This window comes from Hydrogenophaga sp., from assembly GCF_051858985.1.
Taxonomy (GTDB): domain Bacteria; phylum Pseudomonadota; class Gammaproteobacteria; order Burkholderiales; family Burkholderiaceae_C; genus Hydrogenophaga.
The window spans coordinates 1-53988 of record NZ_JBHYGM010000004.1 but is presented as its reverse complement, the minus strand read 5'-3'; the positions used below and the strand labels follow the sequence as shown (position 1 = coordinate 53988).

58 protein-coding genes and 3 tRNA genes (1 of these 61 only partly in view) are annotated in these 53988 nt (G+C 68.2%); 44 read left to right on the top strand and 17 right to left on the bottom strand.

All coding sequences use genetic code 11. From position 1 onward, the window contains the following. The 7 genes from ACTIEY_RS17220 to ACTIEY_RS17190 form a co-directional block, all read left to right on the top strand. Positions 1–548 carry the 3' portion of a polysaccharide deacetylase family protein gene (locus ACTIEY_RS17220; protein WP_439520368.1) on the top strand. It extends 253 nt beyond the left edge of the window, so only the last 548 of its 801 coding nucleotides appear in the window; the start codon falls outside the window, past its left edge; its stop codon occupies positions 546–548. After that, entirely contained in the window at positions 545–1267 is a 723-nt protein-coding gene (locus ACTIEY_RS17215; RefSeq protein ID WP_439520367.1) for a methyltransferase domain-containing protein, read from the top strand. Before ACTIEY_RS17220 ends, ACTIEY_RS17215 begins: the two co-directional genes overlap by 4 nt. A gap of 62 nt (positions 1268–1329) precedes the next feature. Next, positions 1330–2526, top strand: a complete 1197-nt coding sequence (locus ACTIEY_RS17210) for a beta-ketoacyl-[acyl-carrier-protein] synthase family protein (protein ID WP_439520366.1) — start codon at positions 1330–1332, stop codon at positions 2524–2526. Then, positions 2523–3317: a beta-ketoacyl synthase chain length factor gene (locus ACTIEY_RS17205; protein WP_439520365.1), complete on the top strand. Its 795-nt coding sequence runs from the start codon at positions 2523–2525 to the stop codon at positions 3315–3317. The genes ACTIEY_RS17210 and ACTIEY_RS17205 overlap by 4 nt, the downstream gene beginning before the upstream one ends. Continuing rightward, complete coding sequence (locus ACTIEY_RS17200; RefSeq protein ID WP_439520364.1) at positions 3314–3763, top strand: hydroxymyristoyl-ACP dehydratase; 450 nt, start codon at positions 3314–3316, stop codon at positions 3761–3763. The genes ACTIEY_RS17205 and ACTIEY_RS17200 overlap by 4 nt, the downstream gene beginning before the upstream one ends. Further along, positions 3760–4482, top strand: coding sequence for a 3-oxoacyl-ACP reductase FabG (fabG, locus tag ACTIEY_RS17195; protein WP_439520363.1), 723 nt, complete (start codon positions 3760–3762; stop codon positions 4480–4482). The genes ACTIEY_RS17200 and fabG overlap by 4 nt, the downstream gene beginning before the upstream one ends. A 17-nt stretch (positions 4483–4499) precedes the next feature. Further along, positions 4500–5588 (top strand): phospholipase A, encoded by a 1089-nt coding sequence (locus tag ACTIEY_RS17190; protein WP_439520362.1) that lies wholly within the window; start codon positions 4500–4502, stop codon positions 5586–5588. 22 nt (positions 5589–5610) lie between these two features. Here the strand turns inward: ACTIEY_RS17190 and ACTIEY_RS17185 are convergent, their stop codons facing one another. The 6 genes from ACTIEY_RS17185 to ACTIEY_RS17160 form a co-directional block, all read right to left on the bottom strand. Continuing rightward, complete coding sequence (locus tag ACTIEY_RS17185; RefSeq protein ID WP_439520361.1) at positions 5611–6786, bottom strand: cation:proton antiporter; 1176 nt, start codon at positions 6784–6786, stop codon at positions 5611–5613. Positions 6787–6796: 10 nt separating this feature from the next. Then, positions 6797–7558, bottom strand: coding sequence for a glycosyltransferase family 2 protein (locus ACTIEY_RS17180; RefSeq protein WP_439520360.1), 762 nt, complete (start codon positions 7556–7558; stop codon positions 6797–6799). Then, complete coding sequence (locus ACTIEY_RS17175; RefSeq protein WP_439520359.1) at positions 7555–8328, bottom strand: lysophospholipid acyltransferase family protein; 774 nt, start codon at positions 8326–8328, stop codon at positions 7555–7557. The genes ACTIEY_RS17180 and ACTIEY_RS17175 overlap by 4 nt, the downstream gene beginning before the upstream one ends. Positions 8329–8434: 106 nt before the next feature. Continuing rightward, positions 8435–9772, bottom strand: coding sequence for an NAD(P)/FAD-dependent oxidoreductase (locus ACTIEY_RS17170; protein WP_439520358.1), 1338 nt, complete (start codon positions 9770–9772; stop codon positions 8435–8437). A 115-nt stretch (positions 9773–9887) separates the two neighbouring features. After that, positions 9888–10538: a LysE family translocator gene (locus tag ACTIEY_RS17165; RefSeq protein WP_439520357.1), complete on the bottom strand. Its 651-nt coding sequence runs from the start codon at positions 10536–10538 to the stop codon at positions 9888–9890. Positions 10539–10581: 43 nt separating this feature from the next. Then, positions 10582–10917: a hypothetical protein gene (locus tag ACTIEY_RS17160; protein ID WP_439520356.1), complete on the bottom strand. Its 336-nt coding sequence runs from the start codon at positions 10915–10917 to the stop codon at positions 10582–10584. A gap of 201 nt (positions 10918–11118) precedes the next feature. On the opposite strand from ACTIEY_RS17160, the gene ACTIEY_RS17155 reads away from it, so the two are divergent. Genes ACTIEY_RS17155 through ACTIEY_RS17135 form a run of 5 tightly spaced genes read left to right on the top strand, consistent with a single transcriptional unit; the run spans position 11119 to position 15094 of the window. After that, positions 11119–12441: a DUF1800 domain-containing protein gene (locus tag ACTIEY_RS17155; RefSeq protein WP_439520355.1), complete on the top strand. Its 1323-nt coding sequence runs from the start codon at positions 11119–11121 to the stop codon at positions 12439–12441. A 16-nt stretch (positions 12442–12457) separates the two neighbouring features. After that, positions 12458–13636 carry a DUF1501 domain-containing protein gene (locus ACTIEY_RS17150; protein ID WP_439520354.1) on the top strand — a complete coding sequence of 393 codons (1179 nt, stop codon included), beginning with the start codon at positions 12458–12460 and terminating at the stop codon, positions 13634–13636. Positions 13637–13653: 17 nt separating this feature from the next. Further along, the gene (locus tag ACTIEY_RS17145) at positions 13654–14097 is read left to right on the top strand and encodes a DUF3106 domain-containing protein (RefSeq protein WP_439520353.1); all 444 of its coding nucleotides are present in this window, start codon (positions 13654–13656) and stop codon (positions 14095–14097) included. Then, positions 14094–14762 carry an RNA polymerase sigma factor gene (locus ACTIEY_RS17140; protein WP_439520352.1) on the top strand — a complete coding sequence of 223 codons (669 nt, stop codon included), beginning with the start codon at positions 14094–14096 and terminating at the stop codon, positions 14760–14762. The genes ACTIEY_RS17145 and ACTIEY_RS17140 overlap by 4 nt, the downstream gene beginning before the upstream one ends. Then, complete coding sequence (locus ACTIEY_RS17135) at positions 14759–15094, top strand: hypothetical protein (protein ID WP_439520351.1); 336 nt, start codon at positions 14759–14761, stop codon at positions 15092–15094. Before ACTIEY_RS17140 ends, ACTIEY_RS17135 begins: the two co-directional genes overlap by 4 nt. Positions 15095–15106: 12 nt before the next feature. Here the strand turns inward: ACTIEY_RS17135 and ACTIEY_RS17130 are convergent, their stop codons facing one another. Next, positions 15107–15739, bottom strand: a complete 633-nt coding sequence (locus ACTIEY_RS17130) for a LysE/ArgO family amino acid transporter (RefSeq protein WP_439520350.1) — start codon at positions 15737–15739, stop codon at positions 15107–15109. Between the two features lie 102 nt (positions 15740–15841). Here ACTIEY_RS17130 and argP point away from each other — a divergent pair, with 102 nt between their 5' ends. The 13 genes from argP (at position 15842) to ACTIEY_RS17065 (ending at position 27558) form a co-directional block, all read left to right on the top strand. After that, positions 15842–16768: an HTH-type transcriptional regulator ArgP gene (argP, locus tag ACTIEY_RS17125; protein ID WP_439520349.1), complete on the top strand. Its 927-nt coding sequence runs from the start codon at positions 15842–15844 to the stop codon at positions 16766–16768. Between the two features lie 12 nt (positions 16769–16780). Continuing rightward, complete coding sequence (gene argS, locus ACTIEY_RS17120) at positions 16781–18454, top strand: arginine--tRNA ligase (RefSeq protein WP_439520348.1); 1674 nt, start codon at positions 16781–16783, stop codon at positions 18452–18454. Positions 18455–18468: 14 nt separating this feature from the next. Continuing rightward, positions 18469–19143 (top strand): SPOR domain-containing protein, encoded by a 675-nt coding sequence (locus ACTIEY_RS17115; RefSeq protein WP_439520347.1) that lies wholly within the window; start codon positions 18469–18471, stop codon positions 19141–19143. Positions 19144–19219: 76 nt separating this feature from the next. Next, positions 19220–19864, top strand: coding sequence for a thiol:disulfide interchange protein DsbA/DsbL (locus tag ACTIEY_RS17110; protein WP_439520346.1), 645 nt, complete (start codon positions 19220–19222; stop codon positions 19862–19864). 211 nt (positions 19865–20075) lie between these two features. Beyond that, a complete protein-coding gene (gene lptA, locus ACTIEY_RS17105) occupies positions 20076–20720 on the top strand; it encodes a lipopolysaccharide transport periplasmic protein LptA (protein ID WP_439520345.1) in 645 nt (214 codons plus the stop codon). Between the two features lie 5 nt (positions 20721–20725). Then, positions 20726–21505, top strand: coding sequence for an LPS export ABC transporter ATP-binding protein (gene lptB / locus ACTIEY_RS17100; RefSeq protein WP_439520799.1), 780 nt, complete (start codon positions 20726–20728; stop codon positions 21503–21505). A gap of 5 nt (positions 21506–21510) precedes the next feature. Then, entirely contained in the window at positions 21511–23139 is a 1629-nt protein-coding gene (rpoN, locus tag ACTIEY_RS17095) for an RNA polymerase factor sigma-54 (RefSeq protein WP_439520344.1), read from the top strand. Continuing rightward, positions 23136–24425, top strand: a complete 1290-nt coding sequence (locus ACTIEY_RS17090; protein ID WP_439520343.1) for a THUMP domain-containing class I SAM-dependent RNA methyltransferase — start codon at positions 23136–23138, stop codon at positions 24423–24425. Before rpoN ends, ACTIEY_RS17090 begins: the two co-directional genes overlap by 4 nt. A 2-nt stretch (positions 24426–24427) precedes the next feature. Further along, positions 24428–24868, top strand: a complete 441-nt coding sequence (locus tag ACTIEY_RS17085) for a PIN domain-containing protein (protein ID WP_439520342.1) — start codon at positions 24428–24430, stop codon at positions 24866–24868. After that, the gene (locus ACTIEY_RS17080; RefSeq protein ID WP_439520341.1) at positions 24861–25982 is read left to right on the top strand and encodes a hypothetical protein; all 1122 of its coding nucleotides are present in this window, start codon (positions 24861–24863) and stop codon (positions 25980–25982) included. Before ACTIEY_RS17085 ends, ACTIEY_RS17080 begins: the two co-directional genes overlap by 8 nt. A 25-nt stretch (positions 25983–26007) precedes the next feature. Beyond that, positions 26008–26403, top strand: coding sequence for a DUF488 domain-containing protein (locus ACTIEY_RS17075; RefSeq protein ID WP_439520340.1), 396 nt, complete (start codon positions 26008–26010; stop codon positions 26401–26403). Further along, positions 26400–26894, top strand: coding sequence for an anthrone oxygenase family protein (locus ACTIEY_RS17070; protein ID WP_439520339.1), 495 nt, complete (start codon positions 26400–26402; stop codon positions 26892–26894). The genes ACTIEY_RS17075 and ACTIEY_RS17070 overlap by 4 nt, the downstream gene beginning before the upstream one ends. 25 nt (positions 26895–26919) lie before the next feature. Next, positions 26920–27558, top strand: coding sequence for a LysE family translocator (locus tag ACTIEY_RS17065; protein ID WP_439520338.1), 639 nt, complete (start codon positions 26920–26922; stop codon positions 27556–27558). 44 nt (positions 27559–27602) lie between these two features. Here ACTIEY_RS17065 and ACTIEY_RS17060 read toward each other — a convergent pair whose 3' ends face one another. Further along, positions 27603–29222 carry an FMN-binding glutamate synthase family protein gene (locus ACTIEY_RS17060; protein ID WP_439520337.1) on the bottom strand — a complete coding sequence of 540 codons (1620 nt, stop codon included), beginning with the start codon at positions 29220–29222 and terminating at the stop codon, positions 27603–27605. A 57-nt stretch (positions 29223–29279) separates the two neighbouring features. Between ACTIEY_RS17060 and ACTIEY_RS17055 the strand changes: the two genes are divergently transcribed. The 4 genes from ACTIEY_RS17055 to ACTIEY_RS17040 all read left to right on the top strand — a co-directional run bounded on the left by ACTIEY_RS17055 (position 29280) and on the right by ACTIEY_RS17040 (position 33523). Next, positions 29280–30083 carry a UPF0149 family protein gene (locus ACTIEY_RS17055; protein WP_439520336.1) on the top strand — a complete coding sequence of 268 codons (804 nt, stop codon included), beginning with the start codon at positions 29280–29282 and terminating at the stop codon, positions 30081–30083. Between the two features lie 35 nt (positions 30084–30118). Next, positions 30119–30691, top strand: coding sequence for a TetR/AcrR family transcriptional regulator (locus tag ACTIEY_RS17050; RefSeq protein WP_439520335.1), 573 nt, complete (start codon positions 30119–30121; stop codon positions 30689–30691). Between the two features lie 94 nt (positions 30692–30785). Beyond that, a complete protein-coding gene (locus ACTIEY_RS17045; protein WP_439520334.1) occupies positions 30786–31247 on the top strand; it encodes a (2Fe-2S)-binding protein in 462 nt (153 codons plus the stop codon). Between the two features lie 11 nt (positions 31248–31258). Continuing rightward, on the top strand, positions 31259–33523 hold the full coding sequence (locus tag ACTIEY_RS17040) for a molybdopterin cofactor-binding domain-containing protein (protein ID WP_439520333.1): 2265 nt from the start codon (positions 31259–31261) through the stop codon (positions 33521–33523). A gap of 4 nt (positions 33524–33527) precedes the next feature. Here ACTIEY_RS17040 and ACTIEY_RS17035 read toward each other — a convergent pair whose 3' ends face one another. Then, entirely contained in the window at positions 33528–34199 is a 672-nt protein-coding gene (locus ACTIEY_RS17035; RefSeq protein ID WP_439520332.1) for a glutathione S-transferase family protein, read from the bottom strand. A 29-nt stretch (positions 34200–34228) separates the two neighbouring features. Beyond that, positions 34229–35119, bottom strand: a complete 891-nt coding sequence (locus tag ACTIEY_RS17030) for a LysR family transcriptional regulator (RefSeq protein WP_439520331.1) — start codon at positions 35117–35119, stop codon at positions 34229–34231. A 103-nt stretch (positions 35120–35222) separates the two neighbouring features. On the opposite strand from ACTIEY_RS17030, the gene ACTIEY_RS17025 reads away from it, so the two are divergent. Both ACTIEY_RS17025 and ACTIEY_RS17020 read left to right on the top strand, forming a co-directional pair. After that, on the top strand, positions 35223–36269 hold the full coding sequence (locus ACTIEY_RS17025) for an NAD-dependent epimerase/dehydratase family protein (RefSeq protein WP_439520330.1): 1047 nt from the start codon (positions 35223–35225) through the stop codon (positions 36267–36269). Positions 36270–36282: 13 nt separating this feature from the next. Next, positions 36283–37446, top strand: coding sequence for an Acg family FMN-binding oxidoreductase (locus ACTIEY_RS17020; RefSeq protein WP_439520329.1), 1164 nt, complete (start codon positions 36283–36285; stop codon positions 37444–37446). Here ACTIEY_RS17020 and ACTIEY_RS17015 read toward each other — a convergent pair. Genes ACTIEY_RS17015 through ACTIEY_RS17005 form a run of 3 tightly spaced genes read right to left on the bottom strand, consistent with a single transcriptional unit; the run spans position 37443 to position 39593 of the window. Beyond that, positions 37443–38585, bottom strand: a complete 1143-nt coding sequence (locus ACTIEY_RS17015; RefSeq protein WP_439520328.1) for a DNA alkylation repair protein — start codon at positions 38583–38585, stop codon at positions 37443–37445. The two genes, ACTIEY_RS17020 and ACTIEY_RS17015, sit on opposite strands and share 4 nt — an antisense overlap. 3 nt (positions 38586–38588) lie before the next feature. Continuing rightward, positions 38589–39074, bottom strand: a complete 486-nt coding sequence (locus tag ACTIEY_RS17010) for a CinA family protein (RefSeq protein ID WP_439520327.1) — start codon at positions 39072–39074, stop codon at positions 38589–38591. Between the two features lie 3 nt (positions 39075–39077). Beyond that, a complete protein-coding gene (locus ACTIEY_RS17005) occupies positions 39078–39593 on the bottom strand; it encodes a phosphatidylglycerophosphatase A family protein (RefSeq protein ID WP_439520326.1) in 516 nt (171 codons plus the stop codon). 92 nt (positions 39594–39685) lie between these two features. On the opposite strand from ACTIEY_RS17005, the gene ACTIEY_RS17000 reads away from it, so the two are divergent. Beyond that, entirely contained in the window at positions 39686–41221 is a 1536-nt protein-coding gene (locus tag ACTIEY_RS17000; protein WP_439520325.1) for a hypothetical protein, read from the top strand. Here the strand turns inward: ACTIEY_RS17000 and thiL are convergent. The 3 genes from thiL to apaG are packed head-to-tail and all read right to left on the bottom strand — an operon-like array spanning position 41186 to position 44616. Next, positions 41186–42154, bottom strand: a complete 969-nt coding sequence (gene thiL / locus ACTIEY_RS16995; protein WP_439520324.1) for a thiamine-phosphate kinase — start codon at positions 42152–42154, stop codon at positions 41186–41188. The two genes, ACTIEY_RS17000 and thiL, sit on opposite strands and share 36 nt — an antisense overlap. Then, entirely contained in the window at positions 42147–44180 is a 2034-nt protein-coding gene (locus tag ACTIEY_RS16990) for a site-specific recombinase (RefSeq protein ID WP_439520323.1), read from the bottom strand. The genes thiL and ACTIEY_RS16990 overlap by 8 nt, the downstream gene beginning before the upstream one ends. Before the next feature lie 40 nt (positions 44181–44220). Next, positions 44221–44616 carry a Co2+/Mg2+ efflux protein ApaG gene (gene apaG / locus ACTIEY_RS16985; protein ID WP_439520322.1) on the bottom strand — a complete coding sequence of 132 codons (396 nt, stop codon included), beginning with the start codon at positions 44614–44616 and terminating at the stop codon, positions 44221–44223. A gap of 82 nt (positions 44617–44698) precedes the next feature. Here apaG and rpe point away from each other — a divergent pair, with 82 nt between their 5' ends. Next, positions 44699–45373 (top strand): ribulose-phosphate 3-epimerase, encoded by a 675-nt coding sequence (gene rpe, locus ACTIEY_RS16980; RefSeq protein ID WP_439520321.1) that lies wholly within the window; start codon positions 44699–44701, stop codon positions 45371–45373. After that, positions 45373–46038: a phosphoglycolate phosphatase gene (gene gph / locus ACTIEY_RS16975; protein WP_439520320.1), complete on the top strand. Its 666-nt coding sequence runs from the start codon at positions 45373–45375 to the stop codon at positions 46036–46038. Before rpe ends, gph begins: the two co-directional genes overlap by 1 nt. On the opposite strand, the gene ACTIEY_RS16970 is transcribed toward gph, so the two are convergent. Then, complete coding sequence (locus tag ACTIEY_RS16970; RefSeq protein ID WP_439520319.1) at positions 46021–46602, bottom strand: chalcone isomerase family protein; 582 nt, start codon at positions 46600–46602, stop codon at positions 46021–46023. The two genes, gph and ACTIEY_RS16970, sit on opposite strands and share 18 nt — an antisense overlap. Before the next feature lie 388 nt (positions 46603–46990). Here ACTIEY_RS16970 and trpE point away from each other — a divergent pair, with 388 nt between their 5' ends. From trpE to ACTIEY_RS16920, 10 genes are all read left to right on the top strand, one after another. Beyond that, on the top strand, positions 46991–48490 hold the full coding sequence (gene trpE / locus ACTIEY_RS16965) for an anthranilate synthase component I (protein ID WP_439520318.1): 1500 nt from the start codon (positions 46991–46993) through the stop codon (positions 48488–48490). After that, positions 48487–49080, top strand: coding sequence for an anthranilate synthase component II (locus ACTIEY_RS16960; protein ID WP_439520317.1), 594 nt, complete (start codon positions 48487–48489; stop codon positions 49078–49080). Before trpE ends, ACTIEY_RS16960 begins: the two co-directional genes overlap by 4 nt. After that, positions 49077–50144, top strand: coding sequence for a low-specificity L-threonine aldolase (ltaE, locus tag ACTIEY_RS16955; RefSeq protein ID WP_439520316.1), 1068 nt, complete (start codon positions 49077–49079; stop codon positions 50142–50144). Before ACTIEY_RS16960 ends, ltaE begins: the two co-directional genes overlap by 4 nt. A gap of 15 nt (positions 50145–50159) precedes the next feature. Further along, positions 50160–50807: a LysE family translocator gene (locus tag ACTIEY_RS16950; protein ID WP_439520315.1), complete on the top strand. Its 648-nt coding sequence runs from the start codon at positions 50160–50162 to the stop codon at positions 50805–50807. Between the two features lie 14 nt (positions 50808–50821). Beyond that, complete coding sequence (trpD, locus tag ACTIEY_RS16945) at positions 50822–51877, top strand: anthranilate phosphoribosyltransferase (RefSeq protein ID WP_439520314.1); 1056 nt, start codon at positions 50822–50824, stop codon at positions 51875–51877. Between the two features lie 12 nt (positions 51878–51889). Then, the gene (trpC, locus tag ACTIEY_RS16940; protein WP_439520313.1) at positions 51890–52690 is read left to right on the top strand and encodes an indole-3-glycerol phosphate synthase TrpC; all 801 of its coding nucleotides are present in this window, start codon (positions 51890–51892) and stop codon (positions 52688–52690) included. A gap of 31 nt (positions 52691–52721) precedes the next feature. After that, positions 52722–53429 (top strand): uracil-DNA glycosylase, encoded by a 708-nt coding sequence (locus tag ACTIEY_RS16935; protein ID WP_439520798.1) that lies wholly within the window; start codon positions 52722–52724, stop codon positions 53427–53429. Positions 53430–53495: 66 nt separating this feature from the next. Further along, positions 53496–53581: transfer RNA gene (locus tag ACTIEY_RS16930), tRNA-Tyr, on the top strand. 75 nt (positions 53582–53656) lie between these two features. Next, a tRNA-Gly gene (locus ACTIEY_RS16925) sits at positions 53657–53730 on the top strand. A gap of 78 nt (positions 53731–53808) precedes the next feature. Continuing rightward, positions 53809–53883, top strand: a tRNA-Thr gene (locus ACTIEY_RS16920). The last annotated feature ends 105 nt before the right edge of the window (positions 53884–53988 follow it).

Sequence of the window (53988 nt, the reverse complement as noted above, 5' to 3'; positions counted from 1 at the left end):
CGGATGTCACACCACGCGTGCTCGACCTGCTGGACGCCGCCCACGCGAAGGCCAGCTTCTTCTGCATCGGCCGTCTCGCGCAGCAGCATCCGGCCTTGTGCCGTGAGATCGTGCAGCGCGGTCACCGGGTGGAGAACCATGGCCATGCGCACAGCAACGCGTTTTCGCTGTTCGGCCCGGGCCGCATGCGGCGCGACATTGCGCTGGCGCAGACCACCCTCTCGGACATCACCGGGCAGGCGCCGCGCTTCTTCCGCGCCACGGCCGGCCTGCGCAACCCCTTCCTCGACCCCGTGCTGCATGACCTGGGTCTGTCGCTCGCCACCTGGACCCGCCGCGCCTACGACACCCGCACCGGCGATCCCGAGCGCGTGTACCAGCGACTGGCCGATCCCCTGGTGGCCGGCGACATCGTGCTGATGCACGACGGCCACAGCGCACGGACGCCGCAGGGCGAGCCGGTGATCCTGGCCGTGCTGCCGCGCCTGCTGCGCCACATGGCTGATTCCAGACTGCATCCTGTCACCCTGGCCGATTCCCTTCCATGAGCCGTTCCTTCATCAACCGCCTGGTGGCCGAGGCCAGCCAGACCTTTCGGCCCAGTGGCCACTTCGCCTACCACTACGCCCGCGGCAAGCTCGGCCACGACAACATCTTTCACGAGATGTTGCGCCTGGGTCTGCTGCCCCAGGGAGGGCACTACCTCGACCTGGGCTGCGGCCAGGGCAGCCTGTTTGCGTGGTTGCTCGCGGCGGGTCGGCTGCACGGCCAGGGGCACTGGCCCGCGGGCTGGGCGCCGCCACCGCAGCCCCACCGCCTGCGCGGCGTCGAGCTGATGCAGAAGGATGTGGAACGGGCCGCGCGCGCCTTCGGCCCGCAGCATCCGGTGGTGTCGGTGGAGCAGGGCGACATGAACCTGGTGGACTTTGGCCGCCCCGACGCGGTGCTGATCCTGGATGCGCTTCACTACTTCAGCCACGCCCGGCAGCGCGAGGTGCTCGCGCGCATCCGGCAGGCGCTGCCGCCAGGCGGCGTGTTCCTCACCCGCATCGGCGACGCCAGCGCCGGCCTGCCACACCACATCTGCAACGGCGTGGACCGCCTGGTGACCTACGTGCGCGGCCACCGCCTGCCCACGCTGTACTGCCGCACGCTGGCCGACTGGCGCGCCGAACTGGAGCGCCTGGGCTTCGTGGTGGAGACCCAGCCCATGAACGGACGCAAACCCTTTGCCAATGTGATGCTGCTGTGTCGGGTTCCGCACTGAGCGGCGGGCGTTCGCATGCCACCATCTGAGACAATGCGCGACCCTTTTTCCCGTCTGTTCCCGTGAAGCCCCTGCTGCTGTCTGCCTGCACCGTCACCACCTGCCTGGGTGTGGGTCTGAACGCGCACGGCGACGCCCTGCGCGACAACCGCAGCGGCCTTGCGCCCTGCACCTTCGAAACCGTGGACCTGCCGACCTGGGTGGGCGAAGTGAGTGGCGTGGACAGCGTCGTCCTGCCCGGGGCGCTGGCGCACTTCGACTGCCGCAACCACCGGCTCGCCCTGCTCGCGTTGCAGGCCGACGGCTTCGAGGACCGGGTGCGCGAGGCGGTGGCCCGCCATGGCGCGAGCCGGGTCGGGGTGTTCATGGGCACCAGCACTTCCGGCATCCTGCAGACCGAACTCGCCTACCGCCGACGGGACCCTGTCACCGGCGCGCTGCCACCCGATTTCAGCTACGCCGGCACGCACAACCCGTATGCGCTCGCCGAGTTCCTGCGCCAGCACCTGGGCATCACCGGCCAGTCGACCACCATCTCCACCGCCTGCTCGTCCAGCGCCAAGGTGTTCGCCGCCGCCGCCCGCCAGATCGAGCTGGGCACCCTCGACGCGGCGCTGGTCGGCGGCGTCGACTCGCTGTGCCTGACCACGCTGTACGGCTTTGCATCCCTGGAACTCACCTCCGCCGAGCCCTGCCGCCCGTGCGACGCCAGTCGCGATGGCATTTCCATCGGCGAGGGCGCGGCCTACGCCCTGCTCGAGCGCGCAGGCCCCGTGCGGGCCGACGCCACCTGGCTGCTGGGCGCGGGCGAGTCCAGCGATGCGCACCACATGTCGGCACCGCACCCCGAAGGTCTGGGCGCTCGCATGGCGATGCAGGCCGCCCTGCGCTCGGCGGGCCTGGCGGCCAGCGACATCCACTACATCAACCTGCACGGCACCGCCACGCCCGCCAACGACGTGTCCGAAGGCAAGGCCGTGGCGGCGGTGTTTGGCGAGGGCGCGGTCTGCTCTTCCACCAAGGGCGCCACCGGCCACACGCTGGGCGCGGCCGGCGCGGTGGAGTCCGTGCTGTGCGCGCTTGCCTTGACCGACCAGTTCGTGCCCGGCAGTCCCGGCACGCGCGAACTCGATCCCGCCATTCCCCTTCGGTACCAGCTGCGCAGCGCCAGCGCGCCCTTGCGGCTGGCGCTCACCAACTCGTTCGGATTCGGGGGCAGCAACTGCAGCCTGGTGCTCGGTCGCAGGAGCCGGCAGTGAGCACCCCGCTGACCGCCTGGATCAACGGTGTAGGCCTGATCGCGCCCGGCCTGCCCGACTGGCCTGTCGCCCGCGCGGTGTTGCGCGGCGAGCAGCCGTGGGAGCGGGCGCCGTCGGTGCTGCCGGCACCTGTCCTGCTGCCGCCGGCCGAGCGCCGCCGTGCCAGCCGCGTGATCAAGCTTGCGCTGGGGCTGGGCCTGGAGGCCGCCGCGGGGGACGACGTCGCCCGCCTGGCCACCGTGTTCACCGCGTCCGGGTCCGATGGGCACAACTGCCATGCGATCTGCGAACAACTCGCTACCGAAGACCGCCACATCTCGCCCACGCGCTTTCACAACTCGGTGCACAACGCGCCCGCCGGCTACTGGGGCATCGCCACGAAATCCATGGCGCCCTGCCAGGTGCTGTGCGCCCACGACGGCAGCTTCGGTGCCGGGCTGCTCGATGCCCTGGGGCAGGTGGTGCTGGACCAGCAGTCCACCCTGCTGATGGCCTACGACAGCGAGTACCCCGAACCCCTGAACGGCGTGCGGCCCCTGCCCGATTGCGCCGGTGTGTCGTTCCTGCTGGAGCCGGTGCCCACGCCGCGATCGATCGCCCGCATCACCGCCTGGACCACCGACGCCAGCGCCACGCCGTGGCAGCACGCGATGCTGGAGCCGCTGCGCGCGGCCGTGCCCGCGCTGCGCGGCCTGCCGCTGCTGGAGCGTCTGGCCCGAGCCGAATGGGGCGAGGTGTGTCTGGACTACCTGCCCGGGCTGCAGCTCGCGGTGCGGATCGAGGCGGCATGAACCGCGAGTGGATCGCCGCGCGGATTCCCCACCGCGGGAACATGTGCCTGCTCGACGAAGTCAGCGGCTGGAGTGCCGACCACATCGAGTGCCTGGCCACCAGCCACACCGACCCGGCACATCCGCTGCGCGCAGAGGGCCGCCTGGGCGCGGCGAACGGCATCGAATACGCCGCGCAGGCCATGGCCGTGCACGGTGCGCTCACCGCGGGCAGCGAGGCAGCACCGCGCCAGGGCTACCTCACCAGCGTGCGCGGAGCGAGCCTGCATGTCGAGCGCCTGGACGATCTCGCCGGAGCGTTGCGCGTGCGCGCCGAACGCCTCTCTGGCGATCACAACCAGGTGCTCTACCGCTTCAGCCTGCACCAGGGTGAACGCTGCCTGGTCGAAGGCCGCGCTGCGGTGGTGCTGGACGCCGAACAACTGGAAGCGGGGAAACAGCCATGAAGAAGCGCGCTTTGGTCACGGGCGGCAGCGGCGGCATCGGCGCGGCGATCTGCCAGCGCCTGGCGGCCGACGGTCACCACGTCATCGTGCACGCGCACCGTGCGCTGGACAAGGCCGAAGCCACTGCCCAGGCGATACGCGCCAGCGGTGGCAGCGCCGAGGCGGTGGCCTTCGACGTGACCGATCGATCGGCCTGCGCCGGCGCACTCGCGGCGCTCACCGAGGCTGGCGCGATCCAGATCCTGGTGAACAACGCCGGCATCCACGACGATGCCGTGTTTCCCGGCATGAGCGGCGAGCAGTGGGACCGTGTGGTGGACGTCTCGCTCAACGGTTTCTACAACGTCACGCAGCCGCTCACGCTGCCGATGATCCGCACGCGCTGGGGCCGAATCCTCAGCATTTCGTCGGTGGCTGCCGTCATGGGCAACCGCGGGCAGGTGAACTACGCAGCCGCCAAGGGTGCGCTGCATTCGGCAAGCAAGGCGCTGGCGCTGGAGCTGGCGAGCCGCGGCATCACGGTGAACGCCGTGGCACCCGGGATCATCGAGACCGACATGATCGACGGCGCCTTCAACCAGGAGGCCATCAAGCGACTGGTGCCCATGCAACGCGCCGGGCAGGTGGCCGAGGTGGCCGATCTGGTGGCGTTCCTCGCATCCGACCAGGCTGCCTACATCAGCGGGCAGGTCATCTCCATCAATGGTGGAATGTGCTGAAGCCTCGCATCATGGACATGAAGACCATCACTTTCATCCTGCTGTGCGGTCCGGCCGTTGTAGCGGTTGCGCAGGCACAGGTTGGCGGCGCCACCTCGCTGGAGCAATGTGCCCTGATTGGCGCTGCGGCGGACCGCCTGACCTGCTACGACAAGCTGGCCGGCCGCGCGCTGGCCCCGGCCGCTCCGCCGTCGGAGCAGCCGCTGGTGGCAGAAGAAGCCACGGCAGCATCGCCGTCCACGTCCTTGTCGCAAGCGGGTGGTCCCTTGCCCCCGGCTGTCTCCAGCAGTCTGCTTTCCCGGTTCTGGGAGCTCGATCCCGCCGACAAGCGCGGTGTGTTCAATTTCGTGGGTTATCAGCCCAATTACGTGTTGCCCGTGCACATCACGTCGAAGATCAATCGTGCACCCAGCTCGCCGACCCAGGCGGCCGTTCTGGCGCCCGACAACCGTCGCGAGGAAGCAAAGTTTCAACTGTCGGTGCGCACCAAGCTCCTGCAGGATGTGGGTTTTCCGGGTGCCGATCTGTGGGGTGCCTTCACCATGCAGACGATGTGGCAGGCCTACAACCAGGCGGAATCTAGACCCTTTCGCAACACCGACTACCAACCCGAACTGATCTATGTGGTGCCCACCGCGCAGCGGTATCGCCTGTTGCCGATGGGCTGGAAATGGCGCTTCACCCAGCTCGGCCTGGCGCACCAGTCGAACGGGCAGTCCGACCCCTTGTCCAGGAGCTGGAACCGCGTGGTCCTGGGCGCCGGATTCGAGCGCGGCAACTGGACCTTCACCACCAAGGTCCATCAGCGCCTGCGCGAGCGCGACGACAAGGACAACAACCCCGACCTCCTCGATTTCCGGGGCAAGACCGAGCTCACCCTCGGTTGGGCGAGCGGACTGCACACCGCATCGCTGCAGCACCGCAGCACCCTGCGTGCTGGCAACCGGGGGAGCACGTCGCTCGAATGGACGTACCCGGTGTATCGCGACCAGCCCAACGGGCTTCGCTGGTACGTTCAACTCTTCACCGGCTATGGCGAAACGTTGACGGACTACAACTTCCGTCAGACCAGCGTGGGTGCCGGATTGAGTTTTCTGCAGTTCTGATTCCGCGACGCGGGACGCGTCGTCAGTGAGCGCGCAGCCTGGGCGCCACCATCGGCACGGTCAGCATGGTGCTGGCCACTGCCATCAGCAGCAGGGCGGTGAAGGTCTCGCTGGTGATCACCTGACGGTCCAGCAGCACGTTGGCGAAGATGATCATGATCAAGGCCTTGGTCTGCAGCAGCCAGCCGATGATGGACGCCTCGCCCCTCGGCCAGCCCAGCCAGCGCCCGGCGGCATGAACCCCCAGCAGCTTGCCGCCGACGGAGGCCACCAGCAGCAGCGCGGCCGCGCCGAACACGGCAGCGCCACCCACCGCCCAGTCGGTGCGCAGGCCGGTGGAGAGAAAGAACACCGGCATGATCACCAGCAGCACGTGGTGACGCAACTGGTCGAGTTTTTCCTGATCGAACCATTCGGCGTCCATCACCACGCCCGCCAGGAAAGCGCCCACCATGTAGTGCAGGCCGCACCAGTCGGCGCCGAAGGCGCACACCGCCAGCCAGATCAGGCTCACGGACCAGCGGTCGGATTCGGGCAGCCAGCGCATGAGCCGGCGAAATGCCCAGGCCAGGATGGCGAAGGCCAGCACGAACACCACCTGTTTGCCCACGCGCTGCCAGTCCATGAGGATCAGGGCGAGCACACCCCAGATCGCGATGTCGTCCAGGCTGGCGTAGCGCAGGATGCGTTGACCCAGCGGCTGGCGCAGCACCTGCATTTTTTCCATGAGCAGGATCAGGATCGGCAGCGCGGTGACCGCGCACGCCATGCCCACCCCCAGCACGAACTGCCAGCGGTGCGCCGAGGCGCCGACCCAACCGGTCTGGCCCAGCATCAGCACGGCCGCCGCGCAGCCTGCCAGCATGGGCACGCCCAGCGCGAGCCCGGCGGTGATGCCGCTCTCACGCCGGTGTTTCCACGCCTGCCGAAGGTCGAGCTCCACGCCTGCAATCATCACGAACAGCATCACCGCCCACCAGGCGATGCCATTGAGCGACTGGATCACGGCCGGGCTGAAGACGAAGGCGTGGAAGTCGGGGAAGGCCTTGCCCAGCACGCCGGGCCCGAGCAGGATGCCCGTGACGATCTGCACCACCACCAGCGGCGCCCAGTAGTCGGTGCGCAGCACGCGCCAGATGAGCCACGGCACGGTGAAGATGATCGCCATCGCGATCAGGAAGATCTCGGTCGTGTTCATGGCAGGAGATTCAGCCTTTCAAGCGCTGCCACAGCAGCCAGGGCAGGCGCAGCACGAAGCCCACGAGCAGCCGGGCATGCATCCAGCTCAGCAGCAGGTTGTCGCGCAGGTATTTGAAGTGCGACACACCGCCTTCTGCCGGTGTGAAGTAGCGCACCGGCGCATCCACGTTGATGGGCCGAACACCCGCCCAGCACAGGCGGACCACCGCCTCGGGGTCGAAATCGAACCGGCGCATGAAGCGGGTGCTGTGCATCACCTTCATGAGCGGCCCGATGGGGTAGACCCGAAAGCCGTACAAGGAATCGCCGATGCCCATGCCGAGCGTTTCCAGGTCGGCCCAGCCGTTGGAGAGCTTGCGCCCGTTCACACGCAGCGCGGGCGCTTCCGGGCCGAACACCGGCTTGCCCAGCACCATGGCCTCGGGCGCGGCCTGCGAGGTGGCCATGAAGTGGGGGATGAGCGTCTCGGGATGCTGGCCGTCGGAATCCATGGTCAGCGCATGGGTGAAGCCGGCCTGCGCCGCCAGCGTGATGCCTTCGAGCACCGCCGAGCCCTTGCCCCGGTTGTGGGGGAGCACCAGCACGCGCAGGCCTGGGTCGGTGGCGGCTTCTTCGCGCAGCCAGTCGGCCGAGCCGTCGGTGCTGCCATCGATCACCACCCACACCGGCGTCCACTGGGCGCGCGCGGCGCGCACCGTGGCCAGCACCTTGCGCCCCGGGTTGTAGCTGGGGATGAGGACCAGGTGCGTGGTGCTGTGCGTCGGCGTCATGAGGTCTTGGGTCCGGCGAGTTCGGCGCGCAGGTGCGCTTCGAGTTCGGTGGTGAAGGCACGCGGGTCGCGCGGTGGGTCAAAGCGCCGGCCGAGGCGGACGCGGCAGTGCAGGGGCAGGCGGGGCGCGCGGTGCAGCGGCCAGCCCTTGCCCAGGTAAGGGCTGGAGAACTCGACAATGAGCGTCTGCACCGGCACGCCCGCCCGCGCAGCAATGATGGCCGCCGTGCGCGACAGCGGATTGACCGGGTTCGCAGGGTAGCCCGGCGTGCGCGTGCTTTCAGGAAAGATCAGCACCTGCGCGCCGTGGCGCAAGGCGCTGCGGCATTCCAGCACCATGTGCAGTGGCGGGTCGTTGCGCACATAACCCGCCATGCGCGCACCGGCGCCGAACAACGGGTTTTCCATCACCTCCGCCTTCATCACGCAGACCGCGTTGGGAAGCCGCGAGGTGATCAGCACGGCGTCGAGCAGCGAGGGGTGGTTGGCGGCGATCACCATCGGACCCTGGTCGCGCAGCGCATCGATGGCCTCGATGTCGAAGCGGCAGGCACACAGTCCACGCAGCACCTGCAGGTAGAGCTGGAAGCCGCGCATGATCGCAAGACGCCCCAGGCGCTGGCCGATGTCGCCGCGCAACACCGGGCGCAGCGCAAGAGCCAGGGGCAACCAGGCCAGGCAGATCACCGCAAGCGAGACCAGGCCCACCACCATCGCGAGGTGCTCGTACACGCTCCACGGCAGGGAAGTGGGTCGCAGGCGCGCGCTCATGCGGACGGCAGCGCGTGAATGGCCTGGGATTCGACCTCCACCAGCGGATCGCTGGGGCAGAGGCCGGCGTGCACGCCTGGCCATGGCGCACCGCGGTGCCGCCAGCTCACGACGGATGCGCCAGCGCAGCCTCGTCGGCAGGGCGGACGTTGTGGCGACGCCGTTGCCAGGCCGCGAAGGCCCGGCGGGGTTGCATGAGGTTGGCACCGTAATACATCAGCTTGAACACCAGGAGCGCGCGCCAGATGGGCGTGCGGCCGTAGATGTCGCCGGCCAGCATCGACAGCAGCGCTTCCTTGACGCGGAAGATGTTGCGCGGCCCCATGAAGAAGTCGCGCATCACCGGGTTGGTCACGCGGTAGATGAACCAAGAGAATTCGCGCGGTCCGTGCCGCATCTGCCGGTCAAAACGCTTGAGCGCGGCTCGCGCCTGCTTCGGTTCGCGCAGGCAGGTGTCGATGGTCTTCGCGCCGAGTTCGCCTCCGCTCATGGCCAGCCACACGCCCGAAGAGAACACCGGGTCGATGAAGGTGAAGGCATCGCCCAGCATGAGGTAGTTCTCGCCGTGGTTGTGCCGCGCCGAGTAGGAGAAGTTGCCCGTGGCCTCCACGGGCGTCATCAGCTCGGCGTCCTTCAGGCGTTCGGCCAGGCCGGCGCAGGTGGCCACGTTGTCCATCAGGAACTGCTGCAGGGTGCGCCCGGCGCGCGTCTTCATGTGGTAGGGCCAGGTCACCATGCCCACGCTGGTGGCGCCGCCCGTGAGCGGGATGAACCAGAACCAGCCGTGGTCGAACCAGAACACCGTGATGTTGCCCTCGGACTCGCCTTCGTTGCGTCGCGCGTTGGCGAAATGGCCGTAGACCGCCGCGCTGTTGTGGCTCGGGTTGCGCTCCTTGATCTTGAAGCGCGAAGCCAGGAAGGTGTCGCGCCCGGAGGCGTCCACCAGGAACTTCGCCTCCCACACCGTGGAACGGCCGTCGTCGTGCGTGGCGTTCACGCGCACCGAGCGGTCGCTCAGGAACTCCACCGACTTCGCCTGGCAACCCTCGTGCACCTGCACGCCTTCCCGTTCGGCGTTGCGGATCAGGATTTCGTCGAACTCCGCGCGCTTGACCTGGTAGGCCGCCGGCATCGACTTGTCCCACGCCTCGGCGAACAGGAAGGTCTGCGAATGGTCGTGGTGCGGTGAAACGAACTCGGCGCCGGGCTTGTGCTGGCCGATGGCGCGGACTTCTTCGGCCACGCCCAGCCGCTCGAGCAGGGGCAGGTTGGCCGGGAGCAGCGACTCGCCAATGTGGAAGCGCGGGTGATGGGCCTTCTCGAGCAGCACCACGCGGTGGCCGAGGCGGGTGAGGAAGGGCGCGATGGTGGAGCCGGCCGGCCCTCCGCCGATCACAAGAACGTCGCAGGTCTGACGTTCGGGTCCCAGGGAGTCTTGGTTCATATGGACACACCACAAGCGCCGTGTCTGACAGGCCTGCGGTGCCGGGGCAGTGGACAGCCGGAAATTGTACCGGCGCCCACCCGTGCGAAAACACGGCGCCCCGGGACTGCTGGTGTCAAGGTGTTGTGCCGCGGCGGCTGGCCAGCGCGGCCAGCACGCCCAGCGCGATGAACGATCCGCCCGTCAGCCAGCGCCCCGCGCGGCGCAGGCCGCCCAGGCCCTTCAGGCGCGGCGCGATCCATCCCGCAGCAAGCGCGTAGGCGGTGTCGCTCAGCGCCGCGATCGCCAAGAAGATCGCGCCCAGTGCCACGCTCTGGCCGACCACCGAACCCTGCGGCATCATGAACTGGGGCAGGAAGGCCGCGAAGAAGAGGGCGGTCTTGGGGTTGAGCAGGGCCACCAGGAAACCATCGCGGAAGATGCGACCCAGGCGCTCGGGTGGAGGGGCAGACCCGTCCGGTTCGGGCTGGCGCGCGCGCAGTGCCTGGATGCCCAGGAAGACGAGATAGGCGGCCCCGGCGAACTTCACCACCGTGAAGGCCAGTGACGAGACGGCAAACAACGCCGCCAGGCCCAGTGCAGCGCCCACCGCGTTGCCGAAATTGCCCAGCGCCACACCGGCCACCGAAGCCATGCCGTGCCGCCGGCCCTGCGTGAGGCTTCGCGCCAGGATGTAGAACACGCCCGGTCCCGGTGTGATGGCCAGCACCAGACTGGCGAGCATGAAGGCCGACAGCAATGGCCAGGGAGGCAGAAGGTCGGTCATGTAGGTGGGCTTCGTCGAGGTTCTGCGACTTTACCCGCCACAGTCATCGCGCGCGAGGCCGCACCTGCCGGTCGTGCCTGGTGTGGCGGATGTGCGCACTGGCCCGGTCCTGGGCGGCTTCCACGCGCACCGCCTCGCGGCGCGTGACGTGGCCGTCGCCTTCCACCCGGTGTTCCAGGCGCTCGATGTGGTTCTGCTGCCGCGTCAGGCGTGCTGCTTCGGGCCGCGTGATCTCGCCCGACGCGATGCCTTGTTCGATGCGCTGTTCCTGATGGTCCTGCCGAAGGTCCACGCGCGCGTCCTGCGCCTGGGCGGACGCGGTGGCCCCCAGCGTGAGCACGACGGACAGCAGGTAAAGGGAGGGAATGCGAAGTTTCATGGCAGCTCCAGGGGGTGGTTGGGAAAGCACGGACACAGGGGCCCGTGTGCTGCTTGAACCGCCAGCAAGGCGGCGTCTTATGGCCGCGAGCGGTTTGGCGCAGCCGGTTGCAGGGGCATGTCGTGGCGCGCGTAAGAGCCGGCGTGTTCGCGGGTTCAAGAGGGGTGCCGGTCCTTCCGGTCTGTTCCACACCCGCCCGCCATGACCCTCGAAGCTGCCATCGCCTCGCACCGTTTCGGTCTCAGCGAACCCCGCCTGGACCGCGTCGTTCCAGAGCCGCGCCAATGGGTGATGGACCAGTTGCGCCGTCCGCAGGCCATGGAAACTGGGGCCCTGACCGACGGGGCCGCTGCCTGGCGCCTCACGGCGCAGTCGTTGCGCCAGGCGCTGTCGCCCGCATCCGGCCAGGAGGACGCCCGCGAGGCGCGCGCCCGGCTCGTCGCCGCCAACCAGCAGGCGCTGAAGCAGCGCTGGCAGCACCAGGTGAGCACCACCACCCCGGTGCACGAGCGCTGGGTGCTGTTCTGGGCCAACCACTTCACCGTGGCGGCCACCAAAGGCACCACGCTGGGGCTGGTGTGGCCGTTCGAGAACGAGGCCATCCGCCCGCACGCCACAGGGCGTTTCGCGACGCTGCTGCGCGCGGCCACGCTGCATCCGGGCATGTTGCTGTACCTCGACAACGCGCAGTCGGTGGGCCCGGCTTCGCGCCAGGGTCGACGGCGTGAGCGCGGGCTGAACGAAAACCTGGCCCGGGAGCTGCTGGAACTGCACACGGTGGGCGTGCAGGGCGGGTACACGCAGGCCGACGTGACCGAGCTCGCGCGCCTGCTCACCGGCTGGACCGTGAACCGCCGCGAAGGCGGAAACGCCGTGTTCCAGCCCAACCTGCACGAACCGGGCACCAAGCGCGTGATGGGGCGCGAGTACCCCGAAGGCCCGGAGGCGCTGGACGCCCTGTGGACCGACCTGGCCCGCCACCCCGCCACGGCGCGGCACCTCGCCACGCGCCTCGTGCGCCATTTCGTGGCCGACGATCCGCCCGACGCGCTGGTGCAGGCGGTGGCGCGCAGTTTTCAGCGCAGCGACGGGGACCTCCTGCAGACCGCCGCCGCGCTGTTCGACCACGAACTCGCCTGGCAGGTGCACGCACCGGGCAAGGCCCGCCGGCCCGAAGAGCTGCTGGTGGCCGCGCACCGCGTGCTCGGCCAGAGCCCCGAAGCCCCGGCGCGCTGGGTCGCCCGGCTCACGGCCATGGGCCAGCCGCCGGGGCTTGCGCCGTCTCCACAAGGCTGGCCGGAGCGGCAGGAAGACTGGCTGGGGCCCGACGCCCTGCACAAGCGCGTGGACTGGGCACTGGACGTCGGCCGCGCCCAAGGGTCTGGCGTGGATGCGCGGGTGCTGGCGCGGCAGGCGTGGGGTGTGGCCATGAGCGAGCGCACGCTCAACCAGATCGATCGCGCCGACAGCGGCGCACAAGCCCTGGCCCTCCTGATGGCCAGCCCCGAGATGCAGCGGCGATGAATCACCGGAGACTGTCATGCACCCACCCGAATGCCTGAACCGGCGCCACTGGTTGCGCGCGGCCGGCGCTGCGCTGACGCTGGGCACCGCCGGTGTGCGCTGGGCCTTCGCCGCCACGCCGCAGGCCCGCGGCAAGCTGGTGGTGGTGATGCTGCGCGGCGCGCTCGATGGCCTGGCGGCGGTGCCACCGGTGGGTGATCCGCACTGGTCGCGGTTGCGGTCCCCCGGCGGAGAAGCGCCCCTGGGACTGGACAACACCTTCGCCCTGCACCCGGCGCTTGCCGGCCTGCACCGCTGGTACGGCGAAGGCCAGTTGCTGGTCGTGCATGCCGTGGCCAGCCCGTACCGGGAGCGGTCCCATTTCGATGCCCAGCAGGTCCTCGAGAGTGGGGGCGAGCGACCGTTTGCGCTGGACACCGGCTGGCTCGGCCGCGCGCTCGCCCTCGGCCGCTCGCAGGGCGTGGCGCTGTCGCCTTCCATGCCGCTGGCCCTGCGCGGAACCGAGCAGGCGACCACCTGGACACCTTCACGTCGCGACGCACCCGAAGCGGATTTCATGGCCCGCGTGGCCCGCCTGTACGAGGGGGACGACCACCTCCAGCGCCGCTGGCAGCAGGTGCAGTCGCAGGCCATGGGCCCGATGGAGCAACCGGGCGACCCGATGAAGATGGGCATGGGTGGCGGCGGTCCGGGCAACGCCTTCGCCACGCTGGCCACGCAGGCCGGCCGTTTTCTTGCGGAGCCCGGAGGGCCCTCGGTGGCCTGGCTCGACGTAAATGGCTGGGACACCCACACGCAGCAAGCGCCGCGCCTGCAACGCCTCCTGGGCGCGCTAGATGCCGGCCTGCTTTCCCTGCGCAACTCGCTGGGGGACACCTGGGCCGACACCACCGTGCTGGTCATGACCGAGTTCGGCCGCTCGGCCGCGTTCAACGGCAGTGGCGGCACCGACCATGGCACCGGCGGCGTCGCCTTTCTCGCGGGTGGCGCGGTGGCGGGCGGTCGCGTGCTGGGCGACTGGCCCGGCCTGTCGTCCAGCGCCCTGCTGGACGGTCGAGACCTGCGCCCCACGACCGATGTACGCTCGCTTCAGCGCGCCTTGTTGCAGCGGCACCTGGGCATCGGCAGCGCCCATCTGGCGCAGCAGGTGCTGCCCGGGGCGCCGCCGGCCATGTCGGGCTTGTGGCGCAGTTGAAATTTCCCTCATCCACCATGCCAGTCCGCCTGTTTCGCCGCCTCCTGTGCGCCCTGCCTCTGGCCCTGCTGGGCGCCGGCGCACAGGCAGCGCCGGCGGTGCCCGAGCTTCAGGACTGGAGCCGCCTGAGTCCGGCGCAGCAGGCCGAACGCCGCGAGGACATCCGCCGCCAGCTCCAAGATGCGAGCCCGGCCGAGCGGCAGCTTTTCAGGCAGAAGCTGCGTGAGCGGCTCGAGCAACTCTCACCCGCCGAACGCGAGACGCTGATCGACGCCACGCGCCAGCGCTGGCAGTCCCTGAGCCCCGAGCAGCGCGAAGCACTCGCCGCCGAGCGGCGCGCCAGGCTGCAGGCCATGACACCGCAGGAACGCCGGCAACTGCTGCAGCAACGCCGCGCCATGCTGCAGAAGCTCACGCCCGAAGAACGCGCCGCGCTGCGCGAGAAACTGCCCCTGCGATGAACCAACCCTCCGACGTTCAGGCCATGCCGGTCATGCCTTCGTGGCCGCTGGCGCCCGCTTCCAGGCTGCCGTGGATGGCCAGCATGGCCGCGTCGCTGGGCCGCCACACGCGCCGTGCCCTCGGTCTGGAGCCCGACGGCTGGGCCCTCTGGCGCCAGGCCACGGGCGGCGATCCGCACGCCGCGCAGGCGCTGGTGCGCCTGCTCACCCCGGCCGCGCTCGCGCTGGCGCGTCAGATGATGGGCCGCCTGGAAGATGCCGAAGACGTGGTGCAGGAATCCTTCATGCGGCTCTGGGGCGCGCAGGCCGACGGGTCGCACGGCGCGCAACTCTCGACCTACTTCCACACCATCGTGCTCAACCGCTGCCGCACGCACCTGGTGCGCAGGCGCGAGCTCAGCCTCGATCCGGCCGATCTTGCCGAGCTTCATGAGCGGCAGCTGGAGGGTCCGGCGCCAGCAGCGACCCTCGACACGGCCGGCGTGCAGGCCGCGCTGCGCGCCCTGCCTGCGCGCCAGCGCATGGCCCTGGCGATGTGGGCCTATGCAGACGCCGATGTGGCCGAGATCGGTCGCGCGCTGGAGATCGACACCAACGCCGCGCACCAGTTGCTGTTTCGCGCCCGGCGCAGCCTCCGCGCCGCCTTGCAGGAGAACCCCGGATGAGCACGCCCTCCACAGGCCCTGACGACGACCGGGCGCTACACGCCCTGCTGCGCGAAAGCCTGCAACCGGGCGCCCACGACAGCAGCGCTGCGTTGCAGGACCGCGTGATGGCGCAATGGCGCCAGCGCCACGCACGCAGCGTGACCATGGCCGAACTGGCCGTGGCCGGCGGCGGTGGCGCTCGTGGAACGCGCGCACCGGTGTGGCTGGGACTGGCCGGCGTGGCAATGGCGGTGGCACTCGCCCTGGCGTGGACCCAGCGCAGCGACCCCGTGCTGGAGGAACTGATGCAACCCGACGTGCTGTCGCAGATCGGCTTCGGCGAGATCTAGGGTGAACAGGCCTTAGAACAGGCTGGCCAGCAGCCAGAGCGCGGTGGCCCACATCATCAGCGCCACCATGCCATCGAGTGCGCGCCACACGCGCAGCGAATTCAGGCGACGGCCGAGCCAGAAGGCCGCGGTGCCCAGCACCACGAACCACACCAGCGAACCAGTGGCTGCGCCCAGTCCGAACACCTTGCTGCCCTGGCCGTAGGCCAGCGAGGCGGTGCCGATCAAGACAGCCGTGTCAAGCCAGGCGTGCGGGTTGAGCCAGGAGAACGCCAGCGCGGAGAGCACGGCCTGCCGACGCGAGACCGGCGCTGAGGCAGTGACGGGTGCCGAACCTTCCAGCGCCATGGCGCGGGGATGCAGGAAGCGCTGGAAGGCCTGCCAGCCGTACACCGCAAGGAACAGCATGCCCGCGCCGACGAGTGCGCCGTGCAGCTTGTCGGACAGGCCGCCGAGTTGCGCCAGCCCGAGCACACCCAGCCCGATCAGCACCACGTCGGCCAGCGCACACACGGCCACGGTGAGCCACAGGTGCTGGCGTTGCAGGCCCACGCGCAGCACATGCGCGTTCTGCGGGCCGATGGCCATGATGAGGGACATGCTGAGCACCATGCCGGCGGTGAAGGTGGGGAAGGCGAGGGCCATGAAGAACTCCAGTGCGAATGGCCGCCAGTGTGCGCCGGATTGCATACAAATTAAACTGAGTTAACTTAAACTCCATTCACTTCAATTTAAATTGATCGATCCATGCTGGACGCACGCCAACTCGAAGCACTGGCCGCGGTGGTGGAACACGGCGGCTTCGGTCCTGCCGCCAAGGCGCTCTCGCTCACGCTGGCCGCCGTGTCGCTGCGCATCAAGTCGCTGGAGGACACGCTCGGGCAGCGGCTGCTGGTGCGCGGCAAGCAGGTGCGCGCCACGCCGGCCGGCCAGGCGCTGCTCGGCCATGTCAAGCAGGTGCGGCTGATGGAGGCCGATGTGCTCGTCGGCCTGCAGGGCGGTTCACAGGGCGAAGGCGTGCGCTGGCAAAGCCTGTCGGTGGCGATCAACGCCGATTCGGTCGCGAGCTGGTTCCTGCCCGGTGTGGCGCCGCTGCTGCGCCGCCACCACCTGCTGCTGGAGATCGTGATCGACGACCAGGACCACACGCACGACGCGCTGAAAAGCGGCGACGTGATGGGCTGCGTGACGACGCTGGCGAGCGCGATGCGCGGCTGTGTGGCCGAGCCGCTGGGGGTGATGCGCTACCTGTGTGTCGCGGCTCCCGACCTGGTCAAGCGCTGCCGCACGCCGCGCGGCGCGGTATCGCCGCACAAGTTGCTGGCGCAGCCGGCGGTGATCTTCAACCGCAAGGACGCGCTGCAGGACGCCTTTCTGGAGCAGCATTTCGCCCTGCGCCAGCCGCATTACCCGCGCCATTTCGCGCCGGCGGTGGAGGCGTTCGAGACCGCCCTCGAACTCGGCCTGGGCTGGGGCATGGTGCCCGAACAGCACCTGGCCCAGCGCCCGGGCTTGCAGGAGATCCTGCCGGGCGCGGCGGTGGACGTGGTGCTGTACTGGCAGCACTGGGCGCACGAATCGGTGTCGGCCCAACGGCTGACGGCGGCGGTCAAGACCGCAGCGCGTGACCACCTGCGGCCCATGCAGACGGCCCCTGGCGTGCCCCCCGCCTAAAATCGCCCCTCTATGCTCAAGATCAAACAGGAATTGCTCGATGGCCTGGCCACCGAGCTGGAATCGTTGTCACCCGGCGCCGGGGCCCGGGCAGCGTTCGAATCGCCCAAGGTGGCGGCCCACGGCGATTTCGCCAGCACGGCGGCCATGCAACTCGCCAAGCCACTCAAGCTCAATCCGCGCCAGCTCGGCGAAACGCTTCGCGCTGCCCTGCTGGCGCAGCCGGTGTACCAGCGCTGGGTCTCCGACATCGACCTGGCGGGCCCGGGCTTCCTGAACATCCGTCTCAAGCCCGAGGCCAAGCAGCAGATCGTGCGCGAGGTCCTGGCCGCGGGCGAGACATTCGGCGTGCAGCCATCGAACGGACAGAAGCTCATGGTGGAGTTCGTGTCGGCCAACCCCACGGGGCCGCTGCACGTGGGCCATGGCCGCCAGGCTGCTCTGGGCGACGCCATCTGCAGCCTCTACCAGACGCAGGGCTGGCAGGTGCACCGCGAGTTCTATTACAACGACGCGGGCGTGCAGATCGGCACGCTGGCCACCTCCACCCAGTTGCGCGCCAAAGGCTTCAAGCCTGGCGACGCACAGTGGCCGGAGGCGGCCTACAACGGCGAGTACATCCAGGACATCGCCAACGATTTCCTGGCGAAGAAGACGGTGAAGGCCGACGACCGTGAGTTCACCGCCAGCGGCGACGTCAACGACCTCGACGGCATGCGCCAGTTCGCCGTGGCCTACCTGCGCCACGAACAGGACCTGGACCTCCAGGCCTTCGCGGTGAAGTTCGATCACTATTACCTCGAGTCCAGCCTGTACACCAGCGGGCGCGTGGCGGCCACAGTGCAGAAGCTCATCGACGCAGGCAAGACCTACGAGCAGGACGGCGCGCTGTGGCTGAAGTCCACCGACTACGGCGACGACAAGGACCGCGTCATGCGCAAGTCCGATGGCTCGTTCACCTACTTCGTGCCCGACGTGGCGTACCATATCGCGAAGTGGGAGCGCGGCTTCAGCAAGGTCATCAACATCCAGGGCACCGATCACCACGGCACCATTGCGCGCGTGCGCGCCGGCCTGCAGGCCGCGGGCGTGGGCATTCCACCCGGGTACCCCGACTACGTGCTGCACACCATGGTGCGCGTGGTGCGCGGCGGCGAAGAGGTCAAGATCAGCAAGCGCGCGGGCAGCTACGTGACGCTGCGCGACCTGATCGAATGGACCAGCAAGGACGCCGTGCGCTTCTTCCTGCTCAGCCGCAAGCCCGACACCGAGTACACCTTCGACGTCGACCTCGCGGTGCAGAAGAACAACGACAACCCGGTGTATTACGTGCAGTACGCGCACGCGCGCATCTGTTCGGTGCTGGCGTCGTGGGGCGGCGATGTGGCTTCGCTCAAGGACGCGGGCCTGGACGCCCTCGACAGCGCGCCCGCGCAGGCCCTCATGCTGCTGCTGGCCAAGTACCCGGCCACGCTGAGCGACGCCGCGCGCGACTTCGCGCCGCACGACGTCACGTTCTACCTGCGCGAGCTCGCCGCGAATTACCACAGCTACTACGACGCCGAGCGCATCCTGGTCGACGACGAGTCGGTGAAGAACGCGCGGCTGGCCCTCGTCGCTGCCACAGCGCAGGTGTTGCACAATGGTCTGGCTGTGCTGGGCGTCGGTGCCCCACAGAAGATGTGATGGTGAAACCTGCAATGAAAAAGACATCCCCTCAGGCGCGCAGCACCCTCGGCGGCACGCTCATCGGCTTCGTGGTGGGCCTGCTCGTGGGGCTGGGTGTGGCGCTCGCCGTGGCGGTCTACGTGACCCGCGTGCCGATCCCGTTTGTCGACCGGGGCGTGTCCCGCACCTCGGACCTGGACGCTCTCGAGGCCGAGCGCAACAAGGGCTGGAACCCCAACAACACGCTTGGCCGCACGCCGCCCGCTCCCGGTGCACCCGCCGCGCCGGCGCCGGCGCCGGCGGCCCCGGTGGCACCTGCAGGGCAGGCCGGCGCCATCGTCGTGCCGCCGGCCGACGGCCGTCCCTTGCCCGCACCCGCGGCTGACCCGCTGGGCGATCTGGCGCAATCGCGCATGGGCCAGGCACCTGCTGCGCCAGGCGCATCGGCGCCGGTGCCCGCCGGCGCCGACCCGTTCACCTATTTCGTGCAGGCCGGCGCGTTCCGTTCACAGGACGACGCCGAGGCGCAGCGCGCCAAGCTGGCCATGCTCGGCATCGATGCGGCCATCACCGAGCGCGAGCAGTCGGGCCGCACGGTCTACCGCGTGCGGGTCGGGCCTTTCAACCAGAAGGCGCTCGCCGACCTCACGCAGGAACAGCTTCAGGTCAACGGCGTCGAGGCGGCCCTCGTCCGCATCCAGCGATAGGCCGGGCCTTCTCGCTGGTGCGGAACTTTCGCCGCGCTGACCGGCCCAACCGGGCCTGAACAAGGAGTCCGATCTCATGCAACGTCGCGTTTTCTCCCGGTCCCTGCTGGCCGGTTCCGCCCTCGGCGCCGTCGGTGGCCTCACGATGCAGCCCGCCCTGGCACAGCGCATCGGTCCCAAGGAGGGCGTCGACTTCGTGCGACTTCCACGTCAGGCGCCGGTGCAGAGCACCGCGGGCCAGGTGGAGGTGGTGGAGTTCTTTGCATACACCTGCATCCATTGCCACAACTTCGAGCCCATCTTCGAAGCCTGGATCAAGAAGCAGCCGGCCCATGTGGTGGTGCGACGCACCCCGGTGGCGTTCAGTCCGGCCTTTGTCCCCATGCAGCGCCTGTATTACTCGCTGGAGTCCATGAACCTCGTGGACAAGCTGCACGCCAAGGTGTTCACCGCCATCCACGAGGAGCGCCTGCCTCTGACCACGCCGGCGGCCATCGTCGACTGGGTCGGGAAGCAGGGGGTTGACCGCGCCCGCTTCACCGAGGTGTTCAACAGTGGCCCGACCGGCGAGAAGGCCGCGCGGGCGGCGAAATTGCAGGATGAGTACGGCGTGGAGGGCACGCCTGCCCTGGGCGTGGCCGGGCGCTATTACGTCAGTGGCCAGGGGCCTCGCACGCTGGTGGTGGCGGACTCGCTCATCGCCGAGGTGAGGAAAGGGTAGGCACCCCCGCCGCGCTTTGCGCGACCCCCTCCAGGGGGCGACACCTGAGGCCCGGCAAAGCCGGTTCCTCGGTGTCTCTCGATCAGGCAGCTCGCTCGGCCTGACAACATTTGCACGGAATGCCGGTTCGCTTGCACAAAGTGGTTTGGGAACCCATGTGGCGGTGTCTGCGCCGCTACAATGAATGCAAGTTTCGTGCCCTCCAAATCCCATGCCCGCATCCCCCCATTTGTTTCGAGCTGTTTCCATCGCCTGCCTGACGGCGGGGCTCTGGTGGAGCGGCGCCGCGCTGGCTGAAAAGGCCGACCGCAACCAGCCGCTGAACGCCGAGGCCGACTCCCTTCGGTACGACGACGCCCGCCAGGTCAGTGTGTTCACGGGCAATGTGGTCATCACCAAGGGCACCATCCTGATCCGGGGTGCGGTGGTTGAGGTGCGGCAGGACGCGCAGGGCAACCAGTTCGGCATCGTCACCGCCGGGCCCACGGCGCCGGCGTTTTTCCGGCAGAAGCGCGATGGCGTGGACGAGTTCATCGAGGGCACGGGCCAGCGCATCGAGTACGACAGCCGCGCCGACACCGTGCGCTTCATCGGCAATGCGGTGATGAAGCGTTTCAAGGGCACTCAGCTCAGCGACGAAACCACCGGCAGCGTGATCGTCTACAACAACACGACCGACGTCTTCACGGTGGATGGCGGCAGCGCCAACCGCTCCGCCTCCAACCCCACCGGCCGCGTGCGCGCCATGCTCACGCCGGTGCCCAAGGAGGCGGCGCCCGGTTCGCCCCCGCCGCCGGCGCCCACCCCGCCGGCCACGCTGCGCCCCACCCCCCAGATGGAAGAGGGCCGCCAGTGACGGCGATGCCCAAGGCCCAGGTGGCTCGGCCCACCGCGCCAGCCGTCAGCCGCCTTGAGGCACGCGGCCTGCAGAAGGCCTACGGCAGCCGCAAGGTGGTCAAAGATGTGTCGCTGGCCGTGTTCAAGGGCGAGGTGGTCGGCCTGCTCGGCCCCAACGGCGCGGGCAAGACGACGTCTTTCTATATGTTGGTGGGTCTGCTGCGCTCGGATGCCGGGCAGATCCTGCTCGACGGACAGGCCATCGAGGACCTGCCGATCCACCGGCGCGCCCGGCTGGGCCTGGGCTACCTGCCTCAGGAAGCCTCCATCTTCCGCAAGCTCAGCGTGGCCGAGAACGTGCGCGCGGTGCTGGAACTGCAGGTCGACGACAACGGCAAGCCCCTGAAGAGCGATGCGGTGGAAAGTCGCCTGGACGGCCTGCTGCAGGACCTGCACGTGGAGCATCTGCGCGACTCGCCGGCGCCCGCGCTCTCCGGCGGCGAGCGCCGGCGCGTCGAGATCGCCCGCGCGCTGGCCACCGACCCGCGCTTCATCCTGCTCGACGAGCCCTTCGCCGGCATCGACCCCATCGCCGTGATCGAGATCCAGCGCATCATCGGTTTCCTCAAGTCGCGCGGCATCGGCGTGCTGATCACCGACCACAACGTGCGCGAGACGCTGGGCATCTGCGACCGCGCCTACATCATCAACGACGGCCACGTGCTCACCAGCGGCACGCCGTCCGAAATCGTCGAGAACGCCGACGTCCGCCGGGTGTACCTCGGCGAACACTTTCGAATGTAGGCCGCATGAAGCAGGGCCTGTCACTCCGCGTCTCGCAGCACCTGGCGCTCACGCCCCAGTTGCAGCAGTCGATCCGCCTGTTGCAGCTCTCCACGCTGGAGATGGCGCAGGAAGTCGAGCAGATGCTGGACGAAAACCCGTTCCTCGAACGCACCGAAGAGGTCGCCGAGCGCGAGGCTTTCGGGCTGGACCACGTGGACGTGCCGGTGAGTGCGGGCGAGCAGATCGCCGATGCTTCCGTGGCGGATGCTCCCGTCACGCCGCCCTCGCTGTCGGATGCGGCTTCGTCGAGCTCCGAGGCCACCGAGGGTGACGGACTCGAGAGCAAGCTCGAAGGCGCCAGCCCGGTGGAGGAGAGCTGGGAAGGCGACGGCACGGTGGAAATGGCGCCCGACGACAGCGAATGGGGCGGTGACGCGCCGGCGCGCAACAGCGGCTCGGGCGACGGTGACGAAACGGCGAGCGCCGCCGACCTGGCGCGTGCGCCAGTCAGCCTGCAGGACCACCTGCACGACCAGGCGCGTTGCCTGCGCCTGTCCGACGAAGACCGCGCGGCGCTGTACTTCCTGATCGAATCGCTCAACGACGACGGCTACCTGGAAGAGAGCCTGGCCGAACTGGCGAGCGCCTGGCTGCACCTCTCTGCGGTGTCCACGCTGGTCGAGAACGACCCCGCGGTGCAGGAGGAGCGCGAGGCGCTGGAGCAGCGCCTGGGTGTGGCCCTGCAACTGCTGCAGCACATGGAGCCGGCCGGTGTGGGCGCGCGCGACCTGGGCGAATGCCTGCGTCTGCAGATCCTGGAACTGCGCAACACCCCGGAGGCGCGCGCGGCGCTGGCCATTTGCGCCCAGCCGCTCGAGCTCATGGCCAAGCGGGACATCAAGCGCCTGTGCAACCTGTGCGGCATCGACGACGAAACCGCACGCGCTGCGCTCGGGCTCATTGCGCGCCTGGAACCCAAACCCGGCCGGCGTTTTGTCGACGTGGAGCGCAACATCGTCGTGCCCGATGTGATCGTCACGCGCGCCGGGCGCGGCTTCAAAGTCATATTGAACCCGGACGTGATGCCGCGCCTGCGCGTGCACGACGTCTACGCCAACGCCATGCGCCAGAACCGCGGCGGGCGCGACAACGGCGGCGAGGCCGGCCACGCCGCCATGCAGCAACGCCTGCAGGAAGCGCGCTGGTTCATCAAGAACATCCAGCAGCGCTTCGACACCATCCTGCGGGTGTCCAGCGCCATCGTGGAACGCCAGCGGAACTTCTTCATGCACGGAGAACTGGCCATGCGGCCCCTGGTGCTGCGCGAGATCGCCGACGAGCTCGGCCTGCACGAGTCCACCATCAGCCGCGTGACCACCGCCAAGTACATGGCCACCCCCTTTGGCACCTATGAACTGAAGTACTTCTTCGGTTCGTCGCTGGGTACCGAGACCGGTGGCAACGCATCGAGCACGGCGGTGCGGGCGCTGCTCAAGCAGTTCATCTCGGCCGAAGAGCCCGCCAAGCCGCTGTCGGACAACCAGCTCTCCGACCTGCTGCGGGAACAAGGCATCGAGTGCGCGCGCCGCACGGTGGCCAAGTACCGCGAGGCGCTTCGAATAGCGCCCGCCAATCTGCGTAAATCACTTTGAACCAGCTCCAGATATTTCTCCCCTGCGCCGCCGGCGTGGAGGACATGCTCGCGGCCGAGGTGAGCCGCATCACCGGCGAGGCGGCTCCCTACAAGGCGCGCGGCGGTGTGGCGGTGAACGCGTCCTGGCGCGATGCCATGCGCCTGAACCTGCACAGCCGCCTGGCGCAGCGCGTGCTGGTGCAGCTGTGGCATGGCGAGTACCGCAGCGAGCAGGACCTGTACCGCGCGGCCAGCGACGTCGCCTGGGAAATCTGGTTCACGCCTGCGCAGACCATCAAGGTGGAGATCACCGCCCAGCACAGTCCGCTGACCAGTCTGAACTTTGCCGCGCTCAAGGTGAAGGACGCCGTGTGCGACCGCTTCCGCGAGAAGCGCGGCGAGCGTCCCAGCGTCGACACCAGCTGGCCCGACGTGCGCATCCACGTGCACCTCACCACCGACACCGTGAGCCTGTACATCGACACCTCGGGCGAGCCGCTGTTCAAGCGCGGCTGGCGCGAGGACAAGGGCGATGCGCCGCTCAAGGAAACGCTGGCCGCGGCCATGATCGCCGCGACCGGCTGGGACGCTGGCGCCGCCCTGGACGACATCGCGCCGCTGTATGACCCTTGCTGTGGCAGCGGCACGGTGGTCATCGAGGCGGCGCAGATGGCGCTGGGCATCGCGCCCGGGCAGCTGCGGCGTTTTGGTTTTGAGAAGCTGCTGCCGTTCCAGCCCCACGTGTGGCAGGCCATCAAGGACGAAGCGAAAAGGCAGCAGCGCGAATGGCCCGCGGGCCGCGCGCCCATCGTGTTCGGCAGCGATGTGTCCTTCCGCATGGTTGATTTCGCGCAGCGCAACGCCGAGCGCGCTGGCGTGGCGCATGCGGTCGAGCTGCGCGGAGGCGACGCGCTGCAGCGCATGCCGCCCAGCGATCGGCCGGGCGTGCTGCTGCTCAATCCGCCGTATGGCGAGCGCATCGCGGCCGCGGGCGTCGCGGGTGAAAGCGGCAGCGCGCGCGCGCAGCGCCGGGAGCCGCGCACGTTCACCGTGGGCCAGGGCCGCGAGAGCGCGCAGATGGCCGACGGTGGCGATGGCAGCGAATTCTTCAACCAGCTGGCTGCGCACTGGAAGAGCCATTACGCTGGCTGGAGCGCCTGGTTGCTCACGCCCGACCTCAAGCTGCCGGGCAAGATGCGCTTCAAGGAATCGCGCCGCGTGCCGCTTTGGAATGGCCCCATCGAATGCCGGCTGTTTCGCTTCGACCTGCTGGCCCGCAAACCCAGGCCCGTGCCGGAGACCTGATCGTGGCCGCGGCGGGCGACCTCCCCGATGCGCTGGTGCTCGACACCAACATCGCGCTCGATCTCTTCGTTTTCCAGGATCCGGCCACCGCGCCGCTGCGGGCTTGGCTGGAAGGCGCCGCTCGCCCATGGATCGCGACGGCAGCCATGCGCGAGGAACTGGCGCGCGTGCTGGCTTATCCGCAGATCGAGCGCCGCCTGACCGCGCAGACGCTGCCCGCCAGGCAGGTGCTCGACGCCTTCGACCGGCACACCCGGCTCGCCCCCGAAGCGCCCAAAGCCGCCTACACCTGCAAGGACGCCGACGACCAGAAGTTCATCGACCTCGCCGTGCAGCACCGCGCCATGCTGGTGAGCAAGGACGATGCCGTGCTGTGCATGGCGAAGCGGCTGGCGCGGGTGGGTGTGCACGTTTGCCGAGAATGGAGCCATGTCCATGTCTGAACACATCAGCCTCGTCGCGCTGCTGGGTGCGTTGATCTGCGTGAATGCCCACGCCGTTCAACGCTGCGAACTCAATGGCGAGAGCGTGAGCCGTTCCAACGGCCACACCACGGCCGGCAAGAGCGGCCTGATGCGCTGCACCGACGAAGACGGCCAGGTGCGCCGGCTCGACCAGACACTGCGCGATGGCCGCAGCGTCGGGCCCGTGACCATGGTGCTGGCCGACGGCGAACGCCGTGAGTACAGCGTCAATGAACGCGGCAACCGCGATGGCGTCGCACGCACGTTCGACGGTAAGGGCACGCTGCGCAAGGAAGAAAACCTGGAAGACGGCACGGCCGTGGGCGTGCAGAAGAACTTCGCTGAAGCGGGTCATCTGCAGGAGCTGCACTTTGCGCTCGGCCGCCGCACGGTACTCACGATCGGCTACCTGCCCGATGGCTCGCTCACCGAGCTGCGCTGCTCGCCCGTGACGCTCGTGCCGCAGGACCGCGAGGTGTGCGGCCATGGGGGTCGCGCCAGCGAAGTCACGCTCTACCGCGCTGCCGGCCAACCCTCTGGTACGGTGAGCTACCTCAAGGGCCAGATGCAGCGCCAGACGGTGCTGGATCGCGAAGGCCGGCTCGTGCGCAGCGAAGAGCTCAAGGACGGCCGGCGCATCAAGCGCGTGTTCTATGCATCGGGCCAGCCGCGTTCCGAGGCCGACTTCATCGAGCGCGATCCCAACAGCAGCGAAGGCCGCGAGGGCATCACGCGCGAATGGGCCGAGAGTGGTCAGCTCACGCAGGTGAGCCACTGGGCAGGCGGTTACGAGCAACGCATCGAGCAGTGGTACCTCAACGGACAACGCAAGGTGCGCCAGCAGATCCGTCGCGAAGGCCGCAACCAGGAGCGCACCACCGAGAGCTTCTGGGACAACGGCAAGCCTGCGGCCGTCAACAGCGAACGCAATGGCCGTCTTTCAGGCTGGCAGAAATACTTCAGCGAAGACGGCGTGCTCCATCGTGAAGACGAACATGGCGAGCGAGGTGTCTTGCTGCGCCGCAGGCACTACGATGCCAGGGGCACGCTGGAGCGCGAGGAACGCTTCCTCGAAGACGGCTCCCGCATCTGAAGTCCCAGGAACCAGGAGAACCGATATGGTCATACGCGTCGTGCAGCTGGGCAGACCGCGGGCGCCCGGCGAAGGCCTGCGGATCGGCACGGTCAGGCGGCCACCCCGGGGCGTGCCCAAGGCAGCGTTTGCATCGGGCAACTGGTACGACGTGTGGTACCCCAATCTCGCGCCCAGCGTGGACACCATGAAGCTCGGCCAGGAAGCCCGCACACCCGCCCAGTGGCTGGGCTTCACGCGCAAGTACCGCGCCGAAATGGCCGCGCCCGACCATGTGCGCAGCATCGAACTGCTCGCCAGCCTGTCCCACCAGAGCGATTTCTCGGTGGGCTGTTACTGCGAAGAAGAATCCCGCTGCCACCGATCCATCCTGCGCGAACTGCTGCTCGAGAAGGGGGCGCTGCTGGAGCCGGCGGGATGAGTTGGCACGCAGCACTCGCGCTGCTCACCGCGCTCGGCGCCGCCACGGTCGGAGGCGTGTTCTTCGCCTTCTCTTCCTTCGTGATGAAAGCGCTGGCCGACTTGCCTCCAGCCCAGGGCATCGCGGCCATGCAGCGCATCAACGTGGTGGTGATCAACCCACTGTTCCTGGGCGTGTTCATGGGCACCGCCTTGCTCGCGGTGGCTTGTGTGGCGGTGGCTGCGATGTCGTGGGAATCGCCACCATCGTCATGGCTTTTCGCGGCGGGCCTGCTGTATGCGGTGGGCACCTTCGGCGTGACGGGCGCGCTCAATGTGCCGCGCAACGACCGCCTGGCGCGGCTGGACGCCCCAGCGCCCGAGGCCGCGAGCTACTGGAAGCGCTACCTCGTCGAATGGACTTTCTGGAACCATGTGCGCACGGTGGCGGCACTGGCTTCGGCGGTCTGTGCGGCCTGGGCGCTGACACACGTGCGGGCTTCGGCCCTCTGATCCCATCCACTTCGGAGACCCATCGATGATCCCCTTCAACGACTGGCTGCTGTTCGTCGGCGCTGCGCTGCTGATCGTGCTCACGCCCGGGCCCAACATGATCTACGTGATCTCGCGCTCCATCTGCCAGGGGCGCCAGGCGGGCGTCATCTCGCTGTTCGGCGTGATGGCGGGCTTTCTGGTCCACATGTTCGCCGCCGCGCTTGGCCTCACGGCGCTCTTCATGGCCGTGCCCCTGGCCTACGAAGTGCTCAAGTGGGCCGGTGCTGCCTACCTGCTGTACATGGCCTGGCAGGCGGTGAAGCCGGGGGCACGTTCGCCGTTCGAGGCCCGGCAGCTGCCCCAGGACTCGCCCCGCAAGCTGTTCTTCATGGGCTTTCTCACCAACCTGCTGAACCCCAAGATCGCGGTCTTTTACCTCGCCATCTTTCCCCAGTTCGTTTCGCCCGGGCACGGCTCGGTGTTCCTGCAGAGCATGGTGCTGGGCTTCACGCAGATCGCCGTGAGCTTCACCATCAACCTGTCGATCGCGCTGTTTGCGGGCAGCCTGGCCGCGTGGTTCGTGCACCACCCGCGCTGGATGGCGGCGCAGCGCTACGTGATGGGTTTCGTGCTTGCTGCGCTGGCGGTTCGCCTGGCGCTGGAGCAGCGCAAAGGAGCCTGAGGACTGTTTCGCCTTGGGGCGGCCCTGCGGAGAAACCGCCTTCATCAGCCCTGGCTGAATCGCTCGGCGCTGGCGCGGTCCCAGTAGGTGGTGAACACCGCGTGCTGGGCGGCCACGTCCGTGAGCAACGCGCCGGCCGGTGTGTGGGGCAAGAGGTTGGCGAGCAGGCGCACCTCGTTCTCGCTCACGCGGCGCACCAGGTGATGCGCGGTGATTTCGCGCGGGTGCTGCAGGCCGGCGGCCTGCACCAGTTCCTTCAGCGCCTTCAGGGTGTTCTGGTGGAAGTGGTAGACGCGGTCGGCCTTGTCGGGCACCACCAGCGCCTGCTGGCGCACCGGGTCCTGGGTGGTCACGCCGGTGGGGCAGGTGCCGGTGTGGCAGCTTTGCGCCTGGATGCAGCCCAGCGCAAACATGAAACCCCGCGCGCTGTTGCACCAGTCCGCGCCGATGGCCATGGCGCGCACGATGTCGAATGCGCTGATGATCTTGCCGGCGCAACCGATCTTGATGCGGTCGCGCAGATTCACGCCCATCAACGTGTTGTGCACGAGGCGCAGACCTTCCTGCAGCGGTGCACCCACGTGGTCGGTGAACTCCAGCGGTGCCGCGCCGGTGCCACCCTCGGAGCCGTCCACCACGATGAAGTCGGGCGTGATGCCGGTCTGCAGCATCGCCTTGACCATGGCGAACCATTCCCAGGGGTGACCGATGCAGAGCTTGAAGCCCACCGGCTTGCCACCGGAGAGTTCGCGCAGCTGCACGATGAAGTGCATCAACTCCACCGGCGTGGAGAACGCGCTGTGCGCGGGCGGCGAGATGCAGTCCACGCCCACCGCGATGCCGCGCGCTGCCGCGATCTCGGGCGTGACCTTCGCCCCGGGCAGGATGCCGCCCACGCCGGGCTTGGCGCCCTGGCTCAGCTTGATCTCGATCATCTTCACCTGCGGGTCGGTGGCGTTGGCCTTGAAGCGCTCGGCGCTGAATCGACCCGACTCGTCGCGGCAGCCGAAATAACCTGAGGCCACTTCCCAGATGAGGTCACCGCCGTGCAGGCGGTGGTAGGCGGAGATGGAACCTTCGCCGGTGTCGTGCGCGAAGCCGCCCCGTTTGGCGCCGGCGTTCAACGCCTGGATGGCATTGGCCGAGAGCGAACCAAAGCTCATGGCCGAGATGTTGAACACACTCGCCTCGTACGGTTGGGCGCAGTCCGCGCCGCCGATGGTGATGCGGAAATCGTGCGTGGCGATGTGACTGGGTTGCAGCGAGTGGTTCAGCCACTCGTGGCCATCGGCGTTCTGGTCGTGCTGCGTGCCGAAAGGGCGCTTGTCGGTCTCGCCCTTGGCGCGCGAATAGGCCAGGCTGCGCTGGCTGCGAGAGAACGGCGTGGCTTCGTTGTCGCCCTCCAGAAAGTATTGCCGCATCTCGGGCCGGATCTTCTCCAGCATGAAGCGCAGGTGGCCGATGACGGGGTAGTTGCGCAGCACCGAGCTCTTGGTCTGGCGCAAGTCCCACAGCCCCAGGGCAGAGAGGCCGGCAAACAGCAGGAAGGTCCCTCCGCCGGTGCCGAAGCCCACCAGCGTGAAGAGGCTCAGCAGCGCGATGAGCACGCACAGGCCGAACGCCGTGTAGCGAACCGGATAGAGAGCGTTGAGGCGTTCCAGCATGCGGGCTTTCTGTGGGGGGGCAGGGCTACACTGGCGGCCATCATAAAGACGCCGTCCATGAACCCCTTGCCCGCACCTCTGGAACACACCGATTACGACGCCCTCGACGAGATCCTGGACGACCTGCGCACGCGCGATGAAGAGGTCCCGCAATGGGAGTTCTGCGAAGGGGCCATGGCCGCGCTGCTGTGCACGCGCCGCGCCATCGAACCCGCCGAGTGGCTGCCCGTGCTGCTGGGCACAGGTCCCTTGCCGACCGCGCCGCAGGAAGAGGGCACGCACTTTGCCAACACAACCCAGTACGAGCGCTTCATGAGCTTGTGGATGCAGCGGGCCGCCGAGGTGGCGGCCTCGCTGGCTGCGCCGGTGGAAACGCTGGAGGACGAACGCAGCTACCACCCGGAACTGATGGACGTGCGTGGCGCGGTGGCCTCGTTGCCCGAGGCCGAGCGCGCCGATTTCAAGGACCAGGACCTGCCCGCCTACGCGCAGGTGTGGGCGCTGGGCTTCATGTTTGTGGTGGAGAACTGGTCGGACGACTGGGCGCCGCCGCGCGACAAGGACACCGCCGCCTGGATCGACGAGGCGCTGGACCGCATCGTGGCACTCACCGAAGACGACGCCGGCAAGGCCACGGTGAACATGCACGACGAGGAAGGCCCGCCCAGCGTGAGCGACGAGCGCCTCAACGATTTCGGCGCGGCCATCTGGGCGGTGTACGACCTGCATCAGATCGGTCGCAGCCTCGGACCTCGTGTTCAGCCGATGCGCAAGGAAGCCACCCCCGGCCGCAACGATCCTTGTCCGTGCGGCAGCGGCAAGAAGTACAAAAAGTGCCATGGACTCGAAATCAACGATTGACGACTGAATATTCATTCGCTTAAGATCGCGTCGCCATGAAACCCAAGGACGACGACAAACAGCACGCGATCGCCCGCGCCACCCTGGCGCTGGTGGAGCGCGTGGGCCTGAGCGGGTTGACCATGGCGGCCATCGCCCGCGAGGCCGGCATCGCCACCGGCACCCTGTACGTCTACCACCGCTCCAAGGAAGAACTGCTCAACGCGCTCTACGAGCAGGTCAAGGGCGCCCTGGTGGGCTTGATCGATGTCGACATCGATGCCGGCACCCCGTTCCGCACCCGCTTCCAGATGAACTGGACGCGCCTGCTGCGGCACCGCCTGGCCCATGGCCCGGAGGCCGTGTTCATGGACCAGTACTACAACTCGCCCTGGTTCAGCGAGGCTTCGCGCCAGTTCTCCGCCCGGTTCGCTGCCGGCTGCCTGCGATTTTTCGACGAAGCGCGGGAGCAGCAGATCGTGAAGGACGTGCCCACCATGATGCTGGCGGCGCATTTCTTCGGCTCCGTGCGCGACACCGCCAGCCTCATGCGCAGCGGCGACCTGCCCGACACCGACGCCGCGCTGAATCAGGCTTTCAGCCTCTGTTGGGACGGCATCAAGGCCTGATCGCCATGTTTGCCCACCTTCTTTCACCCCTGCAAACCGAATGAACGTTCATTCATAAGACCCCCTTCCCCACCACCCACAGGAGAAACCCACGATGCCCACCACGCTCAACATCAACGGCAAGGACGTCCGCGTCGACGCCGATGGCTCCACCCCCGTTCTCTGGGCCCTGCGCGACACGCTGGGCATGACCGGCACCAAGTTCGGTTGCGGCGCGGCCCTGTGCGGCGCCTGCACAGTCCATGTGAATGGCGCGGCCACGCGCTCCTGCGTCACGCCGATCTCTGCGGTGGTGGGGCAGAAGATCACCACCATCGAAGCGCTGGAAACCGACCGCGTGGGCAAGGCGGTTCACCAGGCTTGGGTCAAGGCGGACGTCGCGCAGTGCGGCTACTGCCAGAGTGGTCAGATCATGAGCGCCACCGCGCTGCTCAAGGCCAACAGGAAGCCGACCGACGCCGACATCGACACCGCCATGGCCGGCAACATCTGCCGCTGCGGCACCTACTCGCGCATCCGCATCGCCATCAAGGACGCGGCCCGCTCGCTGGCCTGAAAGGAACTGCCATGCACCTGCAACACCACTCTGCCGACCAGATCCGTGCCCACCTGCCTCCCGCGCTCGCGCACCGCCTGGAAAGCGACGAAGCCAGCGACGGCATCGCTCGCCGCAGCTTCCTGAAGATCGCCACCGCCTCCGGCTTTGCGCTGGGCGCCTACCCGCTCCTGGCGAACGCTCAGCCAGGCGCCGCGCCGGCCGCCACGGGCCTCAAGCCCGACCAGCAGCCCGCCGCGTTCGTGAAGATCGCGCGCGATGGCACGGTCACCGTCACCGTCAACCGCCTGGAGTTCGGCCAGGGCACGCACACCGGTCTGGCCATGGTGCTGGCCGAAGAGCTGGATGCCGACTGGAGCCGCGTGCAGGCCGTGCACGGCAACGCTGACCCGGCCTACAACGATCCCGCGTTCGGCATGCAGATCACCGGCGGCTCCACGGCGGTGAAGCACTCATACACCCAGTACCGCGAACTCGGCGCACGCACCCGCGCGATGCTGCTCGCGGCGGCTGCCAAGCAATGGAACGTGCCCGTGAGTTCGCTGGCCACGGAACGCGGCGTGGTGATCGGCCCCGGTGGCAAGAAGCTCGGCTACGGCGCGCTGGCCGATGCCGCCATGCAGCAGCCCGTCCCCACGCAGGTGACCTTGAAGGACCCGTCGCGCTTCAGGATCATCGGCCAGCCCACGACGCGGCTGGACGCCAAGGCCAAGGCGAGTGGCCAGCAGGCCTTCGGCATGGACGTGCGCCTGCCCGGCATGCTCACCGCCGTGCTGCAGCACCCGCCGGTGTTCGGCAGCAAGGTGGCATCGGTGGATGACGCCGCCGCGCGCGCCGTGCCGGGCGTGAAGGCCGTGCTGCGGGTGCCGCTGCACGACGGTGGCGAAGGCGTGGCCGTGGTGGGCGAAGGCTACTGGGCCGCCAAGCAGGGCCGCGACGCCCTGAAAGTGCAGTGGAACGACGCCGGCCGTGAGAAGGTGGACACCGCAAAGCAGCTCGCGAGCTACCGCGAACTGGCCTCGAAGACGGGGAACATCAAGCACGACGCCGACATGGCGCCGCTGGCCAACGCGCCGCAGAAGATCAGCGCCGAGTTCGTGTTTCCTTACCTGGCACACGCGCCCATGGAGCCGTTGAACTGCACGGTGCAGATCAACGGCACCGGCGCCGCCGCAAAGGCCACGGTCTGGACCGGCACCCAGATGCCAGGGCTGGACACGGCGGCCGCCGCGCGGACTCTGGGCATCAAGCCCGAGCAGGTGACGATGAACGTGCAGATGGCCGGCGGTGGCTTTGGCCGACGCGGCCTGCTCACCAGCGACTTCGTCGTCGAAGCCTGCACCATCGCCAAGGCCTCGCAGGCCGCCGGCATCACCGCGCCCGTGCGCACCGTGTGGAGCCGCGAGGACGACGTGCGCGGCGGCTACTACCGCCCGATGCACGTGCACCGCGCCGAAATCGGTTTCGATGCGCAGGGCAAGGTGCTCGCGTGGGACCACGTCATCGTGGGCCAGTCCATCATGGCCGGCACTTTCTTCGAACCCATGATGGTGAAGAACGGCGTGGACGAGACCATGGTCGAAGGCATGGGCAAGCCCTACACGCTGCCCATGCGCCTCTCGGCCCACCACCCGAAGCTCAACGTGCCCGTGCTGTGGTGGCGCAGTGTGGGCTCCACCCACACCGGCTATGTCATGGAAACGCTGATCGACGACATCGCGCGCGCCACGAAGCAGGACCCGGTGGCCTACCGCATGAAGCTCATGGACGCCAAAGCCGTGCGCCACCGCGCCGCGCTGCAACTGGCGGTGGACAAGAGCGGCTACGGCAAGAAGACGCTGGGCGCTGGCCGCGCCTGGGGCGTGGCGGTGCACGAGTCGTTCGACTCGGTGGTGGCCTACGTCGTGGAAGCATCGGTGGTGGACGGCGCGCCGAAGCTGCACCAGGTCACGGCCGGCGTGCATTGCAACCTCGCCGTCAATCCGAAGAGCGTGGAAGCGCAGATCCAGGGCGGGGCGCTGATGGGCCTGTCCATGTGCGTGCCCGGCGCGGCGATCACCCTGAAGGACGGCGTGGTCGAGCAGAGCAACTTCGGCGATTTCGCCGTGCCGCGCATCACCGACATGCCGGCGATCGCCGTGCACATCGTGCCGAGCGCCGACGCCCCCACCGGCGTCGGCGAGCCGGGCCTGCCGCCGCTGGCGCCCGCGTTCGCCAACGCGATCGCGCAACTGACCGGCAAGCCGCTGCGCGAGCTGCCCTTCAAGCTGGCTTGAAGTCCTAGAACGACCCGAGGTCGTACGACCCGCCTTGTTCCAGCGCCCGCTGGTAGGCGGGTCGGTCGTGGATGCGGCGCAGCCAGTCGGCGAGCTTGGGCCGGTTCCTGAGCAGGCCGCGCGCGTCTGCGGCTTCAATGCCAAAGCTCATCTGCACGTCGGCGGCGCTGAACGAGCGCCCTGCGAACCAGGGGCCGTGCTCGGTGAGCTCGCCTTCGAGGTAGTCGAAGTGGCGCTTGAGGTTGGGCGTGACCAACATGCCCTTGACCTGCGTGGAGATCGCCTTGGCCACCGGGCGCACGAGGAAGGGGGCCTTGCGCTCGATCTGGTCGAACACCAGCTGGAGCAGCAGCGGTGTGGCCAGCGAGCCCTCGGCGTAGTGCATCCAGTAGCGGTAGCGCAGGAAGGACGGCGTGCCCGCGTCGGGCGAAAACCTGCCTTCGCCGTAGGTCTCCACCAGGTACTCGAGGATCGCGCCGGACTCGGCGAGCGTGGCCTTGCCATCGGTGACCACGGGCGACTTGCCCAGCGGGTGCACCTTCACCAGCGATGGCGGTGCGAGCATGGTCTTGGGGTTGCGCTCGTAGCGTTCGATCTCGTAAGGCACGCCGAGCTCTTCGAGCATCCAGAGCACGCGCTGCGAGCGCGAGTTGTTGAGGTGGTGAACGGTGAGCATGGTCGTCTTTCGTTGAGGAGGCGGGCGGTTCACGCCAGCGCGGGCGGCAGGGTCTGTGAAAGGAAGTCCCACACCCGGCGGATGCGCGGGTTGCTGCGGATCTCGCGGTGCACCGCGAGCCACATGGGCAGCGCTGGGATGTCGAGCATGGGCAGAAGTGGCACCAGAGCGGGATTCTGCCGGGCCACATAGCGCGCCAGGAAGCCGATGCCCAGTCCTGATTCCACGGCCGCCTGGTAGGCGTTGAGGTCATCGGTGCGCACCGCGAAGTCTTCGCGCTGCATCGGCATGCCCATGGACGCGAAACCGCGCAGGATGTCGGTGCTGCGATCGCCGCCCACGAGATCGTGGGACATCAGATCGACGGGCACGCGCGGCGTGCCGCGCCGTCGCAGGTAGTCGCGGTGTGCGAAGGTGCCGATGGCGACCTGGCCCACGCGCTTGGCCACCAGCGAACTCTGATCGGGCCGAACCATGCGCAGCGCGATGTCGGCCTCCCGTTGCAGCAGGTTGCTCACTGCGTTGCTGGAGACCAGCTCGATCTGGATGTCGGGATGCAGCTCGCGCAGTTGCCGAAGCAAGGGTGGCAGCAGCATGCAGGTGACCGGCTGGCTGGCGCTGATGCGCACCGAGCCGCGAGCCTGCGCCTGCGCGCCCGTGGCCTGGCGCGACAACTGGTCGGCCGCCGCCGACATGGCACGCGCCGAATCGGCCAGGCGCTGCGCGTGCGGTGTGGGCACCAGGCCGCGGCCCGTGCGCTCGAACAGCACCACACCGAGCTGCGCCTCCAGCTCGCCAATGTGCCGCCCCACCGTGGGCTGGCTGGTGGAGAGCGCACGCGCGGCGCCCATGAGGCTGCCCCGGTCCAGCGCGGCGAGAAACGAACGGATCAGCGTCCAGTTGAAATCGCCGGTATGCATTTCTGAATAGCTGTTGTTTGATTCAGGGCAATTGTGTATGAGCCTGACTGTTTCCACAATCCATTCCATGGCGCCGGTGTTCGGTGTTCACAGGAGTTTCAGCATGCAGTCCCTTCCCATCCTTCCCCCGTCATCCCACACGGTGCTCGTGCTCGGCGGACGGGGCCGCTTCGGCCTCGCGGCGGTGCAGGCTTTTGCGCGCAGTGGCTGGCGCGTGCTGGCGCAGATGCGCCCGGGCGCCACCGCGCCCCAGGTGCAGGGCGTCCAATGGCTCGCCCATGCGGTGGACACGACCGCCGGCCTGGAGGCCTTGAAGGCCGACGCCAGGGGTGCCACGGTGGTGGTGCATGCCCTCAATCCGGCCCGGTACACACGCCAGGCCTGGGAGCGGGAAAACGGCCCGCTGCTCAAGGCCGGCATGGCGGTGGCGCAGGCGCTGGGCGCCACGCTCATGCTGCCCGGCAACGTGTACAACTTCGGCCAGTCGATGCCGCCGGTGTTGATGGAAGGCGCGCCGTACCGACCGAGCATGGCCATGGGGCGCATCCGCACCCGCATGGAAGAGGAACTGGAAGGCGCCACGCAGCGCGGCGAGTTGCGCGCGGTGATCGTGCGCGCCGGCAATTTCTATGGCCAGGGACAGGGCACCTGGCTCGACCTGGCGATGCTCAAGGGGATCCAGAGCGGCAAGCTGGTGTTTCCCGGTCCACTGGACGTGGCCACGCCCTGGGCCTATCTGCCCGACCTGGCGCAGACCTTCGTACAGCTGGCCCGCGTGCGGCATTCCATGGCGCCGTTCGAATCGCTGCACTTCGCGGGCCACACGCTGGCCGGGCACGACTGGGTGCAAGCGCTGCAGGATGTGGCGCGGCAACAGGGCTGGTTGGGGGAAGACCAATCCCTGGAGGTAGCTGGTCTGCCGTGGCCGTTGCTGCGCCTGGTCGGGCCGCTGGTGCCAAGCTGGGCGGCGCTGGCTGCGCTGCGCTACCTCTGGAAGCAGCCGCACCGGCTGGACAACCGACGCCTGTTGTCGATCATCGGTGACGAGCCGCACACGCCCTGGCCCTTGGCCCTGGGACGCACGCTGCAACACCTGAAGCTGTTGCCCTTAGCGCCAGTGCAGGTCCACACCCTCGTCACCCAGCCCTGATCAGGAGCACACCATGCAACGTCGTCTTTTCATCCGTCTGGCCGGCGGCGGCGTGATCGCCGCCGCCACGGCCACCACGCTGGCCGGCTGCAGCAGTGCCTTGCCGCCTGACGCCATTGCCGCCTGGCAGTCGCCCGGCCAGGGCGAGACCGAAGCGCGCCGCTGGATCCTCTCGCATGCCATCCTGGCGCCGCACTCGCACAACCTGCAGTCGTGGCTGGTGGACCTGAGCGTGCCGGACGAGATCACGCTGTTCGTCGACCAGAAGCGCCTGCTGCCCGAAACGGATCCGTTCTCGCGCCAGATGATGATGAGCCAGGGCACGTTCCTGGAACTGCTGGACCTGGCGGCGAAGCAGAAGGGCTTGCGCGCCCGGATCGAGCTGTTTCCCCAGGGCGTTTTTCCCCCCACCACCGTGGATGGTCGGCCCACGGCGCGCATCCGGCTGGTGGCCGATGCCGCGGTGAAACCCGACCCCTTGTTCGCGCAGATCCTGCGCCGCCGCACGAACCGCGAAGCCTACGAGGCGCGCGATCCCGATGCGGCAGCGCTGCAGGCCATGGCGGTCAGCGTGCAGCAGCATCCGTTTCGCACCGGCTTTGTCGGCAGCGCACAGCCCGATGCGCTGCAACAGCACCGGCGCATCGCCCGGGACGCCTGGCGCATCGAACTGGTGACGCCGCGCACGGTGATGGAGTCCTTCAAGGTGCTTCGCATCGGGCCGAAGGAAATCGCGCAACACCGGGACGGCATTTCCCTGAACGACCCGATGGTGCGCGCGCTCGATGCGGTGGGGCTGTTTGATCGAAGCGTGGCGCCCGCACCGGACGATTTCGCGACCACCGGCCAGATCGACGAATTCAACGCAAAGATCGACAGCACGCCGGCGTTCTTCTGGCTGGTGACCGAGGGCAATGACCGCGTGACCCAGATCAATTCGGGCCGTGCCTACGCGCGCGCGCAACTCGCGGCCACGGCGGCTGGCCTGTCCATGCAGCCCCTGTCGCAGGCGCTGCAGGAGTACGCCGAGCAGGCCGTTCCCTACGCGGAGATTCACCAGCTTGTGGGTGCGCCGGCGCCGCGGTTCACGGTCCAGATGTGGGCGCGGCTGGGGTATGCACCCGCCATCGAGCCTTCCCCTCGGCGGGGGTTGGCTTCTCACGTGGTGAGGGGCTAGACGGAAAGAAGAAAAGTCGCCTCAGCCAAGGCGACGCCGTTCACCCGCAAATCCACCACATGCCGGCCCGGATACAAAGTCCGCGTCGTCACTGGCCGCAAACTGTGACGCTTGGCGAGCACGCGTTCCTCACCTGGCGCCAATGAAAGCTTCCAGCCCTTGAACACCTTGGGCGAAGTGCCGCCATTGGCACGCACGTGGTGCACCGCGTAGTCCACTTCCAGCAGCTGCGGCTTGCGCGCGGTCGAGCGCAGCACCACACTCAGCCCGATGTCTGCGCCCACGGCCGCGCGCGAAGAAGACAGCGTCAACGTAGCTTCCCCCTTCAGTCCGCTGGCCAACCCCCACGCCGCCAGCGTGGGCGCGTGGCCCGACTTGATGAGACTCCGGCTCGCGTGACGCAGCAGGGCGCTGCGCTCACCCGGTGCGTCGATCAGGTGGTCACGCACCCAGCCCGCCACCAGGTCCGGATGGTCTTTCGCGATGTCGTTCAGGTGGTTCGCCACGCTGCGGCGCACGTAGCTGCTCGGGTCGTCCTGCAAGGCGCGCAGCAGCGGCAAGGTGGGTGAAGGGTCCGCCACCAATGCCTGCAAGCGCAGTCCCCACGGCAGGCGCGGGCGGCTGCCTTCACTCACGAGCCTGCGCACATGCGGGCTCGGGTCGCTCACCCACTGGCCCAAGGTGTCGAGCACCTGCGCCGGGTGGTGCTGGATCAGCGGGCGGATGGCGAACTCGGCCGTGAAGCGCTGCGTGAGCGCGTGCAGGCAGGCCAGGGCCGTGGGCACATCGCGCACGCCGCGCCGCGCCACGAATTCGCCCATGGACCACACCGCCCAGCCGGCCACGCCGGTGGCGGCCACCGCTGCGCTGTGCGACACCGGCTCGCCCTTGGCGTCCAGCGCCAGGGGTGGTGCCAGGCTGGCTTGCAGCACGTCGCAGGCTTGCGCGAAATCGTCGGGCAGCGTGGCCTGCAGCGCGTCCGCCATCTGCATGGCGCGGGACTTGAATTCCAGCCCTTCGAGACCCTCGGTGGCCTGCGCTTCGAAACGCTTGCGGTCAAAGCGAGGCCATGCGCGCTTGAGGTGCGCGCCGGTGGCGGCCACCGTGTCGCGGTTGATGAGGTTCTTGAACGGTTCCATGCGTCAGATGAGGGGAAGTCTCTGCAACAGCCCGGCCAGCGCGTGCCGCACCGTGGCCTGGCGCACAGCGGTGCGGTCGCCCCCAAAACGCTGGTGTTCCGTGAACACGCCATCGGGCGTGGCCCAGCCAAACCACACCGTGCCCACGGGCTTTTCCGCGCTGCCGCCCGTGGGCCCGGCCACGCCCGTGACAGCCACCGCGAGCCGGGCCGGTGAATGCGAGACCGCGCCAGAGGCCATGGCGCGTGCCACCGGCTCGCTCACGGCACCGTGCTGGTCGATCAGGGCCATGGGCACACCCAGCAGTTCGCTCTTGGCGGCGTTGGAATAGGTGACAAACCCGCGTTCAAACCACTCGCTGGAGCCCGACACCTCGGTGCAGGCGCCAGCAATGAGGCCGCCGGTGCAGCTTTCGGCTGTGGCCATCATCAGGCCGCGCATCCTGAGTTCGCGCGCCAGCGCTTCCACCAGGGCGGGGGTGGTGTCCATGCTTCAGACCCTCCAGAGCGCAATGACGATCAACGTGCAGAACGCGGCGGCGAAGTCGTCGAGCAGGATGCCGAAGCCGCCGCGCGGGCCGAAGCCCTTGAAGGTCTGGTCGGCCCAGGCCATGGGGCCGATCTTCACCATGTCGAACACGCGGAAGATGGCGAACGCGGCGAGCTGGCCCCAGAAGCCGGCGGGCGAGATCATCCACAGCACCAGCCAGAACGCGACCACCTCGTCGAACACGATGTGGCCCGAATCTGCGATGCGCATGTGCTGCGCGGTCACGGTGCAGGCCCACCAGCCCACCAGCGTGGCGCCCAGGATCAACAGGCCCCATCCCAGCGGTGACATCAGCGGTTCCAGCACCAGAAACGCCACCCAGGCCCACAGCGTGCCGGCGGTGCCCGGTGCGAAGCGGCTCAGGCCGGACCCCGCGCCCAGCGCGATGAAATGGGCCGGATGGGCGAACAGGAAGCCCCAGGTCGGGCGGACCAGGGGGGCGTGGGCGGTGTCGGACATGCGCGGATTATCGGACGCGCCGCGCTTGTTGCCCGGCATGCGGGGCGCGATACTGCGCCTTCGCCGGGCCGACACCCGGCAGGGGAGCGGGCATGGCCATGAACACCGGGGCGATCCTCACGGCGTTGATGCTGGGCGTGGTGCTGACCGCGCTAGCTTCGTGGGGGGTGAGCGGGCTGTACCGCCGCCGCATGCTGGCGCTGATGGGCAGCGCCCCGCCACCGGATGCGAGCCAGGCAGGTGGCTTGCCGGAGGGCAGCGGGCTCGCCCCGCCCCGAGCCCCGGTGCAGCTCCATCGCCGCGACAGCCGCCATGCCCAGGTGCGTCAACTGGCGGTGCTCACAGGCCTCTCGCTGGTGATCGGCCTCTCGCAATCGGTGCTCGCCCTGTTCTTCATCTACGGCGACGGCCTGCTCAGCTTTTCGCGCGCGCTCACGCTGGGTCTCGTCTACGCCTGGCCCATCGCGCTCACCTGGGGCCTCATGCGCCGTTGGCCCTGGTGGGGCACGCTGGTGGCCATCGTGCTGTACCTGCTGGCGATGCTCGCGCTGGTGACCTGGCGATCCGTCTCGCCCCAGCCGCTCACCGCATCGCTCGCCTGGCTGGGCGGCCTGGTGCTGATTCCGGTCACGGTCACGCTGCTGATCGGCGCGAGCGGACGCATCCGTGCGGTCGCGCCCTACCTGCTGCCGATCTTCCTGCTGCTGGCCGGCTCCTCGGTGATCGCGCTGCAGCTCATGGTGCTGGGCGTGAACGATCCGCCGAACTGGCTGGTGGCGCTGGTGGGCGGCATCGGTGCGTGGCCAGCCATCGTGCTGCTGGCGTTGGCGCCGTGGATGCTGCTGGCCTGGCCGGCGTGGGCCATGGCACGAACGCTGGCCCGCGCCTACCGCGACAAGCGCTTCTCCGACCTCTGGTACCTGCTGGCGGCCTATTGGCTGGTGGTGCTTGCCGCCACGGCGCTGCCCGCGCTGCAGGGGGTGGGCCTGATCGCCCTCACGCAGCTCCTGCCCTGGCTGTGGATTCCGCTGGCCGGCTGGGCTCTGCGCGGCTGGCTCGCACCGCGGCACGCGCCACCCACCCTGCTGGTGCTGCGCGTGTTCCAGCAGGACGCCACCGTGCAGGCCCTGTTCGACCGCGTGGTCGAACGCTGGCGCCTGGGTGGCAACACCGTGCTCATTGCCGGCACCGACCTCCTCAGCCGCACGCTGGACCCGGACGACCTGTTCACCTTTCTGAATGGCCGGCTGGCCACGCGCTTCATCGGCAGCGAAGCGCAACTGGCGGAGCGCCTTCGCGGGTTCGACCTTGCGCCCGATCCAGACGGACGCTACCGGGTGAACGAGTGCTACTGCTTCGACAGCACGTGGAAGGCCGCCCTGGCCGCGCTGGTGCAGTGCAGCGATGTGGTGCTGATGGACCTGCGTGGCTTTCACGCCGGCAAGCTCGGCTGCCGCCACGAGCTGCGTGTGCTGGCCGGCGCAGATCACCTGCAGCGGGTGGTGCTGCTGCACGACGGATCGACCCGGCGCGCGGTGGCCGAAGAAGACGTGGCCGGCGCGCCGCCCGGACGTTTCGTGTGGGTGCGGACCCTAGGCGAAGTGGTCGAAGCCCTGTACCCGCACTGACTGCGGCTGGCCTTGCGCATCCAGCAGGCGGATGCCCTGGCCAGCGGTGATGCGGCCGATGCGCGTGACCGGCGTGGCACTGGTTCGCGATGCAGTCTGCACCGCGTCGCGCGCGGCCGGGTGGGCGGTGAAGAGCAGCTCGTAGTCGTCGCCGCCCGCCAGCAGGCATTCCAGCCGCTCGGCTGGCGGCAGCGCTTTCAGGGCAGGCGCCACCGGCAGCGCAGCGAGCTCGATGTCGGCGCCCACGCCGCTGGCCGCCAGCACATGGCCCAGGTCGCCCACGAGGCCGTCGCTCAGGTCGATCGCGGCATGCACGCCCTCCACCGCAGCCAGCGCCACGCCCAGCGCGTTGCGTGGTGTGGGCCATTCCAGCCGTTGGCGCAGGTCGGCCCCGCTGGCGGTGCTGGCCCACGCGGTGCCGCGCTGGTGCTCCAGCGCCAGGCGCGCTTCGCCGGTGCGCCCGCTCACGTACACGTCATCGCCATCGCGGGCCGCGCTGCGGCGCAGCGCGCGGCCGGCGAGCACCTGGCCAAAAACGGTGATGCAGATGTTCAGCGGCCCGCGCGTGGTGTCGCCGCCCACCAGCGGGCAGGCGTGTGAGTCGGCCAGCGCGAAGAGGCCGCGGGCAAAGGCGGTGAGCCAGGCATCGTCGGCGTGCGGCAGGGCCAGCGCCAGCGTGAAACCCAGGGGTCGTGCGCCCATGGCGGCCAGGTCGCTCAGGTTCACGGCCAGGGCCTTGTGGCCCAGCGCGCTTGCGTCCACCGTGGCGAAGAAATGGCGGTCCTGCACGAGCATGTCGGTGGAGATGGCCAGTTCGTGGCCGGGCGCCGGCCGCAGCAGCGCACCGTCGTCTCCCACACCCAGCACCACATCTGGCGGCAACCGCACGCCGGGGCGCTGGAAGTGCCGCCGGATCAGCTCGAACTCACCCATGGGGTTTCGGTTCAGAGGGCGGCGCGTCGTCTTCGACCACCGGGTTCCTTCGCGGCGGCAGCAGGAAGCTCAGCGGCGCCGCACGAATGCGGCGCTTGATGGCCGAACGGATCAGCAGGCGATTCACCTCGCTCACGCTTTGGGCCTGCAGCGCGAGGCGGAAGGCGAGGTAGAAGCTCACGCCCAGGTTGAGCGGCCCGATCACCGCCACGCCCGCAATGGCCCACCAGAATTCGGATTCGTGGAAAACGCCCCACCCCAGCGCCATGGCCGCCGCGGCCACCTGACCGGCCGACAGGGTGACGTGGCGCACATCGAGACCAATGCCGAAAAAGGCCATGAAGGCGGGCACGAGGCCGAGCATAAAGCCCAGCGAGACGTTGGCAGCCAGGCCCGAGATGTTGCGGCGCATGAAGTCGGCCCAGCGCGCGGCCCGCTCGCGTCCCAGCACCGCGGTGAACCTCGGGTTGTGCTGCATGGCCGAGTCCAGGTTGTGGAACACATACCAGTTCTCCACCCAGCCGGCGATGATGCTGGAGGCGAACAGCAGCACGCCGGTGAACGCCGCGTAGAGCACCAGCGGCCCGAGGATGCTGATGTCCTTGAGCACCTGGTGGGCCTTGGCCTCGTTCACCATGGCCTCGCCCGTGATCAGCATCATGACCAGACTGATCAGCACCACGACCGGAATCACCATGCCGATGTTGCCGACGATGGAGGCCACCTGCGAGCGGAACAGGTTGGCCACTTCGTCGACGAAGCGGCGCACCGCGCCCGGCTGCTTGATGTCGCGCAACTTGGCCACCATGGCCGGTGCGGTCACGGCGGGCTGCTTGGTGGCCAGGGTGAGGTGCAGCAGCATGATCACCACGAACGAGGTCGCGTAGTTCACGCCGTTGGCGAAGCCGCCCCAGAACGCGGTGAGGCCCAGGCCCACCATGAGGAACTTGACCCAGACCGTCAGACCCACGATGGCACCACCGCCGGCCGCCTTGCGCAGCATCTCGCGGTATTCGGCGCCGTTGCGGGTGATGTAGTGCTCGCCGCTTTCTGCGCTGCGCTCGGCCACCTTGGCCGCGGTGAGGTGCGAGCTGGCGGCGATCAGCGAGCGCACGCTCTGGTTGTCGATGCCGACCTGCGCCAGATCGGCCAGCAGGGCGGCAGCGGCGCGTTCGGGTTTTTCGGACTGCAGGCAGTCCAGCAGTTCCTTGATGCGCACGATGCGCTCGCGCAACTGGCGAAGGCGGAACACGATGCCCACCGAGACGCCGTGTTCTTCCAGGTGGGAGTACACCGAGTAGGCCGCATGCCGGCAGGCGTCCAGGCGCAGGCGAAGCGCCTCGGCGGCGGCGAGTGCCGCCTCGCTCTGCGATCCGTGCAGGCGCACGGCGAGGCGAAGGGCCTCGAAATCGGTCGGGAGTTTTTGAAACGGCCGCGCTGCCTGGGCCTCGGGTGACATGCGCACCCGGATCTCGGACGCGAAGCCGGTGGCGCAGACCTGCGCCACGCAGAAGGTGAGCGCGTCCATGAGCGCACTGGGCCAGAACCCGGCCACCGACGGGGCCGCGTCGTCCACCGGATGCGCCGGCGGCGCGATCAGCAGTTCGTGCAGGCGTTTCAGGGTGGCGCTGTCCAGTGCCTTGAGCCAGCGCACATCGAATCGGCTGGAGAGCAGCAGGTCGTACAGCTCGCCCATGTCGGTGGTCTCGGGCGTGCCGGGCAGCACCTTCTTGCGCAGTCGGTTGCCGAACTCGCTGAGGAACGCGGTGCGCGAGGCAAAGCCGTGGTCGGCCAGCAGGGGGGTGAGGTCCACCGTGCCGATGAAGCGGCTCCACCAGAGACGCCAGAGCGCCCGGCCATCCGGCTGCGATTCCACCGCATCGAGGAAGGCCTTCACGCGGGCCACGCTGGCCGTCACGTCGCTGGCATCGCCCCGCACCCATCTCAACGCTTCGATCAGCCACAGGTGGCGTCCGGCCAGTGAAGCGTGGGGGTCCAGCGTGTCCAGGGGTGTGCCGGTGTTCATGCGGTCGTGCCCTCCAGAGCCCCTGGCGCTGCTGGCGCGTTCAGTGCAGCACCCGTGCCGGTGCTTCGCCGCCACCCGGCGCGCGCAAGGCGAACTCGGCCACTTCGGCCTCGAAGCGTTCGCCGTCTTCGGCCACGCAGAAAAAGCTGCCGCGCATGCTGCCGCTGGGCGTGGCCAGCCGCGTGCCGCTGGTGTACTGGAAGGACTCTCCCGGGCGCAGCAGCGGTTGATGCCCCACCACGCCCAGGCCCTTGACCTGCTCCGTGTGGCCACGCGCATCGTCGATGATCCAGTGCCGCGCGATCAGCTGCGCCGTCACCTCGCCCGCGTTGGTGATGGTGATGGTGTAGGCGAAGGCGTACTGCTCTTCCTCGGGCGAGGATTGCTCGCTCAGGTACTGGGGCTCGACCTCGCAGGTGAACAGGTATCGGGGCATGGCCGGCATGTTACCCCGGCACCCTGAAGCCCCTCGGTGCCTGCGAGAATACGGTCCCCTCATCTCCAGCCGGCCACCGACCATGACGTACCGAATCGCCCCGTCCATCCTGTCCGCCGACTTTGCCCGCCTGGGCGAGGAGGTGAAGAACGTCATCGCCGCCGGTTCCGACTGGATCCATTTCGACGTGATGGACAACCACTACGTGCCCAACCTCACCTTCGGTCCGATGATCTGCCAGGCGCTCAAGCCGCACGCGAAAAAGGCCGACGGAACGCCGGTGCCGATCGACGTGCACCTGATGATCCAGCCGGTGGACGCGCTGGCCGGCGCTTTCATCGACGCGGGCGCGGACCTGGTGAGCTTCCATCCCGATGCGAGCGCCCACGTGCACCGCAGCGTGCAGGCCATCAAGGCCAAGGGCGCCCAGGCCGGCCTCACCTTCAACCCCGCCCAGCCGCTGGACGTGCTGGACTGGCTGATCGACGACATCGACCTCATCCTCATCATGAGCGTCAACCCCGGTTTCGGCGGGCAGAGCTTCATCGACTCGGCCCTGCGCAAGATCGAGGACGCGCGCCGGCGCATCGAGGCCAGCGGCAAGGACATCCGCCTGGAGGTGGACGGCGGCATCAAGCCCGACAACATCCGCCGGGTGGCCGATGCCGGCGCCGACACCTTCGTGGCTGGCAGTGCGATCTTTGGCAAGCCGGACTACAAGGCCGTGATCGACCAGATGCGGGCAGCGCTCGCGTGATGCAGAACATCCGTGCCGCGATCGTGGACCTGGACGGCACGATGGTGGACACGCTGGGCGATTTCGATGTCGCGCTGAATCAGTCGTTGAAGGACCTGGGGCGCCCCGAGGTCGGCCGCGCCGACATCGAGCGCATGGTGGGCAAGGGCTCTGCCCACCTCATTCGCTCGGCGCTGGTGCACGGCGGTCTCGACACTGCAGAGGCCGGGGCGTTGCAGGCCGAAGCCTGGAAGCGCTACCAGGCGAACTACCTCGCCATCAACGGCCAACACAGCGCGGTCTACCCCGGCGTGGTCGAAGGCCTCACTGCGCTGCGCGAGCGTGGCCTGCCACTCGCCTGCCTGACCAACAAGCCGATCGGTTTTGCCCGCCCGCTGCTGCAGGCCAAGGGGCTGGACAGCTTCTTTGCCCAGGTGTTCGGCGGCGACAGTTTCGAACGCACGAAGCCCGACCCCTTGCCCCTGCTGAAAACCTGCGAGGCTCTGGGCACGCCGCCCTCGCACACGCTGATGGTGGGTGACTCGCAGAACGACGGCATCGCCGCGCGGGCCGCGGGGTGCCCGGTGGTGCTGGTCACCTACGGCTACAACCACGGCGAGCCGATTGCGCAGGCGCCGCACGACCGGCTGATCGGTTCGCTCGAGGAATTACTTCACCTTTCCTAGCAACGCATCCTTGAGCATCCAGTCCGCCGGTTTGGGTCCGAGCCAGATGCGCATGAGCGCGTCGTAGAACTCGGGCTCCTTGAAGGGCTCGCCCTCGACCTTGCCCTTGACCGTGATCAGCGTGCCGGTGCCGGGAATCCAGTCGACCAGGAAGGTCTCGCCGGCCATGAGCTTCTTGTGGTTGCTGAAGATCTGGCTCATGCGCAGCACGCCCGGGATCAGCCTGGAGAAGGCCGCGCGCTCCATGTTGTCTTCCATGCCGCGCGAGAACAGCTTGCCCAGTTCGGCCGAATCGATGTCGCGCAGCATGGTGATCGTCAGGCGCTTGGGACCGGGCGCCGCGAGCACCGCCTCCGGTGAATCCGCCTTCTGGCTCAGGTAGAGCGCTGCGGTGTACACCTTGAACACAGCCTTGTAGCGCACGCCGGCGCCATTGAGCACCAGCGGCTTGTCGGCCACGGTGATGCGGTCTTCGAGCTTGACGCCCGACACGTCCACGGTGGCGCTCATGGCCAGGGTGGGCAACCAGAGTGCGGTGGCGCAGATGAAGAGCTTGAGTCTCATGGATGCAGGGTCTCCGCGATGAGGGGCATTGGGGCCCGAAAAGAACAGCCGTGCTATTTTCAGGCGGCGCCTGCGCGTGCAAGACCCTTTGGCGACAGCGCAGCCCGTGCGCCGTGATTTGGGACACATGCGGTGACGCGTTTGCTACACTGCCCCACCATGTTCAACCCATGCACAACCTTCTCAGGTGGTCTGCCGAGCCGCAATGGCCGGGGAGCCTGGCCCTGGCGCAAGCCAGCGTAACGTGCACCCTCCCCGGGGTTGTCGCAGCGAACCGGCTGCCGCACCCCCACCTCTCGCCCGGCAGCGCGCCTGACCGGATGGCATGGACCCCAGCCTCACCCGACACGTCGATCGACCCGGGGTGTGGCCGATGGAAGAACTGAACATGATCACCGAACTGGAATTCAAGAGCCTGACCCAGCAAGGCTACAACCGCATACCGCTGATGGCCGAGGCCTTCGCGGACCTGGAAACCCCGCTCTCCCTGTACCTCAAGCTGGCGCACGGACGCGGCGACGGCAAGCACAGCTTCCTCCTCGAATCCGTGGTGGGCGGCGAGCGTTTCGGGCGCTACAGCTTCATTGGCCTGCCCGCGCGCACGCTGTTGCGCGCCTCGGGTTTCGGTGCCGACGCGAAGACCGAGGTCGTGCGCGATGGCAGCGTGCTGGAAACCCACCAGGGCAACCCGCTGGACTTCATCGCCGCCTACCAGAAGCGCTTCAAGGTGGCGCTGCGCCCGGGCCTCCCGCGCTTCTGCGGTGGACTGGCCGGCTACTTTGGCTACGACGCCGTGCGCCACATCGAGAAAAAGCTGCAGGACACCTGCCCCCCCGACACGCTGGGTTGCCCCGACATCCTGCTGCTGCAGTGCGAGGAGCTGGCGGTGATCGACAACCTCTCCGGCAAGCTCTACCTCATCGTCTACGCCGACCCGGCGCAGCCTGAGGCGTACGCCAACGCCAAGAAGCGCCTGCGCGAACTGCGCGAGGCGTTGAAATATTCCGTGAGCGCGCCGGTGGTCAAGCCCACGCAGGGCTACCCTGCGGAGCGCGATTTCGCCAAGGCCGACTACCTCGCCGCCGTGGATCGCGCGAAAGAGCTCATCGCCGCGGGAGAGTTCATGCAGGTTCAGGTGGGCCAGCGCATCAAGAAGCGCTACACCGAGTCGCCGTTGTCGCTCTACCGCGCGCTGCGCTCGCTCAACCCCTCGCCCTACATGTATTACTACCACTTCGGGGATTTCCACGTGGTGGGTGCATCGCCTGAGATCCTGGTGCGTCAGGAAAACACGGCAGAGGGCACCAAGGTGACGATCCGCCCGCTGGCCGGGACGCGGCCGCGCGGCGCCACGCCGGAGCAGGACAAAGTCATCGAACAGGAGCTCGTCAACGACCCGAAGGAACGCGCCGAGCACGTCATGCTCATCGACCTCGCGCGCAACGACATCGGGCGCATCGCGAAGATCGGCACGGTGAAGGTGACCGAAGCCTTTGCGGTGGAGCGCTACAGCCACGTGATGCACATCGTCAGCAACGTCGAAGGCATGCTGGTGGATGGCATGACCAGCATGGACGTGCTCAAGGCCACCTTCCCCGCCGGCACGCTCACCGGCGCGCCCAAGGTGCACGCCATGGAAGTGATCGACCAGCTAGAACCCACCAAGCGCGGCATCTACGGTGGCGCCTGCGGTTACCTCAGCTACGCCGGCGACATGGACGTGGCCATCGCGATCCGCACCGGCATCATCAAGGACCAGACGCTGTACGTGCAGGCCGCCGCCGGCGTGGTGGCGGATTCGGTGCCGGAGATGGAGTGGAGGGAAACCGAGCACAAGGCGCGCGCGCTGCTGCGCGCGGCCGAACTGGTCGAGGAGGGCCTGGAATGAGCAAGCCGCTGCAAGTCCTCATGGTGGACAACTACGACAGCTTCACCTTCAACATCGTGCAGTACCTGGGCGAACTCGGCGCCGACGTGACGGTGTTGCGCAACGACGAGGTCACGGTGGCCGAACTGCAGGTGCGGCTTGACGAAGGGCGGATGGATCGCCTGGTGATTTCGCCGGGCCCCTGCTCGCCGGCGGAGGCGGGAATTTCGGTGCCCGCGATCCAGCACTTTGCCGGCCAGCTGCCCATCCTCGGGGTCTGTCTCGGACACCAGAGCATTGGCGCGGCATTCGGCGGCCAGATCGTGCGGGCGCAGGAACTCATGCACGGCAAGACCAGCGTGATCACGACCACGCGGCAAGGCGTGTTTGCCCATCTGCCCGAGCAGTTCACGGTCAACCGCTACCACTCGCTCGCCATCGAACGCGCGAACTGCCCCGATTGCCTGGAGGTCACGGCGTGGACACCCGACGGCGAGATCATGGGGGTGAAACACAAGACGCTCGCCGTCGAGGGCGTGCAGTTCCACCCCGAGAGCATCCTCACCGAGCATGGACACGCGATGCTCAAGAACTTTCTGGAGCAAGCATGAACAAGGTCGATTTGAGAAGTGACACTGTCACGCAACCCACGCCGGCCATGCGCCAGGCCATGATGGCTGCGCCACTGGGCGACGATGTGTTTGGCGACGACCCGAGTGTGCACGCGCTTCAGGCTCGCGTCGCCGCCATCACCGGCAAGGAGGCTGCGCTCTTCATGGCCAGCGGTACACAGAGCAACCTGTGCGCGATGCTGTCGCACTGCGAGCGCGGCGATGAGTACATCGTGGGCCAGAACGCGCACACCTACCGCTACGAAGGTGGCGGCGCGGCGGTGCTCGGCAGCATCCAGCCCCAGCCGCTGGTGCAGAACGCCGCAGGGCAGATGGCGCTGGCCGACATCGCCGCCGCCATCAAGCCCGACGACCCCCACTTCGCGCGCACGCGCCTGCTGTGCCTGGAAAACACCTGGAACGGCCATCCCATGACGGCCGAATACCTCGACCAGGCCACAGCGCTGGCGCGGGAACACGGCCTGGCCGTGCATCTGGACGGCGCGCGTGTGTTCAATGCCGCTGTGGCCGCCGGTGGCGACCCGTACGCAGCGGTGCGCGGCATCGTGGACCGGTTCGACAGCGTCTCGGTGTGTTTCAGCAAGGGCCTGGGCGCGCCCGTGGGCTCGGCCTTGTGCGGCTCGAAAGACCTGATCCGCCGCGCCCTCCGCTGGCGCAAGATGCTCGGTGGCGGTCTGCGCCAGTCGGGCCTGCTGGCCGCCGCGGCGCACCACGCGCTGGACCACCATGTGACCCGTCTGGCCGACGACCACGCGCTCGCGCAGCGGCTGGCCCAGGGACTCGCGGGCATTGAAGGCCTGAGCGTGCGTTCGGCACAGACCAACATCGTCTTCGTGGATGTGGCGAACGGGCGTGGACCCGATCTGCTGGCGCACCTGGAGCGCGATGGCGTCCTTGCCACGGGCCTGATCGGTCTGCGCTTCGTCACGCACCTCGATGTGGACACGGCAGGCATCGACCGCGCCCTTGCGAGCGTGAGGGCCTTCTTTGCCCAGGGCGGTTCCGCCCTCGCCACCCGGACGGGCGGCACAGCCGTGTACTGACGCGGGAGCTTCGACATGCCCGACCTGCCGCAACTCCTGCTCTTCATCGCGGCCGGATGGCTGCTCAACCTCACGCCTGGCCCGGATGTGCTCTACATCGTCTCGAACGCGCTCCGAAGCGGCGCCCGTGCCGGCATCGTCGCGGCGCTGGGCATCGTGAGCGGCTGCTTCGTGCACGTGTTCGCGGCCGCCGTCGGTGTCAGCGCGCTGCTCACGACCTCAGCCGCTGCCTTCACGGTGCTCAAGTGGATGGGTGCGGCCTACCTGGTGTGGATGGGCGTGCGCATGCTGCTCGCCAGGGCGGCGCCCCTGGTGATCCCCGCGGAGGGCGCATCGTCCGGGCTGAGTCTGTGGCGCGTGTACCGACGGGGCTTTCTCACCAACGTGCTCAATCCCAAGGTGGCGCTGTTCTTTCTCGCTTTCGTGCCGCAGTTCATCGCACCCGATGCCGCCAACAAGGCGCTTGTCTTTCTGATGCTGGGGCTGATCTTCAACCTCAATTCGCTGCCCATCAACTTCGGCTACGCCTGGCTTGCGGCTTGGTTTGCGCGCCGCGTGGAGGTGGTGCAACGCGGCATGCGCTGGCTCGACCGCGCCGCAGGAGCGCTCTTCATCGGCTTCGGCGTGAAACTGGCCATGACCGACAATCCCGCCCAGCCATGAGAATCGGAGACACCATGCCCCAAGCGCAAGTCCAGGTCCACAAGATCACGCCGCAGGAAGCCCTGCAGCGCACGATCGAACACCGCGAAATCTTCCACGACGAGATGCTGCACCTCATGCGCCTCATCATGAGCGGTGAGATGTCGCAGGTCATGATGGCGGCGTTCATCACCGGTCTGCGCGTGAAGAAGGAGACCATCGGCGAGATCACCGCCGCCGCGCAGGTGATGCGCGAGTTCTCCACCAAGGTGCATGTGGCCGACAAGACGCACCTGGTCGACATCGTCGGCACCGGCGGTGACGGATCGCACACCTTCAACATCTCCACCTGCTCCATGTTCGTGGCGGCCGCGGCCGGGGCGCGCGTGAGCAAGCACGGCGGGCGCAGCGTGTCCAGCAAGAGCGGCAGTGCCGACGTGCTCGAGAGCCTGGGCGTGAACATCAACCTGCCGCCCGAAGCCATTGCGCGCTGCATCGAGCAGGTGGGTGTGGGCTTCATGTTCGCGCCCAATCACCACCCCGCCATGAAGAACGTGGCGCCGGTGCGCCGCGAGCTCGGGATGAAGACCATCTTCAACATCCTGGGTCCGCTGACCAACCCGGCTTCCGCGCCCAACATCCTCATGGGCGTGTTCCATCCCGATCTGGTCGGCATCCAGGTGCGCGCGCTGCAGCGGCTGGGCGCCGAGCACGCCGTGGTGGTGTATGGCCGCGACGGCATGGACGAGGTCTCGCTCGGTGCGGCCACGCTGGTGGGTGAACTCAGGAACGGCGAGATCACCGAGTACGAGATCCACCCCGAGGATTTCGGCATCACCATGGCCAGCAGCCGCGCGCTGCGCGTGGAGACGCCCGAAGCTTCGCGGCAGATGCTCATGGGCGTGTTGAAAGCGAACGACGACCCGTCGTTCAAGGCCGCCAGCGAAATCGTGGCACTCAACGCGGGGGTGGCGCTGTATGCGGCCAACGTGGTGCCCGACATGGGCGCGGGCATCGAGCTCGCGCGCCGCACGCTGGCCTCCGGCGCGGCGCTGGCCAAGCTCGAACAACTCAAGGCCTTCGCGGCCTGACCGGAAGACGCCATGAGCGACATCCTGCAGAAGATCGTGGCTGTCAAACACGAGGAAATCGCCGCCGCGCAGCGCAAGAAGCCGCTGGACGTGGTGCGTTTCGACGCCGAGAGCCGCGTGCTCACGCGCGATTTCGAAGGCGCGCTGCGCGACAAGATCGCCGCCGGCCAGGCGGCCGTGATCGCTGAAGTGAAAAAGGCCAGTCCCAGCAAGGGCGTGCTGCGCGAAGAATTCATCCCGGCCGACATCGCGCAGAGTTATGCCGAGGGGGATGGCGTGGTGAGCGCGGCCTGCCTGTCGGTGCTCACCGACCGGCAGTTCTTCCAGGGCAGCGCCGATTTCCTCAAGCAGGCCCGCGCCAGTTGCGATCTGCCGGTGCTGCGCAAGGACTTCATGGTCGATCCCTACCAGGTGTATGAGGCGCGATCCATGGGCGCCGATGCCATCCTGCTGATTGCCGCCTGTCTGGACGATGCGCGCATGGCCGAGCTCGAATCGCTGGCGATGGAACTGAACATGGCGGTGCTGGTGGAGGTGCACGACCGAGCCGAACTTCAGCGTGCCCTCAAGCTCAAGACGCCGCTGGTGGGCATCAACAACCGAAACCTGCGCACCTTCGAGGTCACGCTGCAGACGACGCTGGACATGCTGCCCGACGTGCCCGCCGACCGTTTGTTGATCACCGAATCCGGCATTCTGGGCCGCAACGACGTGCAGGCCATGCGCGCGGCCGGCGTCCATGCGTTTTTGGTTGGCGAGGCGTTCATGCGAGCGCCCGAACCCGGCCTGGCGCTGGCCGAACTGTTCGCCTGAGGCCCCGCCGGTGCAAGCCGACCTGGAGGGCATGGAGAGCGGAGCTGCCAGGCTTCGCTCGGCAGATCTGGCCGACTGGCCGGTCGAGAGCGGCTGGGCGGACCTGGTGGCTGCGTTCCGGAACTCGGCCCCCGGCCGCGCGCTGACCCGCTATTTGGGGGAACGCCTGGAAGCCGGGGCCGTGATCTACCCGCCTCAGCCCTTGCGTGCGCTGGAACTCACTGCCCCCGACGAAGTGCGGGTGGTGATCCTGGGCCAGGACCCGTACCACGGCCCTGGTCAGGCCGAAGGACTGGCGTTCTCGGTGGCGCCCGGCGTGCGGCCCCCGCCCAGCCTGCGCAACATCTTCTCGGAGATCCAGCGCGATCTCGACATCGCACCGCCGGCCCATGGCTCGCTGGTGCGTTGGGCACGGCAAGGCGTCCTGCTGCTCAACACCAGCCTCACCGTGGAAGCCGATAGGCCTGCCAGTCACTCAATGCGCGGTTGGGAAGTGCTCACTGACGAGCTGATTCGCCAATGTGCTCAATCGGAACTGCCCAAGGTGTTCCTGCTCTGGGGCGCACACGCGCAGAAAAAGGCATCGCTGATCGACCCGGTCCGCCACCGGGTTCTGATGGCGAACCACCCATCGCCCCTCTCCGCCCGCCGCGGCCCGTTGCCTTTTATCGGGTGCGGCCACTTCCGGCAGGCCAATGGCTGGCTGGCAAGTCAGGGTTCCGAACCCGTGCGCTGGTGAACCTCCGGCGTTCAGGGGTGCTGGAGCCAGGCGTGAAATCCATGGCATAATCGCGGGCTGCGCTATGGAGGGGTGGCCGAGTGGTTAAAGGCAGCAGACTGTAAATCTGCCCGCTTATGCGTACGCTGGTTCGAATCCAGCCTCCTCCACCAGCGGTCGATGTGATGTGTTAGCGATGGGAAGTCGCGCCCGGATGGGTTGGTGCCGCGTGGCACTGGTTTGTTCAGGCGGGAGTAGTTCAATGGTAGAACCCCAGCCTTCCAAGCTGATGACGCGGGTTCGATTCCCGTCTCCCGCTCCATGTCTGTTGATGGCCGGGCTTGCCTGGTTCGGTGAGTGATTTGAAGTTTCAAGGGCGTCCGGCTTGCCGGGCGCCTTGGCCCTTGTGGCTCAGTGGTAGAGCACTCCCTTGGTAAGGGAGAGGTCGCGGGTCCGATTCCCGCCAAGGGCACCAGTTATCCGCATGTGTTCTGGTGTTTCGGCAGTTTTGATTTTGGAGCTGACAAATGGCAAAAGAGAAATTTGAGCGGACCAAGCCGCACGTGAACGTGGGCACGAT

Bases quoted from the DNA above. Each gene is read 5' to 3' on its own strand.
- ACTIEY_RS17215 (WP_439520367.1), top strand. From the start codon at position 545: ATGAGCCGTTCCTTCATCAACCGCCTGGTGGCCGAGGCCAGCCAGACC.
- ACTIEY_RS17200 (WP_439520364.1), top strand. From the start codon at position 3,314: ATGAACCGCGAGTGGATCGCCGCGCGGATTCCCCACCGCGGGAACATG.
- fabG (WP_439520363.1), top strand. From the start codon at position 3,760: ATGAAGAAGCGCGCTTTGGTCACGGGCGGCAGCGGCGGCATCGGCGCG.
- ACTIEY_RS17190 (WP_439520362.1), top strand. From the start codon at position 4,500: ATGAAGACCATCACTTTCATCCTGCTGTGCGGTCCGGCCGTTGTAGCG.
- ACTIEY_RS17185 (WP_439520361.1), bottom strand. From the start codon at position 6,786: ATGAACACGACCGAGATCTTCCTGATCGCGATGGCGATCATCTTCACC.
- ACTIEY_RS17180 (WP_439520360.1), bottom strand. From the start codon at position 7,558: ATGACGCCGACGCACAGCACCACGCACCTGGTCCTCATCCCCAGCTAC.
- ACTIEY_RS17175 (WP_439520359.1), bottom strand. From the start codon at position 8,328: ATGAGCGCGCGCCTGCGACCCACTTCCCTGCCGTGGAGCGTGTACGAG.
- ACTIEY_RS17170 (WP_439520358.1), bottom strand. From the start codon at position 9,772: ATGAACCAAGACTCCCTGGGACCCGAACGTCAGACCTGCGACGTTCTT.
- ACTIEY_RS17165 (WP_439520357.1), bottom strand. From the start codon at position 10,538: ATGACCGACCTTCTGCCTCCCTGGCCATTGCTGTCGGCCTTCATGCTC.
- ACTIEY_RS17160 (WP_439520356.1), bottom strand. From the start codon at position 10,917: ATGAAACTTCGCATTCCCTCCCTTTACCTGCTGTCCGTCGTGCTCACG.
- ACTIEY_RS17155 (WP_439520355.1), top strand. From the start codon at position 11,119: ATGACCCTCGAAGCTGCCATCGCCTCGCACCGTTTCGGTCTCAGCGAA.
- ACTIEY_RS17150 (WP_439520354.1), top strand. From the start codon at position 12,458: ATGCACCCACCCGAATGCCTGAACCGGCGCCACTGGTTGCGCGCGGCC.
- ACTIEY_RS17145 (WP_439520353.1), top strand. From the start codon at position 13,654: ATGCCAGTCCGCCTGTTTCGCCGCCTCCTGTGCGCCCTGCCTCTGGCC.
- ACTIEY_RS17140 (WP_439520352.1), top strand. From the start codon at position 14,094: ATGAACCAACCCTCCGACGTTCAGGCCATGCCGGTCATGCCTTCGTGG.
- ACTIEY_RS17135 (WP_439520351.1), top strand. From the start codon at position 14,759: ATGAGCACGCCCTCCACAGGCCCTGACGACGACCGGGCGCTACACGCC.
- ACTIEY_RS17130 (WP_439520350.1), bottom strand. From the start codon at position 15,739: ATGGCCCTCGCCTTCCCCACCTTCACCGCCGGCATGGTGCTCAGCATG.
- argP (WP_439520349.1), top strand. From the start codon at position 15,842: ATGCTGGACGCACGCCAACTCGAAGCACTGGCCGCGGTGGTGGAACAC.
- argS (WP_439520348.1), top strand. From the start codon at position 16,781: ATGCTCAAGATCAAACAGGAATTGCTCGATGGCCTGGCCACCGAGCTG.
- ACTIEY_RS17115 (WP_439520347.1), top strand. From the start codon at position 18,469: ATGAAAAAGACATCCCCTCAGGCGCGCAGCACCCTCGGCGGCACGCTC.
- ACTIEY_RS17110 (WP_439520346.1), top strand. From the start codon at position 19,220: ATGCAACGTCGCGTTTTCTCCCGGTCCCTGCTGGCCGGTTCCGCCCTC.
- lptA (WP_439520345.1), top strand. From the start codon at position 20,076: ATGCCCGCATCCCCCCATTTGTTTCGAGCTGTTTCCATCGCCTGCCTG.
- lptB (WP_439520799.1), top strand. From the start codon at position 20,726: ATGCCCAAGGCCCAGGTGGCTCGGCCCACCGCGCCAGCCGTCAGCCGC.
- rpoN (WP_439520344.1), top strand. From the start codon at position 21,511: ATGAAGCAGGGCCTGTCACTCCGCGTCTCGCAGCACCTGGCGCTCACG.
- ACTIEY_RS17080 (WP_439520341.1), top strand. From the start codon at position 24,861: ATGTCTGAACACATCAGCCTCGTCGCGCTGCTGGGTGCGTTGATCTGC.
- ACTIEY_RS17075 (WP_439520340.1), top strand. From the start codon at position 26,008: ATGGTCATACGCGTCGTGCAGCTGGGCAGACCGCGGGCGCCCGGCGAA.
- ACTIEY_RS17070 (WP_439520339.1), top strand. From the start codon at position 26,400: ATGAGTTGGCACGCAGCACTCGCGCTGCTCACCGCGCTCGGCGCCGCC.
- ACTIEY_RS17065 (WP_439520338.1), top strand. From the start codon at position 26,920: ATGATCCCCTTCAACGACTGGCTGCTGTTCGTCGGCGCTGCGCTGCTG.
- ACTIEY_RS17060 (WP_439520337.1), bottom strand. From the start codon at position 29,222: ATGCTGGAACGCCTCAACGCTCTCTATCCGGTTCGCTACACGGCGTTC.
- ACTIEY_RS17055 (WP_439520336.1), top strand. From the start codon at position 29,280: ATGAACCCCTTGCCCGCACCTCTGGAACACACCGATTACGACGCCCTC.
- ACTIEY_RS17050 (WP_439520335.1), top strand. From the start codon at position 30,119: ATGAAACCCAAGGACGACGACAAACAGCACGCGATCGCCCGCGCCACC.
- ACTIEY_RS17045 (WP_439520334.1), top strand. From the start codon at position 30,786: ATGCCCACCACGCTCAACATCAACGGCAAGGACGTCCGCGTCGACGCC.
- ACTIEY_RS17040 (WP_439520333.1), top strand. From the start codon at position 31,259: ATGCACCTGCAACACCACTCTGCCGACCAGATCCGTGCCCACCTGCCT.
- ACTIEY_RS17035 (WP_439520332.1), bottom strand. From the start codon at position 34,199: ATGCTCACCGTTCACCACCTCAACAACTCGCGCTCGCAGCGCGTGCTC.
- ACTIEY_RS17030 (WP_439520331.1), bottom strand. From the start codon at position 35,119: ATGCATACCGGCGATTTCAACTGGACGCTGATCCGTTCGTTTCTCGCC.
- ACTIEY_RS17025 (WP_439520330.1), top strand. From the start codon at position 35,223: ATGCAGTCCCTTCCCATCCTTCCCCCGTCATCCCACACGGTGCTCGTG.
- ACTIEY_RS17020 (WP_439520329.1), top strand. From the start codon at position 36,283: ATGCAACGTCGTCTTTTCATCCGTCTGGCCGGCGGCGGCGTGATCGCC.
- ACTIEY_RS17015 (WP_439520328.1), bottom strand. From the start codon at position 38,585: ATGGAACCGTTCAAGAACCTCATCAACCGCGACACGGTGGCCGCCACC.
- ACTIEY_RS17010 (WP_439520327.1), bottom strand. From the start codon at position 39,074: ATGGACACCACCCCCGCCCTGGTGGAAGCGCTGGCGCGCGAACTCAGG.
- ACTIEY_RS17005 (WP_439520326.1), bottom strand. From the start codon at position 39,593: ATGTCCGACACCGCCCACGCCCCCCTGGTCCGCCCGACCTGGGGCTTC.
- ACTIEY_RS17000 (WP_439520325.1), top strand. From the start codon at position 39,686: ATGGCCATGAACACCGGGGCGATCCTCACGGCGTTGATGCTGGGCGTG.
- thiL (WP_439520324.1), bottom strand. From the start codon at position 42,154: ATGGGTGAGTTCGAGCTGATCCGGCGGCACTTCCAGCGCCCCGGCGTG.
- ACTIEY_RS16990 (WP_439520323.1), bottom strand. From the start codon at position 44,180: ATGAACACCGGCACACCCCTGGACACGCTGGACCCCCACGCTTCACTG.
- apaG (WP_439520322.1), bottom strand. From the start codon at position 44,616: ATGCCCCGATACCTGTTCACCTGCGAGGTCGAGCCCCAGTACCTGAGC.
- rpe (WP_439520321.1), top strand. From the start codon at position 44,699: ATGACGTACCGAATCGCCCCGTCCATCCTGTCCGCCGACTTTGCCCGC.
- gph (WP_439520320.1), top strand. From the start codon at position 45,373: ATGCAGAACATCCGTGCCGCGATCGTGGACCTGGACGGCACGATGGTG.
- ACTIEY_RS16970 (WP_439520319.1), bottom strand. From the start codon at position 46,602: ATGAGACTCAAGCTCTTCATCTGCGCCACCGCACTCTGGTTGCCCACC.
- trpE (WP_439520318.1), top strand. From the start codon at position 46,991: ATGATCACCGAACTGGAATTCAAGAGCCTGACCCAGCAAGGCTACAAC.
- ACTIEY_RS16960 (WP_439520317.1), top strand. From the start codon at position 48,487: ATGAGCAAGCCGCTGCAAGTCCTCATGGTGGACAACTACGACAGCTTC.
- ltaE (WP_439520316.1), top strand. From the start codon at position 49,077: ATGAACAAGGTCGATTTGAGAAGTGACACTGTCACGCAACCCACGCCG.
- ACTIEY_RS16950 (WP_439520315.1), top strand. From the start codon at position 50,160: ATGCCCGACCTGCCGCAACTCCTGCTCTTCATCGCGGCCGGATGGCTG.
- trpD (WP_439520314.1), top strand. From the start codon at position 50,822: ATGCCCCAAGCGCAAGTCCAGGTCCACAAGATCACGCCGCAGGAAGCC.
- trpC (WP_439520313.1), top strand. From the start codon at position 51,890: ATGAGCGACATCCTGCAGAAGATCGTGGCTGTCAAACACGAGGAAATC.
- ACTIEY_RS16935 (WP_439520798.1), top strand. From the start codon at position 52,722: ATGGAGAGCGGAGCTGCCAGGCTTCGCTCGGCAGATCTGGCCGACTGG.